The following is a 52,480-nucleotide window of genomic DNA, read 5'->3' as shown; positions in this document are numbered from 1 at the left end:
CCCCGCGCGCGGGTCCGTAAGCGGCTTCGCCGCTTACCGCCAGGAGCCTGCTTCGCAGGCTCCTGCGACGGCGTTTCACGCCGTCGTGCCCACCGCGTCACGGGGGGCGCCGCCGCTTCGCGGCGACAGGTGGGGGGCCTGGGGCCGCTTCGCGGCCTCTGACCTGGTGTTTTGCCGCTTCGCGGCTGGGCTGGCTAGGAGGGAAGGGGCTTGGGCGGTCTGTTCCGTTTCTCATGAATTCCCCCTTCCTTTTTCAAAAACATTCCATCCCTCTTTTCCTTGAATTACCAAATCTTGGTCAATGTAATTGACCAAACAATGAGGTGGTCGCCTCTCCATTGAAAGCCTTTCTTATTTAGTCTTCCGGCTTCATAAGAATACCTCGACTATCGTTCTCCAAACGGCCAAAGGCCGTTTTCCTTTGCCCCGCAGGGGCGGGCCCCGGCGCGAAGCGCCTTAAAGGGGGCCCACCGCGATAGCGGCGGGCCGCTAGGGCCGGGGGTTTTCCGCCCCGTGGCCGAAGGCCACTTGAGGGGGCGGTTTCCTTTAGGCCCGCGGAGCGGGCCCAGGCTGCCCGTGGCCGAAGGCCACTTAGGGGGCAGCCCAGCCCGAAGGGCTGTCGATTGGCCGCGGATTTCAGGGCATGAAAAAGGGTGGCAATTCACCTGCCACCCTTTCCCCTTTTACCCAGTTTCAATTGGGCTTATCTATCACTCCAATTCGGGGATAGTGAGACCTGCATTCAGGGCGTCGAGAAGGTCAGCGGCGGCCCACTCAAAGGCATTGAGAGCGGCTGTTTCGAATGCGGAGTCGAGAGGCTCGGCGAGGTAGCACGCGAGGTACTCGTGAAGCCTTTCGCGGGCTTCGGCGGGGTCCTGGACGTAGCCGAGGGTGCCGGTCTCATCCACTGCCCAGACCTCGTATCCGTCGAGGTCGATATCGCGACTGTCAAGGATGTTGCCGCACTCGGGGCAGTCGAAAAGGCCGTCGGGGCGAACTCGGTAGGCCGAGAGGCCGCCGCAATGCGGGCAGAAAATAGGGGTCACGGAACCAGTGCCTTTCGTGTCGTGCTTCCGGGGCGTGACCAGGAGGCCGCGCGGCACGCCGCCCGCTTTTCGGCCCGGTGCGCGCCGAAGGCGCAGGGCCGAAAACCTTTTGCCGGTGAACGCGCCGAAGGCGCCCGGCAAAAGGCGGTCCGCGAAGCGGACCGATTCGCCGGTGAACGCGCCCGAAGGGCGCCCGGCGAATCGCCCGGAGGGGCCGCTAGGCCCCTCCGGGCGGCGGGCGGGGTGCCGTGTGGCAGCCTGGGTGCGCCCCGGAAGCAAAGGGCCCGTAAGGGCCTTGAGGGGCTCTGCTGCGCCCTCTCAGCTCGGCCGACGACTGCGGGGCGCAGCTTGCTGCGCCCCGCCCTGCTGCGCCCCCAGACACGAAGAGGCCCCCTCCCAGTTGGGAGGGGGCCTCTCGTAGGCGCCGTGGGTTAGGTGGGTGCGCCCAGCCATCGGACGATGTCGTGTGACCGCTTGTCGTCGGGGTCGAGGAGGTCCATTACGTCGGAGGCGATCTCTCGTGCGTAGTCGGGATCCTGTTCCGTCAGCCGCCGCCATGCGGCATGTGCGTTACGGGCGAGGCGGTCGGTCTCGTCTTGGGGGACGGGTGCGCCTTGGCGTCGCTGGACGGCCTCGACGAGGAGGGCGGTCGTCTCCGCCCAGGAGTCACCGAGTCGGAGGGTCAGCCACGCGCGGAAGGTGAGGACGTGGACGGGCGCGACGTGATCGGGGCCGTAGTGCTGGGCGAGGGCGTGCTCTAGGTGTTCGGCGGCGAGGATGGCCTCGGCGAGGTGCCCCGCGCGTTCTTGGGTGATGAGCTGCGCCCATGCAGAGCTGAGCGCCGGCGGCAGGTCGGCGGTCCAGTCGCCCAGCGGTCCCGCGGGGGCCGGAACGGGCGTGGCAGGGGCCGGAACGGGCGGGGCAGGGGCCGGAACGGGCGGGGCAGGGGCCGGAACGGGCGGGGCAGGGGCCGGAACGGGTTCGGCGCGGCGGCGAGTTGGGGCGGGCGTGGCTGCTGTCGGGGCCGGCGTCTCTACCGGGTGCGGACGGTCTAGGACCGTAACCGAGCCGTCGATGTCGACGATCAGGGGCCAGGCCGAGCCGTCGGGTTCCTTCGCCAGGGCGCGGACGGGCCGGCCGTGGTACGCGGCCCTGATCCGCACCTCGGCGAGCGCTTCCACTCGCGCTTGTTGAAGGGGCAGGGCGGCGGGCGTCACTTCCTTTCCATTCACTGCCGCTGTCCCATTGGCGCTGACGGTGATGGTGTATACGGGAGTTGCCGGAATCCGGTCGGGGTCCGTAATGGTCATTTCTATATCCGCCTTAGGATCCCTTGGGGAAGTACGGAGGTGCCCAGCCTAGATATTTGGCACCCCATTTTGACTCAATCTCCGTTGCGGGAACGACGTCAATATATCCGGGTCGCCAAATGTCATTGCTAGCAATCTTCCCATTGCCGAGGTAGAGCGCGACGTGTCCGGCTCTTTGTCCTGTGTCCCAGTACATGAGGGCGCCGGGTGGCGGTTTCCTGTCGCCGTCGTGTTTCATGCTCGGGGGCATTTCGCGGTAGTGGTCGATCGCGTAGTAGACGCCCGAGGCGTTCCATCCGTTGGCCTGGGCCACGAAGGCGAGACACATCCGGTACCAGGCGGCCCGGCCGCTTGCTGCCTGCCGCTCGGCCCACTTGATCGCCTCCTCGGTCGAGCGGGGGTTCCGCACCTCTGCGGGCCACCCGGCCTCTCCGTCGTGGAAGGGGTCTCCTGGCTTGCCGGTCTGGCCGTCGTCCGGGTAACAGGTGTCGTCGCCGTTGCTGCCGTCGCTACCGGGGTTCGGGCGACTGGGAGCGGCACCGTCGCGGGCCGGGCGCGTGAGGTCGATGTCTGCCTCTTCGGCGATCCGGCGGGCGGCGTCTTCCTGCCCGGCGTACAAGTCTGGGAACGCGGAGCGCTGGACGGCCTGTGCGGCGCGGCCGTAGTCCATGGTCTCCCACCCCCGGATGTCGTCGAGGCCGGGCGGGTCGCCGTCGGCGGCGCCGAAGAAGAACATGCTTGCCGCGTAGGTCGGCTGCATGATCTGGTCGACGGTTCCCCAGCCCTGTGACGGGCGTTGCTGGAACAGGCCGACTGAGTCCCGGTCGCCGTGCCGGATGTTGTAGAGGGTGGACTCCTGTAGCGCGGTCATCAGGCCGATGAGGGTCGCGTCGCCGGAGAGGCCGCCGTCTGCCGCTACCTTGTCGATCACCTTCGCATTGTCGATCTGCTCTTGCCGTGTTTTGGGGGCGGTGCCGGGCGATCCGCCGGCGCCGCCGTCGAGGTCGACTCCGGGGGTGCCGCGGGGGCCGCAGGAGTCGGCGGCGGCCTCGCCGCTCATCCCTCCGGTGAAGAGTCCCACGAAGACGACGAGGACGATGAAGGCAAGGAGGGTGACGCCGCCGACCTTGACCCGGAGGGCGAGGCTTCCCAGACCGGCGGCGGTGCGGATGGCGTCGCGTGCGTCCACCTACAGCCCCAGAATCCGGGTGATCCGCCACTCGTCCTCGCCCGTGAGCATGAGCTCGACGTGCAGGGTCGCGGTCTCGCTGTACGTCTCGTACCCCTTGACGTCGATGGTGGCGGTGGTGGTCCGCCAGACGCGTACGGGGGTGTCTCCGGGCAGGTCGGTGCCGGCGGGCTTGACCTTGACCGTGCGGACGTTGGAGATGCCGCCGCGGCTGACGAGGCGGTCCCATGCGGGGTCGCTGTTGCCGATCAGGTTCAAGGCGAGCGAGTCGGCCATGTAGGGCGCGGCACGCTCGACTACGGCTTTGTGGGAGCGGTCGGCCGGCGGGTTGCGGGTGTAGTAGATGCGGATTGCCTCCTCGGCGACGCGCTCGGGGTCGGCCAGGTCGACGGTCGCCGTGGGAGAGGCTGACGGCTTGGCCGAACTGGGCTGCGGTGTAGGTGAGTTGGGCTTGTCGTCTGTGGCTTGGGTGGTGGGGGCCGTGGTGGTCACCTTCGCCGCCGGCTTGTCTCCGAGGAGGCCGGGCCAGATCCACCGGGCGCCGAGGCCGAGGGCGAGGATCAGAGCGAGGATCAGGGCGGCGCCGACGGGGCGCAGGGGTTCGCGGCGCCGCTGCTCGCGTACCCATTCGGCGGTGTCGCGTCGGACCTGTGCTCTGTGAGCTCGCTTGGCGGCGGCCCGCCTGCGGCGGGGGAGCTCCTTGACGTCGTCGGGGTACTGGAAGCTCGCGAGGATCTCCCGCCACTCGTCGGGGGTGGGCTCCCTCTCCTCACTGCTCTTGGCCATGGGTCACTCACCCCTCGTCGGTGGATCGGGTAGACGGTGCGGTCGGACGGCGGTCCGGGGGTGCGGCTGCTCGCGGTGGAGGCTGGGGCGTGCGCTGGGAGGGCCGCCCGCCCGAGTTGGGGCCGACGGGGGTGTCGACTCGGCGGATCACGGTCCCCTGAATGATCCGGGAGTCGCTCGCCGCCGCTGCCGTCGGCGGAGGGGCCTGCCGGAAGGCGTACGTCGGTGTCCCTCCTGCCTCGGGTCGCATCACGGGGCTTGCAGGGGTCTGCGGTGGCGTGCCGGTCGCGGTCCCCGGGGTGTTGGTGCCGGCCGCGGCGCCGTTGCCGCCTCCGGCTGGAGACAGAGCGGGGCGCGGGGGCTGCACGGGGGCCGGGGGCGGGGTGCCGGCCGGTAGCGCGGCAGCCGCCTGCGCGGGGATAGCCGCGGGCCGGGGCGCGGCTGTCGGAATCGCCGTCGCCGCGGGCTTGGCCGCCGGGGTGCCGGCGGGAAGGGCACCGTTCCCTCCCGCTGCCCCTGCGGCTGCGCCTGCGGGGGCCGGGATGGGGCGAGGCGCGGGCGGGCGTGGCCGAACACGGGTGAGGGTGACGGCCGGGGAAGCGCTGGAACCGGCCCCGGTGCCGAGGGGTAGGGCCGGGATGATGTCGGGATCCCATGGCCTGGTCCCGCCTCCCCCGCCGCCTGCCCCTGGCGTGGGTCGGGGCAGGGGAGGCAGATTCCTGAAGCGGTTGTGGGGCGGGATCTTCCGAGCGCCACCGTTCCCGCCGCCGCTGTTGCGGTTGAGCATTCGGGAGACGAGGACGCCGGCCATCATGCCGCCCGAGCTCGCGCCGCGGACGCCGAAGATCTGCGCGAGGACGTCGCGGAATTTCAGGCCGACGGTGGCGGCAGCGATGCTGAGTCCGCTGGTGGGGAGCCACCCGTACTCGGCGAAGATCTGACTTGTAGCCGCCTGGATGCTGAGTACCGCGCCCAGGACCATGGTGGCGATGAGGCTTTCGAGGGTGCGCGCGAGGATCTGGTCGAACCATGCGAGCCCCCATTGCCTGGGCCTCCCGGGAATCACCCACAAGCACGCGAAGATCACGCCGGTGAGGAGGAGCATCAGGGCGCCGAGGAGGCTCGCCAGGCTGGTGAAGGCGAGCGTGATGATGAGGATGGCGAAGAGTACGACGTTGATGAAGGCAAGGATCGTGATCACGACCCGGGTACCCGGCTCGTGCCCCTGCCGGAAGCTCACCGACTCCTCTCCCACGGTGGCGTCGCTCACGTGGGACTTGAGCCACTCCTCGCGTGCGTCCCGGTCGGTGCCCTGCTCCAGCAGATCGGCGCCGTACTTCTCGCACACCTCCAGCGATCCGAACTCGGCGACACACCAGGGCGTAGCCGTGTAGGACCGCCATACGGAGTCAGCCGACTTGCGGAGCATGTCATCGCGCCCGTTGCCCGTGAACCGGGGCTCGTGCTTCGTCTCGAAAGGGAAGGTCGCTTCGCCGTCCCCGAGCCCTGCCGATGTGGCCTGCATGGTGACGCTGGCGCCGACCTGCCGGGCGCTGTCGACTCCGTCCACCCAGGTCTGCGGGCTGGTGAGGAGGGAGATGGAGAACACGCCGGAGATGAGCACCCATGCGATCTGCGAGAGCCCTCCGCCGCCCTTCTTGTGCTGGGCGAACGCGACGATGCCGCCGACGGCGAGTGCGGCCGGCAGCAGGGTTGCTGTGAGCCCTTGGGCTGCACCCCCGATGCTCTTCGTGACCGCGTTTTCTAGGGCTGGAATCGAGGTGAGCTGGAAGATCCATTGAACGATGACGATGCAGCCCTTTGTGATGGCTGCGGTGAGCGCCATGAAGATGTCGGCGATCATGTGGAACGACGCTTCGAACGCGTCGCCCACGCCGAACTGTTCGTCGAGGATCCACAGGCCCTCGTCCCCGTACGTCTCGTACAGGGTGCCTTGGCCGTCGGGAACCTTGAGGTCGGGTGAGGGCATCAGGTCGCCGACGCCTACCGGGCGGATGTCTTCGGCGTGGGCCTGTCCGGCGGCGAGTACGAGCGTGACGTATGCGAATAGGAGCGGGACCGCGAGGTTTCTCAGGCGCGGCCAGCGGCGGTGCAGCACTCTTACCCCCCGGAAAGAGCTGTGCGGACGTCGGTGTCGGTCTCGACGTCCTCTAGCTGGTCGACGACCCAGGCCCCCGACTCTTGGACGACCCGCACGGCTTGGCGGGTGGTGGTCGCGGGCTTGCCGGGCCACTGGACGGTGTACGTGATCAGGACTCCGTAGCCGGCGGGGTGCTTCGGGGTGGCCGGCACGGTCACGGCATCGGAGGCGACGACGGGTCCCGTGTCGGCGTGTTCGGCTTCCTCGGGCGTCCGGCTGCGGGTGGCCTTGGGGCGCGGGGTGGACCCGTCGGCGTAGCGCGGCGGCTCGGCGATGTCGACGGTGGGCGACGGGTCGGGCTCACCGTCCTGGGCGGTGGGTGTGGGGCTCGGATCGTCGTCGAGGGTGTTCGCCTTGATGCAGTCCTCCACGCTGCCGTGCAGCATCCGGGCGGAGCGGAGCGGGCAAGCCGTACGCCAGTCCTGGGCGAGGGCCGCGGTCTGGTAGTCGCGGGCAACCTTGAGGACGGCGGCTGTGGGGTCTGTCGGCTTCTGCTCGGCGGCCTGGTCGTCCGCCTGGGTGCATCCGGTCAGCAGGAGTCCGGCCGCCGCGATCAGGGCCGTGGTGTGCCGGTTCATACGCGTGCCGCCTCGTGCTCGATGTGGTCGGGGAGCTGGGTCGCCTTGGGGGAGGTGTCGAGGAGGTCGAGGAGTTCGGCCGACGGCACGTCGAACTGGACCGTCGCGGCGGCGAACCGCCGGTCGCGCACGATGCAGTGGCCGTGCCTGATCTCGCCGTCGGGCAGGAGGCCCACGGACTGGATCAGGGCCCGGGTGTGGGGGCCCGGCGGCAGGCCGAGGAGCTCGGCGAGGGCGTCTTGCTGGCTTGCGCTGGTGAGCTGGAACCCGAATACGGTGGTGAGCTGCTCGATGATGCCGGTGAGCTTGACGAGTGACTCGGGGTCCTGCGTGTCGAGGACGAGCGAGGTTGCCAACGCTCGGCCGACACGTGCCATATAGCCGAGGAAGGCGGCGCCCTCGCGGGTGGCGGTCATCAGGTGGACTTCCGGAACGGCGACGACCTTCCGCAGGCCGCGGAGATCGCGGCGGCCGGCGGTGGTGACGCCGTAGGCAAGCATCGAGTGCATGAGGGCCACGGAGAGCCGTTGCGTGGGGTTCCACTCGCGGCGGGTGGCGTCGGCCGACGGGAGGGAGAGGCCGGGCATCTGCACGACCCAGATTCCCGGTGTCGGGCGCAGGGGAGGGGTCTCTCCCGTGGGGCGGCCCATGAAGGGGGCGCCGAGTGCGGTTTGTGCGAGGTCGGCGAGCGCTTCTCCGGTCTCGCGCGCGAGGGCGTCATCCATCCCCCGCAGGTGCTCGATCACCTTCCACGTGGCGGGGTCGCCCGCGGAGATGACCGCGTTTGTGGCGTGGGTGATGGGGGTCTCGGCGCCTCGGTCGCGCAGGTGGTCGGGAATGGCGATGCTGAGCTGTGCCGGCACTTCGCCGCGGGCCTGGTCGAGGCCGCCCTCGTCGCCCAGGAGGTGGAAGAGGTCGGCGACGCCGGCGAACTTGTGGCTGGTCTGGACGAGGTGGGCGTCGAGGCCGTAGCGGGCGGCGGCGTGGGCGAGGCCGCCCAAGTCGCCCTTGAAGTCGAGGGCGAGGGCGTAGGCGCCGCGGAATGCGGCGTCGAGGAGGAGGAGCTCAAGGCCGGTGGTCTTGCCGCGTCCGCTTCGGCCGATGAGGGCGGTGGTCGTGGCGTCGCCGCGGTCGCTGCCGCCTGTGACGTCGGTGCGGAAGACTCCGGGTGTGGAGCCGGTGAGGTAGCCGACGATCGGGCCGGTGTCGTCGCCGACCATGGCGCCGCCCCACCACCAGGAGCCGGACAGGGCGGTGACGTCGCGGCGGTGGCCGAGGTCGGGGACGCGCAGCCGGTCGCCGGGCTGCGTTTCGAGCCAGAGCTCGCGCTGTTCCTCCTCGCCGACGGATACTTCGATCCCGATACCGCCGTAGTGGGTGATCACGGCGTCTACGCGGGCGCGGAGGTCTTCGAGGCTCGTCGTGCTCGTGACGACGAGGCGGGGGTGGTCTTCCACGAGGGTGAGGTCTTCGCGGCGCATCTCGCGGGTGAGCTCGGCCATCACGGCCTCGGTCTCCTCGACGTCGCGGCCGGGGTCCTCGGCGCTCTGCCGGGCAGCGCTGCGGCGCTGTTCCTTGGCGAGGCGGCGGGCCTGTTCCACTACCTTGAGGGCCTCACGCTTGGGCAGGACCCGGAAACGCACGGACGCTTCGGGGCTCACAGGAACGATGAGGTCGGCGGGGTCGAGGTCGGCGGCGAGGGCGCTCTCGTCGATGTCGGGCACGTAGTTGATCTCTGAGAGGATCCGCAGCCATTCGCCGCCGCCGGGGACGTCCATCTCCTCCGGGAAGCCGGTCATCGTGAGCACGCTCACCCAGGCGGCCACGCGGCCGGTGCCGTCGATGACGCGCAGGTGATCGGAGTACGGGAGGACACGGCCCCGCGTGAGGGTGGCGAGCTGGGCCCCCTTGATGACGCCGCCCGCCGAGGGCGCCGGCAGGACGGTTCCGCGGTGCTGCTCGCGGCTGATCATCCACGCGAGGAGCTCGACAGAGGCGGGCTGAGCCCGCCACGGGCTGGATTCGAGGCGGCGGCCGAGGCGGCGCATCTGGGCATCGAGCCGGGCGAGCTCGCGCGTGCTGACTCCCGGGGAGGACAGGCCAAGGGCGCCTTGCACGCCGCGGCGGCCTGCCTGCTCGGTCTGGCCGCTGCGCTCGGCGAGCCGCACACCGAGGAGGAGGTGTCGGGCGGGGAGGCCGAGTTGGTCGAGGCGGCGAACCCGCAGATCTGCCCATTCCTGCCAGGCGCCGGCGCTGAACATCTGGGCGGCCTCGGCGGCGTAGTCCGCCGCGTGCAGCGGCGACCACAGGATTCGGAGTTGGCAGTCCAGTCCGGCGAGGGTGCGCGCGAGGGCGGCATCGGCGGCGTCGAGTTCGGCGTCGCGGGCGGCCTCGTCCATGAGGTCGGTGTTCGAGCTCGCGAGGACGTACCAGGCTTCGGCGTGGCCCCCGGTGATGACCAGGCCGTCGGAGAGCGCTTCGTACTGGGGGGCTCCGGCCGAGCGGTCGCCTCCCATGCCGAGGAGGTCGGTGATCCTCTTACGCAACGTCATGTTTTGTCCCCCTGGTGGTGCTGCATGGCCTTTCGGCCGTATGCCTTGACTACGGCGTCGGGGCCGTAGAGCCGGGCCTGGGCTGCTAGGCGGATGGGATCCCCGGCGCCGGCGGGAACGGTGTCCTCGTCGTCCTCGCCGAGGAACCGCTCGACGAGCGGGCCGAGCGGCGAGGCGAGGAGGGTGTCTGTCCGTCCTGCCCAGCGGGCGCGGCGTGGGAGCCACTCGCTACGGGTGGCGGCCCTCCGGCCGCCGCAGATGATCGGGCGGTGTCCGAGGACCAGATACCGGGCGCTGAGGGCCCAGTTCGTGATGTTCCACCGCTGCTCGACCTTGACTGACCGCTGCGTGCCGTAGACGGCGGTGATGATTGGCGGCAGGAAATAGGCAGTGAACGTCAGTTCGTTGGGCAGGCCGAAGATCAGCAGGAGCGGGCCCGTCCAGGCCACGAAGAGGGTGAATCCGAGGACGAGGGCGCGGCGGGGCGCTCCTTCGCCGAGGTCCAGCCCGAGGAGTTCGTGTTGCTTGGGGTCGATGCGGAATTGCCGGGTGTAGGTGTGCCCCCTCCGCATCAGGCCGTCCCCGCGACCTTGTTCCAGATGCCGAGGAGCATGTCCTTGACGACGGTGGGCGCCCAGATGATGCCGCCGACGAAAACGGCGGCGACGAGGAGGGACACCATCTCTCCCCATTCCTTCTTAATGAAGTGACCGACGGCCCTAATTGCCAAGAAAGCAATGAAGATGTTGCCGACGACCAGCAGAACCCAGGTCTTGAGGCTCTCGCCGGTGGTCAGGGTGGCGGCGAGGTCTACGGACTGCATGAGGCTCCCCCTCTAGCGGGATTGGGTGATTGACCTGCGGCTATGACGGCCGCTCATGTCCTGTGCGCGGCACGCATTGCCGGTCACAGGGAGCCGCCGCGGGCGCTGGCCACCTGCCACCGCTGCGCGTCGGCGCTGGAAACTCGCGTGAGCTCGACTCGATATGCCTGCTCGACCGTGGCGCCGCCGAGGGTCCACATCACGACGGCTGTCCCTGTGCGGTCCGAACCGGTGCCGGTGTCGACGGACCACGACGAGAGGGCCTTGAACTCGATGCCGGCGGGGAGCGGGGGGACCTGCGCGCCCGGCGCTGTGACGGTGTCGGGGGTGCCGTCACCGAGGGCCTTGAAGAAGGTGGTTACGGCGTCGGTCGTCTGCACGGTCAGTGCGGCGTCGGCCTGGGGGGCGGGGATCTCCGGCGGCTTGGGGCCGCGGGCCGGGACGCCGACGAGGCCGGGCCGTCCGGAGACGATGACGCGGCCGGCGGTCTCAACGACCGGCACGTCGAGCCCCACCCAGCGCGCGGGGGTGGCTGGGGACGCGCCTGCGGCCGGGGTCTGGATCAGCACGTCGACGCGTACGCGGGCCTGTCGGTGTGCTCCGGCGGTGACGGCTCCGGGCTCTACGGCCACGACGTCCTGCCGGCCTCGTCCGTCCCATCCCATGGCCGCGTCCGCGCCTGCGGGCAGGACGGCGGCGAGGAGGGCGGCGCGCTCGGCCGCCCGTCGCTCGTCCCACGCGAGGTAGGCCCGCGCGAAGCGGGCGGCCACGGCCTGGGCCTCGGCATCGGGGTAGGCCGGGCCGGTGCGGGCGGGCGGGGGCGCGGCCGGGGCGGGGGCCTTGGTGGGCACGATCCATGACCGGACGCCTGTGATGGCCGCGAGGATGACCACGGCCCACAGCACTCCGCGCCCGAGCTTCTTCGCGAACCTCGCTCCGGACCTCTCACCGACTGCCGCCCACGGCACGGCGTCGGCGGCCGGGGCGGGCGTGGAGCGCGGGGGGAGGGTGGCGTTCTGCCGCCGGGAGAGCTCGGCTCCGGCGACTTCCCAGGGGTTCGGCGAGTCGGGGTCCTGGGGTGGAATCGGAGCGCTTCCCGCAGCGGGCTTGGCCGCCGTGGTGGGCTCCGGCAGGCCCATGACCTTGCGCGCGATGGTGGCGAGTGACGGCAATTCCAACCTCCCCCGTGTCACGGCCTGTTGTCGTGCAGACCGCTAGAGCGAAGACCCTATGCCGCTCTTGATCAAGACGTCAAAAGAGTTCGTAAGGGTCTGTCACTACGGCGGCAGTTCCGGTGCGGTGGGCGCTGCGGCATGATCGTCACCGCTAGAGTGCCCGCCTCGATGGACAACGACGAGGAGGGGCGCACGGATGCGCATACGCGGCGATCGACTGCGGTCTCTGCGCGAGTCGCGGGGCTGGACGCAGGCATACGTGGCATCGCAGGTTGGGTGCTCTCGCACGGCTGTGATCTCTTGGGAAACGCAAGGAATCACCCCGTCGCCTGTCCGCCTGCAAATCCTGGCGAACCTTTTCGAGGTCGACTCCGTTTTTCTCATCTCGGGTGACTGCGGTTCCCCGCTACGCTTCCTCCGACGCTCCGCCGGACTTCTACAGCGGGATGTGGCGAAGTCTCTAAACGTTGGCGTCTCGACGTATTCGGACGTGGAGACCGGGCGCCAGGGCATTCCTGACCGATGGGTTCCCATCCTGTCTTTTGTGTTCCGGGTGCCCCCTTCCGTCATCCGGTCCTTATGCCGCTTATCCGGAGACGAGATGCCAGAGGGCGCGGCCGATTGGTCCGCGCCCTCCGCTGTTCTCATTGAGCATCCTTCGGAGAGTCCGCGAATCAGAGGCCGAGGGCTTTCCGTTCGGAACCTCGAATAGATCCCGGCACTTCGACTCCCCGACTCGCTTCCCTCTCGGGATCACTTCCGCCTTGGCTGCCCGCCTGAATTTCAGCACCGCATCACATCTACTGCGCCACGAAATCAGGCAGACAGGGCCTCGATCTAGGGGTTCCTCACCTTTCGGCCCTGTCCCTTATCGGACTGGGCCGACTTGAAGTTATTCCCCCCTCCGATCCGGTTACGGAGTTCCCCCTCCTGCGCCTCCCCCACCCTGTCCGGGGACGTTCTTCGGGCTTGCGGTCCCGTTAGCCGCCTGCCATTTCTTCCAGGCGTCGAGCCAGGATGTGAGCTCCTCCTCGGAGTAGAAGGAAGTGGCCCCATTGGTAATCCCCTCAGGCGCCTTGATGCCCCTCGCCTCGCCGCGCTTGAAATACGTTCTCGTGGTGGCCGGCTTCCACGGGAGAATCCCCTTTGCGTGGGCCTCGCTGAGACTGTAGGTCTCGACGTCGGGGTCATCCGGCACCGCGGCCGGCACTGCGGCCGGCACCGTGACCGCGGCTGCGATAGCGGCGGCGGGGGTTGTCGCGCCTCCTGTCGCGCCTCCCCCGGTGCCTCCTGTCGCGACACCGTGTGAGCTGGGCGTACCCCCCGGGATCCCCACCGCGGGCGGGGTGGCGACAGGGAGGGGTGATGGGGGCCCGTACTTCCCTCCGGGGAGGAACGCGGCCGTCGCCGCGGTCTTGTTGACCTCGTCGAGGACCTCGGGGGTAATCCACGGGGCCATGCCGCCAGCATCGAACCAGGCGGGTGCCTGCGGACAATTGCTGAGGAGGTCGTACACGTCCGGAGTGATATAGCTCGCCTGAAACTCCCGAACCCATACGTGGTCGGCTTCGGGGTCTTTCCGCTGGTCCGAGAAGGCGCCGCGTCCCTTGATATTCGTGTCGTATCCGATGACGGGCGTACTCTGCCCGAACGCGACTCCCCAGGAAACCCGGTCCTGTTGTCCTACGGTGATCTTCGTTCCAATCTGGGCGCGCTCCATCGTTCCGCCGAAAAATGTATTGGCGAATTGCTGCGTCCCGACGACGACGCGATGGTTCGAGGATCGACCTTGCAGGAGAATGATGGAGAGCCAGTCAAGGAAGGGCGGGGTTCCCTTTCCCTTGAGGCCGTATCGCCACCACGTATAGGCGAGCTTGATCAAGGTCGGAAGTTCGTCGACTACAAGCGTCCGGGGAACGAGTTGCATTCGAAGGGCAGGATCCGCACCCTTTTCCGCTGCCGCTTCGGCCGCCATCATTGACGTAAGGAACTCGGCGAACGCCGCGATACATTCCCGCACGGTCTTATGGATGCGGATTCCCGAGAACCCTTCGGCCTCGGCGAGGCTGTTCCTTTTGGTGTCGAGGATGTCGATTAGCTCACCGTTCTGCCGACCATGCACAACAGGGATATAAAGAACGGTCGACTTACCCGAACCGGTGGCACCGGCCACGCCCCAGTGTGGCGTTTCTGACTGCGTATGAATGATGACGTCCTCGATCGAATCCCCTTCGATCGCAAGGCCGACGAACACGCGGCGCGCATCCCCGGTCGACTTCCACGGAACGTAGCTGGGAAGTTGGGGCTTCGGGGCAGGCTTGGGGGCAAGCGTCCATTGCACGTAGTGCTCTTTCCCGGTGCGTTCCCATCGGGGCACCCATTCGCCGGGAACTCGTTCCTCGACGATTCTCTCGATTGCGGCTACCGCTTCGGGACCGCCAATCCAGTTCGAGGGGATGCGCAGCACGATTCGCGCGCGGTCGGCGCGGACGTCGTCCGGGACGGAGAGCCATCGGTGCCGCGGCTCGGTGTCCTCCATTCGGAGGATCTGACGTACCGCCACCCATACGCCGGGCCCGTAGATTTGCCCGTCGGTCCACACCGGCCGGACGCGCCACAGTCCGAGTCCGGCCGAACTCGTGAGGGCCGCGACATAGGCGAGGGCCGCGAGCACGATAAGCGCGATTTCCGTCTCGGCGGGGAATCTCCACCATCCCCAGGCGAGGGGGATCGGGGCGAGGCGGACCGCCGAGCGGGCGAAGCGCGGCCACCGGGACCAGGCGCCCAGGACCCGCACCATGCCTGCGAGCGCACGCACCGGGGCGACGATGATCCGGGCCGCACGGCGGGCCGGTGACGGTTTGCCGTACGAGTAGGAGGACGAGGCGGCGGGGCGGGTGCCGAGCTGTTCGACGGGCGTCTCGGTGGCGCGGTCGTCCGGCAGGGGAACCCCGGCCTTCCACCACGTGGCCTCGCTGCGGGGCGCACCGACGAGCTCGCGGCCGGTGACGTACCGACCGATGCCGGCGGCGAGGTTGCCGAGGAACTGCTCGACGGATCTGTTGAAGCGCTCGCGGTCCGCCGGGCCGCCCTGATTGGCGATCACCGCCACAACGAGTAGCGCGGCAAGCAGGCCGCCGCCGCCGAGGCTGAATGCCCCGCCGGGCAGGCTGCCGACGAGGTCCCCCGGATTCGGTAGGGCGTACACGTCTCCCCCTCTCTGTCCCGCACGCCCGGCGGGGCGTGCCCTAGTGATCCTCGCTCACGTCCACGGCGGGAGGCTGCGGGGTTTCGCAGGGCACAACGCGCGCCCGGCTCCTGGGGAGCCGGGCGCGGGGAGGGCGGGTTGGTCAGGGGGTCGGCAGGGCGTCGAGGGCGAGCTCCCACGGGTAGGCGTGCACGTCTCCGTGCCGGGGCTTGTGCGGGACGAATCCGGGGGCGTCACCGTCGCCCAGGAGGAGCGTCACCCCGGCCGCGCGCAGCTCGGCGACGCTGCGGCCGACGGCCGGATGCCTGCCTTGGGCGTCGTTCCAGTGCGGCAGGGCAGTGATGGGCAGGCCGAGTCCGATCCCCTCCGTGATCAGGCCGAGGGCGAGGGTGTCGGAGATGCCGGCGGCCCACTTGTTGAGCGAGTTACTCGTCAGGGGCGCGACGAGGAAGGCGTCCGGGTCGGGGAACATGTCGGGCTGCGAGGGCAACTTGTACTCGTGGCGGACCACTCGGCCGGTGAGCTCGCGCAGCTCGTCGAGGTCGCCCTCCTCGGCGGCCCACCGGTAGGCGCTGGGGGTGAGGGTGAGGCACACGTCCCACCCGCGGGCCTGGGCGCCGCGAATCGGGACGGTCAGGTGTCGGGCGGGCGGCGCGGCACATGCGATCAGGTACAGGGTTCGGGTCACCCGGGCAGTCCACAACGTACGGCGAGCGCCTGCAAGCGCGCCTCTGCGGAACCCGCCCCCAGGAGTCGCAGGTCTTCGACGAGTCGGCGGGTGCGCGGCCGGCACTGGACCTCTTCCGGTGCCTCACGCTCGGCGTCGAGGAGGGTATCGACGGCCGCGGCGCGTTGTCCGGCCTGCGTCTGTCCGCGGGCAAGGTCGGTGAGGAGGTGGGCGCGGCGCTCCTTGGGCAGGGCGGCGCGGGCCGTGCTCGGGATGTCTGCGGCGGCGGCGACGGCGTCCGCTCCCTCGGAGAGCTGGACGTGTGCGGCCACGCGGTACAACGCGGCGTTGGTCGGGCCGAACGCGGTCCACAGGCGGTTGTCGTCGGCGCCGAGCTCTCCGGCGTGCTCGTCGGCCTGGTCCAGGAGGCCGGGCACGGCGGCTCGCGCCGCGGCGGCGCGGTGGTCGTCCGTCGCTCCGATGACGGCCTCGGCCATGGCCGCCTTGAGGTAGAGCATGCCGAGGACGGACAGGCCGTCGGCGCCGCGGGTGCGCAGATCGGCCCCGAGGCGGGCGGCGGCGGCGACCGCGAACTCGGCGGCGGCCTGTGCCTGCCCGTTGGCGGTCATGGCGTCCGTGAGGTGCCGGGCGGCCGACGCCATGATGACCGGATCCTGTGAGCGCTCGGCGGCAGCCACGGCCCGGTGCCCGGAGACGAGGGCGAGGTCGTGATCGCCGTACTTGATGCCGGCCGCCTCGGTGAGCTCCAGAACCAGTGCGAGGAGGCGGAAGGCACCGAGGCGGGTGTCGCCCTCGTGCCGGGCGGCGGCCCTGTTGGTGTCGGCGAGAAGCGCGGGGACCAGGCGGCCGAGGGAAGCGAAGTGCGCCGACTGGAAGGCGTGGCGGGCATGGACGAGGCGCTCGTGAAGGACGGCGAGCGGCAGGGGGTCGGCGGGGTCGTCGTCGGCCGTGCCGGTGAGGACGTCATGTCGGTGAAGCACGGTCCGAATCGCATCGAGCTCTACGCCGTCGATGCACTGCCGGCCGGGGCCGTCGGCGAGGAGCGACTCCAGCGGGACACCGAGGACGGTTGCCGCGCGCTCGATAACGGAGAGGCGAGGGTCCGTCTGCCGCTTCCCCCCTTCGAGGTCTTGCACCCAGCGGCGGGATTGCCCCATCAGGGCGCCGAAGTCTTCTTGAGTGATGCGGCGGCGGTCGCGCCAGTAGGCGACGCGGCGTCCGAATGCCTGTAGGTCCATGGCGCAGCTCCGGGCCGGGGGGGACGGGGCACGCACTGTGCGTGCCTACATCCTGTTGTACGCCCCTTACGGTCCGGATATGGCCACTCCCGAGAACACCCCCCGCATGTGGGCCCAGTTCCTCAACCCTGACGAGAGGACCCTCGACCGGCTGCGCCGTGGCGGCAGTGACGCTACGTCGCTCGTCGCCGTCGGGACGGCGTGGGACACCGTCCGTGAGGGGTGGGAGGCGCTCGCCATCGCTCCCCTTGAGCGGGGGCTCGCGGCGCTCGACGAGCTCGGACTCGACCTCGACGGCGAACACCCGGTGATCGCCGACTACGGCCGGAGCGAGCTTCTCGTCCTGGTGCCCGAGGGAACGGCGGCCCGCGCGGTCGACGGCGGCCCGCAGGGGGTACGGGCGCTCACTGCCGGATCGTGGCTCGTCGTCCCGAACGGGCCGACGGGCGTCTACGTGGCCGCGTGGCTGAGCCGACCAACTCGCTTTCACGGCCGGTATGTTGACTCCGCTCGACTGTGCGGGGCCGTCCTCGCCGCCGAGGCTCGGCGTCGGGAGCACGCCCGCGCCCACTGACCCCGTGTGCGGCTCCTCCCCCGTGGGAGCTGCGCACGGCCCACAGGACCCCCGGAGCTCCGCGCCTTGCTCCGGGGGTCCTGTCGCGCGCGGGGCGGTACCCTCGACGCCACGGCTCCTCGGTGATTCACCCACCGAGGGGCCGTCCTGCTGTAGGCGGCGGCCGATGCTCTGCGGTGAGCGTCACTCATATTTCGTGAGCTGGGGGCATATGGGCTGCGGAACGCACGCACTGTGCGTGCCCGGGGCGGACTCCCCGGCCCGTACGGTCCCGTCATGGCGCATCTGATGAACACCTCGGCCCAGGAGGGCCGCGACCCTGCCGCACATCTGCCGGCCGCCCGCCGCCCCGCCGAGGCCGGCGTCGAGCTCCTGCGCGCGGGCCAAACCCCGCCCTTCGCGCTCGACCTCGTGCGGTCCCTCGACGCGGCGAGTCAGGCCGTGACGTCGCTCGACCCGCTCGGCCCGTCGAGCGATGTCACGGTGAGCGCGCTCACCGCCCTCGTGTGCACGGGCTCGACGCCGGCGGACGCGCTAGAAGCCGCCGCCGAGGTTGCCCGGAGGTCGCCCGACCTCGAACCTCACGGCCTGACTCTGGCACGCGTCCCGGGCCCGGTGGTCGGCTCCTGGGAGTACCAAATCACGATGACGGTGAGCTCGCGGGATCCGCAGACCGGCGAGGACGTCGCCCCTGTCCACCATGGCGAGCGGCTGCGATGAGAGGGACGTATCGGTTCCGGAATTACGACGTCACGCCGGACGAGCTCGCCGAGACGGCTGTTCAAGCGGTGTGCGTGTCGGGCGATGAGGAGGACTGCGGGGCGGACTCCGGAGATCGGCCGGACGGAACAGCGCTGGCCCGCTGGATGGCGGAGCACACCCGCGACACCGGACACGACCGCTTCCGGGTGGCCTCCTGGTCCTACGCCGTGGTGAAGGCGGGCGCATGGACGTGATGGCTCAACTCAGCTTTTCGATAGGCGAGTTGCCTATACCCGAGGAGCGACGGCGCGTGCTGTGGGAGCGCGCCGAGCGGATGCGGGTCGGGGTCGACTCCGCTCGCGGCATCCGCGCGGCCCTGGCTGATCAGCGGGCCCGACGCGCGAGCGGGGGCCTCGCGTAGGCCCTGCCCCCTCAGCCTGTACGCGGAAGCGCCCGGCCCCTGTGGGGCCGGGCGCTTCCGTATGCCTACGGCTGCTCGTCGAGCGGTCGAGGCTGGTAGAGGGGGAGCTCGTGATCGGGGTAGAGAGGCGCCTTGGCCGCGATGTCGGCGAACTCGTCGGCGGGGCTGATCGCGCACGGCTCGCGATAGACCTCCTCGGCCCACCGGATCGCCTCCCGTCGCGTCCACTCTCGGCGCAGGAGGATCCGCTCCTCGGGAAGCCAGACGAGCCAGTCACCCCGGCCGTTTCGGCGCCGGTACCAGAGGAGCGCGAGGACCAGGGCGACGAGGCCCTCGGCTGCGGCCAGGAACATCAGGACCAGGCGCGGCGGCCCGGAGACCGCCCAGGCGGAGAGGAGGGCGACGGCGGCACCCGTCGCCCAGGCGGGCCAGTAGTAGAACGGGCGGGGCGTGAGGGTGCGCCGGAGGAACAGGAGCGCCGCGACGAGCATCCCGGCGGCGAGCCACACGAACGCGGCCCGGTGGGTGCCGGCGGCGAGCATGACGCACACTCCGGCCCCGCCGAAGAAGCCTGCTGCCGTCCGCCGGTCCTGCTCTGATCCGTTCGCCACCCGGTCCCCCTCGTTTCGTCGGTACAAGCGTGCCACCTCCTGGGGACGTGCAAGGGCGCGGCGAGGAGGCCCTCGCCGCGCCCTTGGATCGGGGAACTACAGCTCGCCGTGGCGGGTGGCCGCGGCGACGAGCGCGAGGGCGGCCGTCGCCGTCTCGTGCAGCGTCTCGCGCACGGGCACGCCGTGCTCTCGCGCCACGTAGATGAGGTAGCGGTTCCGCTCCGGGTTGGGGCAGTCAGGCGGGCATCCGAGGACGGCGCGGCCACTGCCCGCGTCGAGGCCGAACTCGACGTTCGTCGTGAATCCGGGAAGAGTTCGCAGGTCGCGGGGGATCCAGAACAGGACGGCGGTCGCGGCCTTGCGGGCGGCGGTCTCCCATCCGACTTGATCGTCATAGTGGGCGGCGCGCTTGCCGCCGCGGGATTCCGGCGTCAGGACGGTGAGCGGGCCGGGGCCGGTCCACTGTTCGGCGAGGGCCTCGACGGCGGCCGGGCGCCAGGACTCGACGTCGCCGCCGAGGCGGGGCGTCGGTCCGGCGAGGAAGACGCTCGGGCCGGTCGGGATGGGCTCGCGGGCCCACACGAGGGTGATGCTCACTGCTCCCCCTCGGCCTGTCGGGCGGCGGCCGTCTGCTGCGGGGTCCAGGGGAGCGGGAGGCCGTCGCCGGCCGTGCGCGGCACCACGTGCAGGTGCAGGTGGCTGACGCTCTGGGTGGCCGCGGCGCCCTTGGACGTGATGATGTTCGCGGCCGGGTGCTCGGCCATGAGCTCCGCGGCACACTCCATGACGCGGCCCGACGCCTTCGGGTCCGTGCCGGCGTCCTCGACGTGCACCCGGGGGATGACGAGGAGGTGTTCCTCGGCGACGCCGCCGCGCCGCGGCCGGATGGCGAGGACGTCGCCCCAGTCGCGGACGACGGTGGCCGGTGCGGTACCGGCGGCGATGGCGCAGAACGCGCACCCGTCCTTCGCGGCCTTGCGGAGCTCCTCGGCGAGCTCGGCCTCGGCCTCGGTGACGCCCTCGGCGGCCCCCTCGACTCCGGCCTCGGCGAGGCGGCCGAGCACCTCGATCCGGCGGTAGGCGTGGGCGATCAGCATGGACGACGAGACCGGCAGCGGGACGGGCCTGCGGCCGGTGAGGTACTCGGCGGCCTCCTCGCGGATCGCGGTGGCCTCCTCCGGGTCGACACCCTCGGTCCATCCGATCTGGCCGTGTTGGTCGACGAGGTCCTCGAACGCCTGCCGTGCGGCGGTGGCGGCGCGGATCCGGTCGGACTCGCGCTGCACTTCGGCGAGTTGGCCGTACAGGTCGAGCGGGCCGGGGCCTGCGGTGTCGGTCATGGCGGGTTCCTCCGTGGCGTGTGGTTGCGGCTTGCTGGGGTGCAGAAGCCCCGCGGACCGAGAGGCCGGCGGGGCTTCTGTCGTGCGTCAGGTGGCCTTGCGGATCTCGTGGGAGTGGACCAGGACGGGGGCGATCCAGATGCTGATCCGGTCGACGGTCCACCGGTAGTCGGTGAGCGGGCCCGGGGGGACCTCGTCCAGGACTCGGCCGGTCTTGCCGACGGCCCGGGGGTCGTCCTCGCACGAGATGATTTCGACGATGTCACCGGCGTTGAACACGGGTGCCTCCTAGCACTGTCTCTTGTGTGGGGCGGGGCCCCGGTGATTCACCCAGCGGGGCCCGGCGGAGTGGTCGGAGGTCAGCGGCGGCGGCGCGGTTCGCTACCGCCGGAGCGTCGCCGCGGGGTGGTGACGTTGCCGGACATCGAGTTGGCGCGCACGTCGAGGTCGTCGTCGAGGGCGGCCTCGGTGGCGGTCACGTGGATGTCCCCGCTCATCGTGCGGGCGCTGAGGTCCCCGCCCGCCGTCGCGTGGACGCGGATGGCTCCGCTCATCGTGTTGAGTCGGGCGGTTCCGCCGAAGTCGTCGATGCGGATGTCTCCGCTCATGGTGCTGCCCTCGACGACGTCCGTGCGGCCGAGGCGGACGTCGCCGGACTGGGTCTTGGCGTCGATGTGCGCGGCCTGGGCAACCACGACGTCACCGGACTGCGTGGAGGCGGTGACCTTGGCGACGTGCCCGGTACGCACGTCTCCGGACTGCGTGGTGCCGCTCACGTTGAGGAGCGCGCCCTCCGCGATGACGTCAGCGGACTGCGTCCGGCCGATGACCGAGCTGCCCTCCGGCACGACGGCGGTGATCTCGATGGGCGAGGTGCCCTTGATGACGGTGGTACCGCCGACTCCGGCGAAGCGGACGCCGTTGATGACGACGTCGCTGACGACGTTTCCGCCGCTGACGCCGACGACGTTCCCGCCGAAGAAGTTTCCGCCGACCTGAATGACGGAACCGGTGTTGTTGCTGATGACGGACTGAACGACGTTGCGGCCACCGCCGCCGGTAACGATCGTCGTTCCGCCGCCCTTGCCCTCGACGCTGACGTACAGCCCGGTGCCGGACTGGCGAAGCGTGGCACGGCGGACGGTGTCGGCGGCCTCGCCCTCCTCGTCGGCCGTGTGAACCGTGAGGGTGGCCCGCTCGCAGGTGGCGTCCGCGCGGACGGTGATGGTGCCGGCGTGGCCGAGGAGGGTCGCGTCGATGGTGACGGGGCCGGTGTTCTCGGCGGCGATCTGGCGAGTGGTCATGTCGGGTGTTCTCCCTTGTTTTCGCGGGGTGAGCCGGGGCCCTGGTGGGCCCCGGGGGACAACCATGACACGACTTGCAACTCAACTACAAGTGCAACTATTAGTTGAATTGCAAGTTCGGTTCGTGTTCGGGAGCGCCGGACGGCGTCGCCACCGTCCGGCGAGGGCAAGACGGGTCAGTCACGAATGGCGAGGTACGCGGCGAACCCTTCGGCGAGGTGGTGCGCCGCCTGGTCCAGCCGGTAGGCCCCTCCGAGCGGGCCGCCGAGCTCGTAGAAACCGCCCTTCCCGGTGACCTCGGCCACCTTGCGCACCGGCCAACGGCGGTCGATCAGGTAATGCGAGGCGCCGGACAGGGCGAGGGCCGCGGCCACGTTGCGGGGGCGCAGGCCGAGGCCGAGGGCCCGGTTCCCCAGGAGGAGGGCGGCGCCCTGCGTGGCGACGTACGAGGTGACGTGACCGGCGAGGGCCTTGTGTCCCTCGGCTCCCTCCTTGGCCTTGTGGGTCGCCTGGTGGTCGGTCTGCGCCCAGTGGTCGGCGACGTCGGCGGCGACGCGCAGGAGGGCGTAGACGGCGGGGAAGGCGGCGGCGCGATTGGCGGTCATGACGGGCGTGTTCCTCTCGATTGGGTTTGAGCCCCGGGGCCTCGGTCGAGGCCCCGGGGAAGTGCCGGCGGTCAGCTGTGGATGCAGCCGTGGGCGCGCGGGTCGGCGAGGTGGATCTCGAACGCGGCGGCGTCGTACGGGGTCCACTCCTGGGCGTCGATGCGGCGTCCGCAGCCCTGGCAGGACCAGGAGCGAGGTCCGTGGACGCGGCCGTACGCCTGCCGGTAGGTGTCCTCGGTCGCGCGGCCGAGGACGTTGTCGGCGGCCCACATGGCGAGGAGACCGACGAGCACGAGGTACGCGATGCGGGCGCGGCCGTCGGCGTCGAGGTACGGCTCGACGGCCAGGGCGGCGCCGACGGCGGCGAGCGGCGGGACGGCGGCGCGGAGGAGGCCGAGGGCCATGAGGCGGAGGCGGGCGGTCGCGGTCGGGGTCTCGTGGGTGTGGGTCTCGGTCTGCATTGGGGCAGTTCCTCTCTGGGGTCGGGCCGGGCCCCGGTGATTCACCCAGCGGGGCCCGCACTGCATGTGAGGGGAGGTCAGCGGGTGCCGGCTTCCCAGCGGTCGAAACCGCGCTCGCGCACGTGGAACCACGTCTGCGGGGTGCCGATGAGGCCGTCGGCCCAGGAGAGGGCCGCCTCGATGTCGGCGTTGTCGTCGTGCGGGTGGAACGGCTCGTGGCACTCCCCCAGGCGTTCGCCGGTCGTCTTGTCGCCCTTGAGCTCCCAGCCGGGTACGTCGACGTCCACCCAGCCGGGTTCGAGCGTGAAGCGGGGGAACGGACGGGCGGCGGGGGTGGCCGTCTCCGCGGGGAAGTCGGGCAGGTTGGCGGCGCGCATCTTGAGTGCGCGTGCGGCGGCCGGGCCGAAGCGGATCCAGGAGCGGGCGACGGTGCCGTTCTCGTCGGTGGTGTAGGCGACGAGGACGGCTCCCTCGGCGTCGGCCTCAAGGTTGAAGCTGTCGACTCGGCCTGTGATCTCGATGTGGGGGTTCGGCTTCATGTGTGGCAGCCCTTCGGTTCGCTGGACGGGTGGGCGGGCCGGGGCCCGCTCGGGCCCCGGCGGTGGTGCGGTCAGGGGGCGGCGACGAGGTCCCGGATGCTGGGCACCCGGACGGTGGCGCGGCCGGTGCCGGCGGCCTGGTAGACCCGCAGCGCGGCGCCCTCGGGGGCGTCCGGCAGGGCGTAGACCCGGCCGCCGTCGAGGACGGCGAGGAGGCGGGCGCCGTGGCGCTCGCATCCGTGGGCCCCCGCGTTGGAGGAGTCGAGGACGGTCACGGCCGGGGCGCCGTCGCAGGGGGTCGGGTCGGTGGGCAGGGCGGAGGGGCACCGGCCGGTGATGGGGGCGAGTTGGTCGGCGTCGAGGGCCCTGCGCGCGCGGCCGAGGAGTTCGACCTCGACGGCGGCCGTGCCGTTGGGGCGGCGGTAGGCGGACTGGACGACCCCGTACGCGGTTTCTCCGGTGGTGGGGTCGGTCCACTCGATGGCCGAGCCGGGCCGCGTGTGCTCGCCGTGCTCGGCGGCGATCTCGTCCTCGACCCTGCGCAGGTCGGTGGCGAGGCGGTTCCTATAGGCGGACTGCCGGTCGGCGCGCTCCTGGTCGATGGCGGCCTCGGCGGCGACGACGGCGGCCGGGGCGCGGTGTCCGGCGTACTGGGCGCAGTCCTCGCAGTGGGGGGCCTCGTCACCCCAGGGGCGGACGCCGTGGCCGACGGCGGGCCAGGGGCGGACGCCGTGGCGGGCGAGGAGGTCGAGGAAGTCGGCGGTTCCGCGGCGGCGGGCGTGGCGGGTGGCGGCGGGTTCCTCGGACTCCTCGACGAGGAATTCGGTCAGGGCGGCGACGTCGGCGAGGTGGCCGAGGAGCCAGCGCGGGGCGGTCGGCCGATCGCTCGTGATGTGGGCGAAAGCCTGCCGGTAGGGGGCACTGTCGGCCTCGATGTGCGTGTCGGCGAGCTCGGCCTCGTACGCGGCGCGGAAGCGGCGGGGCAGCCGGAGGGGGATCTCATCCTCGGCGGCCGTCTCGGTGGGGGGCTGCTCGCCGAGGACCTCGCCGACGGCATGGAAGCGGCGGAACAACGGGAGGAGGGTCTCCTCCTCGGCGGCCGGGGTCGCCTGGGGGGCCGCCGTGGCGGGGGCCTGCTCGCCGAGGGCCTCGTACCCGGCCGGGGTGAGCTCCCAGACCGTGACGTCGTACTCGACGCTCTCGGTGCCGGCGGTGCGGGTGCCGGTCCCGATCTTCACGGCCTTGATGAGGCCCGCGCGGTGGAGCGAGCGCTCCGTGTTGCCGTGGAGCGCGAGGAATCCGGCCTCGCCGCGGAGCCAGGCGACGACTCGGCGGGGGTTGTCGAGGACGAGGCGGAGGGCCTTGGTCTGGGCGGGGCTGAGCTTCAAGGGGGTTTCTCCTTCGGTGTGGTGTGGCGGGTCAACCATGGCACGACTATGAACACGACTACAAGTTCATCTATGAGTTTGACTGCGAGTTGACCTGAAACCTTCGCTCGGTGTTCGAGGGCTCCGGGTACACCTCTGCGCAGGCCCCAGACACGGCGGCGCCCCCGAGGCCGATTCACCCGGCCCCGGGGGCGCCCGATTCCTGCGGTCAGCCCTCGGACTCGTCGCTCCCGCTCGCCTCGGGCTCGCCGCCCCCGCTCGTCTCGGCAGCGCGCATCAGCCGCTCATGCCGGCGCTCGCCGTAGGCCCCGGCCTCGCGGATGCCGTCGCGGGCGGCGCCGATGCCCTCGCGGCCGACACTCGCGGCGGACTCAACGGCCGAGGCCCCGGCGGCGGCGATCTGCCCGGCGGCGGCGGCCGTCTGCCCGGCGGCGCCCGCTACGGCCGCGATGGCACCGAAGGCGGCGGCCATGGATCCGCCGGTCGCGCGGCCGGCGGGCTTGGCGGGCCCGACGGCCGGGGCGCTGCCGTTCGTCTTGGCCGCGGCGGCGGCGGCGCGGGCGGCGGTCGACTGCGCGGGGCCGCCCACGGCGACGAGCGTCCCCTCGATGGCGCCGCCGTTCTTGAGGACCAGACGGAAGGGCTTGCCCGCTTCGGCCTGGGCGATGGTGCGGAGCTGGGCGGGACTCAGGTTCTCGACGGGAAAGAAGCACTGAGCGCGGCTGCGGCGCTTGCCGCTCTCGCCGAGGTGCATCTCGCCGCATGTCGCGTTGATGCCCTCGTTGGTCGCGATGAGCGTCAGCTCGCGCGGGGTGGAGGTTCCGGGGCGATTGGGGCAGCGGACGGCGCTGCCGCCGATGGTGAGCTTCCGGACCTTGATCGCGGACATTGGGGCGGGCTCCTATCGGTTGGTGATCGTGGCGGTGGCGGTGGCGCGGCCGAAAAGTCCGGCGGTGGCCGTCGCGGTGGCGGTGGCGGTCTGCGTCCCCCGGCCCTGGCGGCGCTTAGCGACGGCGGCGACCAGGGCGACGAGGACGGCCAGGACGACGGCGATCTTCGCGAGGAGGACCAGGGCGGCGGCGAGGGCGGCGGCGGCCTCGGCGAAGACCTTCACGGCGTAGGCGGCGAGGAGGAGCGAGGCGGAGGAGGAGACGAGGAGGAGGGCCGTCGTCTTGGCCCAGCTCGGGACCGTGGTCGTGTCCCGGTCGGCGGCCGGGGCGCCGGCGGGGGCCGCGAGGTCGGCGTACACCCAGACGGTGCGGCCGTCCGCGGTCCGGGCCTCGACGGCGCCCGGGAGAGGGGCCGGGCTCAGGAGCGGGCGGGTTTCGAGGGGGTGACCGTGCATCGGCTCGGGGCGGTAGACGACGGCGGCCTCGGCGCGGGTGTGGGCGGTGTTTTCCATGATCGGCGACGCTCCTTGGCATGGTCGTTTCGCGGGGGTTTGTGACGTCGGTACGGGCCGGGTCGGATCGGGTTACGCCTGGTCAGAGGCCCGTACGGGGCCGGTACGAGGGCCACGGGGCCGGTTCGGTGTACCGGCGGGCCGGGGTCCGTACGGACGGCGTACCGGGCGCTGACCTGCGGCGTTCCGATCCGTACGGACCCCGTACCGGGGTGCATATCTACGCAATTCCGGCGGCGGCGCGGATGTCGGCGAGGTAGTAGCCGTTCGCCCGGCCGCCGCTCGTCCAGCTCCGGACGGCGAGGTTCCACTCGGTCCCGGCGAGGGCCTCGTCGATGGCCTTCCGCAGGGCCGTCCCGCCCGCCCGGACGTAGGCGGTGCGGTCCTCCTCGCCGACACCCAGGGCGGCGGGCGCCCACGTCCCCGGGTCGAGGACGGCGAGGCCGTCGAGGATCTCGGCCGTGGACATCCGCTCGGGGAGCTGCGCCTCCTCGAACACGGCGAGGAGGTCGGGGACGATGCCGCCGACGCGCGCCCGGCGTCCACCGTCGCCCGCAGCCTCCCCGGCGAGGGTGCCGGCGGCGATGCGCAGGGCCCGGCCGCGCTCGCAAATGGCCCGGAACTGGGGGAGGTTGATGAGGAGCGAGCGCATGAACCGGTAGCCGGTCTCGTCGGCGTGAATGCCCATGCCCTTGAACGCAGGGGCAAGATCCTTGGCATTCCAGCCGGAGGCGGAGGAGCCGGTACCGAGAATCGAGTCGCTCATCTGGTAGGTGGCGCACAGGTGGGCGATGCGCTGCGGGATGGCGTCACGGATGGCGGACGGGACGGCGTCGCCGGTCGGCTTCTGCGAGGCGAGGATCAGGACCATGCCGGCGGCGGGGCCGACCTTGGCGAGGTCGGTGAGGGCCTTTTCGATGCGCTGCCCGTACGTGAGCTTGTCGTCCTCGGATTCCTTGTCGGCGCTCTCCAAGTAGCGCTGCACCTCGTCGGCGATCAGCACGAGCGGGTGAATGCCGTAGTCGCGGACGATCTCCGGCGTCAGCTTCCCGTCCGGGCACACCTCGTCGGGGAGCTCGAACAGCTTGTCGTAGGTCTCCGTCATCTCCTTGACGAGGTCCTCAAGAACGTGGGTCAGGCGCCGTACTGCGGCCGTGGTCACGCCGCGGATGTACGCCTCGGCGACGAGGGCCGTCGCCGCCCAGTCCTTGCCGCCCTTGCCGTCGGCAACGACGATCCGGCACGTGGGATCGAGGACCGCCGCGACGGCCGCCGCGCGGGCGGTGAAGGTCTTGCCCTGCCGGGGCATCGCGCCGACCAACAGCCCGAAGAACAGGAGCTCAATGGGGATGATGCGGCCGGTCTCGTCCACGAAGGTCGGGGCGCCCTGCCAGATGGACCACTCCTCGGCGGTCAGGAGCGGGGAGGCGACCGGCTCGCCGCCGAAGGGGTGGGCGTCGGCTACGCGCATGTACACCTCGCCCTCGTGCCCGTCCTGCCGGATCGAGAGCTGGATCGCGTCCACGGCCAGGGCCGCGGCGAGCGGGTCGCGCTTCGCCATGACCTCCTTGGCGGTCTTACCGGCGGAGCGGGGGAGTTCGAAGCGGACCACGGACGCCTTGTCGTCGGCCTCGCGGGCGATGAAGCCCTTCACGGTGACCGACTCGCCGTCGCGGAGGATACCGACGTTGCGGGCCCGAAGCGCGTCGTTGAGGCCGTCCTCGGTCAGCACGCCGGCCCCGGTGAAGTCGACGGCGTCCGCAATCCTGAACGTGCCGTCGGGCTCGCGGCGGATGAGCTCGCGGCGGCCGAGGGCGTACAGCACGCCGAACAGCGGCAGGAGGACCGGCGCGGCCATGACCCATCCCCAGGTCTGACCGAGGGCGAGGACCGCGGCCACGTAGGAGGTGCAGCCGGTCAGGCTGTAGACGGTGACCGGCTCGCGGCGGCGCTGCTTGGCTTCCTTGCGGCGGTCGGCCCGCAGGTCGGCGATGTGCTCGGGCCCGGCCTTGGTGCGGCGGACCTTGTCGGCGATCTCGCCGTACTCCGTGGCCCAGAGGTAGGACCAGGAGTCGCGGGCGGCGACGCGGGCGCCGATGCCGGCGACGCGGGTTGCGCGCCACAGGTAGACGGGCGAGCGAAGGGTGTGGAAGGCGGCGGCGTTGGTCCACTCGGCGCGACGCTGCCGCCAGAAACCCGGGTCGGTGAAGGTCTCCGGGATCAGGGTCCGCAGGTGCCATCCGTCGCGCTCGTCGAGGATTTCGAGGGTGCCGGCGTCCTCGTCGGTGTACTCGATGACGGCGGCCTCGGCGTCGGCCGGGGCGGCGGCGGGCGCCTCGTCGGCCTTGCCCAGGTGCACGGTGCCGGTGGTCAGGTCAGCGATGCCAGCGGGGGTGTGGCGGACCGCCTCGCGGGCGGCCTGCTCGATGCGGTCGAGGGTCTCGGGGTCGCGGTAGGCGGCGAGGTCGACGAGCTGCGCCTCGGTCTCGGGGCCGCGCTCGGTCTCGGTGGTGCTCATCGGGGGTCCTTCCTGAGATACGGGGCCGTCGGCCCGGCCGCGAAGAGGGGGAGGGCGGCCGGGCCCGGGGCCAGTCAGTGCGCCGCGCGCTCGCGGGCGAGGGCATCAAGGGCGAGGTGGAGACGGGCGCGGGCAGTGTCGGAGCCGCAGCCGACGGCCGTTCCCCAGGTGAGGGACTCGCGGGCGGCCTCGGCCGCCTCCCACGCCTTCACGCCGTGCTCGGAGGCCGGGGGGTGGAGCTCGAACTCCAGGTAGAGGAGGCCGAGCTCGGCGGCGCAGCGCCCAAGCTGGGGGTGTCGGTCGGCGGCGTGCTGGTCCGCCTCGGCGGCGAGCTCGCGGGCGATCTTCCGGTAGACGCTCTCGGAGGTCACTTCTTCTTCCCCTCCTTCTCCTTCTTGGCGGCGGCCTCGGCCTTCTTGGTGGCGGCGCGGACGGCCGCGGCCTTGGCGGAGGCCCGGAGCATGGCCGGGCCGAAGAGGATGAGGACGAAGACGGCGGCGCCGATGGCGGCCGACCCCGTCCATCCGGTGTCGGGCGAGAGGGTGATCGTCAGGTAGATGCCGGCGGGCGAGGCGAGGATCAGGAGCCGGGGCGGGGTGTAGGTGCTCATCGGGTCCTCTTCCGCTCGGTCCGGACCGTGTCGCGCAGGGCCATCAGGTAGCGGTAGTTACCGCCGCCGACGGCTTCGCCGACGTTCTTGATGGAGAGCTTTCCGGCGCCGCCGAGGAGGTCGGCGAGGGCACGGACGCGGGCGAGGTCGGCCTCGTCGAGGGGCCCGACGGGGGCCTTCGCGGAGGTCCGTCCGGTCAGGCGCCCAAGGGCCTGCTTCCCTTTGCGCCCTAGGGTTTTCGAGCCTCGGCCACCCTTGTTCGGGCCGCCGTTCGGGCCGCCGGAGGAGGGGCGCGCGGCGGGTCCGTCGTCGCCCCCGTCGCCGCCGAAGACGTCGCGGAGGAGCTCCTCGACCATCACCGTCTCGACCGCCACGCCGTGGGCTGCGGCGAGGGCCTTGTCCGCCTTGCCGCGGTGGGCGACGACACCGGCCGTGACGCCGAGCTCGGCGCCGTGGATGTCGCGCCACGCGTCCCGCCACGCCTGCTCGGTGTCGATGCTGCCGTACGGGTTCGCGGTCTGGATGTCGACGAAGCGGGCGTAGACGGCGGGGAACCGGCGGCGGCGCTTGCGGTCGTGCTTGCGGGTGAGGCGGTCCTCGCGGCGCTGCGCCTTGGTGCGGGTGGCCTTGGTGCCGCGCTCCCGGCCCCAGCCGCGCACCTCCCAGAAGAAGACGCCGGCGTACGAGGCGGCGGCCAGGACCCAGGCGAGCCAGTTTCCGGGCTCGCCGGGGGCGTGGGCGTAGTTGACGGCCGCGGCGAAGGTCGCGCAGGCCCACATGACGATGCGGAAGCGGCCGACGGGGCGGCCCGCCTTCTTCGCGCGCTCGCCGCTCACGGTGGCGACCCAGGCGCCGGCCTCCAGCATCACGGCGAGGCACAGGCTGATGATGCCGGGCAGGTTTTGCCCGTTGAGCGCCCGGAGCTGGAAGTAGAGGGCCGGGACGATACCGCAGGCCATGACGATCAGGGCGCCGACGGTGTCACCCTCGGTGGCGAGCCGGGCGAGGAAGTCGGCGCGGGCCTTCTTCCGCTCGGCCTTGCGGCGCGCGTGCTCGCGCTTGCGCTCGGCGCGGAGCTTGCGCTCCTCCTCGGCGCGGGCCGCGCGTTCCTTGCGCTCCTCCTCGGCGCGGGCCGCACGCTCCTTGCGCTCCTCCTCGGCGCGGGTCTCCTGCGCCTTGCGGGCGGCCTCGGCCTCGGCGAGGCGGTCGGCGCGGTCCTCGGCGCGCTCGGCCGCCTTGTCCTTGCGGCGCTCCTCGTAGAACGTGCTGCTCACTTGGCGGTCTCCTTACGGGCGGCCCGGCGGGGGCGGGGGCGGGCCGGGGTGCAGAGGGGGCAGTGCGGGAAGGTGCGGCCGAGCCGGTCGGCGCGGATGGACTCGGCGCCGAGGACCAGGCCGACGGTGCCGGCGGCGATGCCCTGCCCGACGTGTTCGGCGGCGAGCGAGGCGACGAACCATCCGGCGGTGAGGGTGAGGGCCGCGGTCCCGGTCGCGATGTGGTGGGCGGCGGCGGCGATCCCGGCCGCCGAGACGGCGGGGAAGCGCCGGGCGGTGGCGGTCATCGGGTGGCCTCCTGGTCCTGGTGGCGGTCGAGGGCGGCGCGGGCGGCGCGGCGGCGGTTCTCGTCACGCCAGAGGCGGGCGCACTGGGCGTCGGCGTGGGCGTCGGTCCGGCGGGTGTAGCCGTGGGCGGCGAGCGTCTCCTCGGAGACGGAGCCGACCAGGGCGCACGGGGCGCTCACGGGCGGGTGCGGGGGCCGGGGACCTTCGGGGAGGTCGGCGCGGTCTGGGGTGCCGGTCCGGTCGGCGCGGCCGGGGATGCCGGCGGGGCGGTGCGGGGGGCGGGGACGGTCGCGGCCACGCGGACGGCGAGGCGGGCGAGGAAGGCGGCCCCGGCGAGGAAGGCGGCGGCCTTGGCTCCGGTCACCAGGGCGGTGACGAAGGCCAGGACGAGCGGCGCGGCGAGCTGGGCGAGGCCCGCGAGGACCAGGACCAGGGCCAGGAGGGCGGCGGGGTGCAGCCGGTCGGCGGAGCCGAGGAGGCCGCGGACGGCGCGGGTGGCGGTGCTGCGGGTGATCGTCACGCGGCCCACCGCCCGAACGCCTCGTCGGTCTCGTCGGCCTCGTAGCCGTCGGCGTTGTCGGTCCGCTCCAGCTCGTCCGCGAGGACGAGGAGGCGGCCGTACGAGCGGGGGACGTCCACGAACCCCGTGTCGATCATGTCGACGAGGGCGGCGACGCGGGCGGCCTCCTCGCTGAACGCGTCGAAGAGGGCGGCGGCGTGCTCGGCGTCGCCGAGGCCGTCGGGGATCTCGTAGACGTGGCCGGTGACGAGGTCGACGTCGAGGCCGATCACGGCGGAAACGTCGAGACGGGCGGCCTCGTCGAGGAAGCGGGCGGCCGTGGCGATTCGCGGAATCGGGCCGGTTTCGGGCATGGTGGTGCGCACGCGGATCAACTCCCTGTATGGCGGGTGAGTCGGTCCCGCTTAGCGGCCCTTTCGCGTCTCTCACCACGCGTTAGGGCCGCGCCTGTTAGGGCAGCGGGTCATTCCTGCCGCTCGCCATTCCTAGGAATGGGGCGGCCGGTAATGACGATGACACTCCGCGGAACCCCTGTCAACCATTCCTAGGAATGTGCTGTACTGAATGCACCCGACGGGAGGAGTGGGAGGCATGGCCGGTAAGTGGAAGGCGTTGGCCGACAGGCTCGAACGCGAGATCAACGAGGGGGTGCACCCGCCGGGGGCACCTCTGCCGCAGATCCTCGATCAGGTCGCGGCCGGCGCGGGATCGAAGGCGACCGTGAGCCGCGCCTATCAGGAGCTTGAGGCCAAGGGGTTGGTGACCTCCCGCCGCGGTCACGGCACCGTGGTGCGGGATCGCAGCCGCGTACGGGTGCCGCTGAACCGCTATGAGCGCGTCCTGAGCCCTGGCGGCAGCCGGGGCCCCTGGGAGACGGCGACCGCAGACCAGGGCCTAGACGGGCGGATGGAAGTGGCGACCCCGGCCGCCGAGACGCTCGAAGCGCCTGCCGATATCGCCCGCCTCCTGGGGCTGGACCCCGGCACCGAGGCGGTACGTCGGCAGCGGCGCGCGATGATCGGCTCGGACGTCATCGCCCTGCAAGATGCCTGGTACCCGCTCGACGTCGCCCAGGCCGCCGGCCTCGACCGACCCGACAAGATCACGGGCGGTGTTCTTGGCGCCCTCGTCGGTGCCGGCCTCGTTCCGGCCGAGGCGGACGAGTACGTGACCGCCGAGGAGCCGACGCCGCAGCAAGCGGCGCAGTTGGCCATAGGAGTACGGGTTGCGGTCCTGGTGGTCGACCGCGTCACCCGAGACCGCACCGGCCGGGTAATCGAGCTCGTCCGGGTCACGGGCGCGGCCGACCGGCTGCAACTGGTGTACTCGCCCCTGCCTCTCAGGGTCCGCACCCCGCGTTCGTCCCGCCCCCAGTCCCCCACCGACCAGTGACCGCCGCGGCCGGCAGGCACGCCCCCGGCAGCGGCGGGCCCCTCCGGCACGCCCCCTGATCACCTGATCGCCCCACCGCCTACGACCGAGCGCCCACCTCCTTCCGGGGGTGGGCGCTCTCGCGTTTCCCGGCGCCGCACCGCCGCCCGAACGGGTGGTTTCCCCCCTCGCGCACGCGGGCGCAGTCTGACGGAATGAGTCCAACTCATGGCGTTTCAGGGTTACTTGACGCTTTTGCGGTGGCCTGTCACATTTCCATCCCGCCCACCCCGGGCGCACCGAGAGAGAGGTGTCAATCACCGATGGCGCGACTCACCGAGTACACCGAGCGGCAGGCCGCCGGGCGGCTCCGCGTTCCGATCACGGCGTTCCGCTGGGCCGTGCACACGGGGGCCGTTCCCCGGCCGGACGCGTCGGCGTGGACGTGGTCCCGTGCGGCGGTCGAGGCGATGAGCCGGGACGCCGTCGCGGCCGGCATGCCGGGCGAGCCACTGTCCGGCCGGCAGGCTGCGGATCGGATCGCCGAGGCCCTCGGCACGCCGAACGTCCCCGGCGAACCCAGGGCCGTGACGGCCTTTGTCGCACGGCGGCTCATCGCGGCCGGGCTGCTCACCGAGTTGTCCGGCAACCCAGGCGGCTCCCTCCTCAACCCCGCCCAGGTGGACGAGGTCTGCGCCCGCACCGACCTGCCCGAGCTCGTCGCGGCGAACTCTCCGCTCGGGCCGGACCAGGCCGCCGCCCGCCTCGGCGTGCGCCGTACGGACTGGGATCACATGGTTCGCCTCTCGTGGATCGCTCCGACGGAGTGGCGGGAAGTTGAGTTCGGAACCAGTCGGGCCGGGGCAGTCGATGTACCTCTCTACCGGGCGGCCGAGGTCGACGGCCTGCCGGCGGCTCACCCCGAGGTGGATTGGCCCGCGCTGCGCGCCGTCGGCAAGGGGCGCCGCTCCCCGCTCGCCGGGGTGGGGAGGTAGTCCTCGCCCTCCCTCGCGGCAGACACGGTGAAGGCCCCACGCAGGAGCGTGGGGCCTTCACCGTGTGTCGGTGCCGCCGGGCACGGCAGGCGGGCTCTCAGAGGTGCCGCTCGCCGGGCCGGGGAAGGCCGAAGGCGAAGCGCAGCCCCTCGCGGAGCGAGGCATCCGGCTCGCGTTCGAGGCGGTCGAGGAGCTCCTCGGACGGCCCCCATGGCGCGTCGGCGTAGTGGAGGCGGGCGGCCTCGTCGGCGCGCAGCTCGAAGCGGCCCATGCCCACGCCGCTCGGGTCGGCGTTCACGAGGCCGGACAGGGTGGCGAAGGTGGGCGGAGCGGCCAGGGGGTGTGCGATCAGGACGTACATGCCGACGTCTGCCCGGACCAAGGCATGGCCGAGGTCGGCGGGGAACGGGTCGGGGAAGGGGAATTCGTCGGCCTCGGCGAGGGCCTCAGTCAGCGGGTGGTGGTGCATCTGCGCCCGCGTGCCGGTGAGCGACAGGTACGCGCGCTGTCCGCTGGACCGCTCCACGAGGTGGTGCGCCATGTGCTCATGCAGGCGCATCGCGCGGATGAAGTTCCGGAAGGGGACTGCGCCTGCCTGGGCGCTCGGGTCTGCCGGGTCGGGGTGGTACCACCAGGAGATGACGACGGGGATGTTGTCGCCGCTCTCCGGGGACTCGGTGACCTCGAAGGCGGTGTAGAGGCGATCGGGTACGTACACGGAACTCTCCGGAGGTGTCTGCGATCAGGAGCCGCCCGCGACGGCGGGCACGACTGCGGCCGGTTGAGACCACCCCCGCAGGTGCGGGGAGCAACACCCGGTTGCCCGGGTCGTCTGCATCATGGCATGCGCCACTGACACCGAGCCCAGGAAGACGGAAGGGCCCCGCGTAGACGACGGGGCCCGTTCAGTCGCGGAGGTGCGGCCGTGCTCTCATCGGGCGGGCCTGGGGTGGCCGTAGTCCTCTACTCGCCCAAGGCGGGGCACTTGTCGTCGTGAATCAGGTATCCGCCACCGTACGGGGCCTGATCACTTTCGGGGACGAAAGGGTTTCCACAGTCGGGGCACAGGTCATCGCTCACCGGGAACTGCGGTGCCGATCCGGCGATGGGTCCTGCCGGGCGAAGGCGGAAACCGACGTTCCCGGCGCTCTCGTTGACTTCCTCGTACAGGATGCCGGCGGCGTTGAGCTGCGCCCGGGTCATGTCGAGGGCGGGCGTCTTGCCCAGCCTCGACCGGCCGGCGATCAGGGCGCGGGCCTCGGGGGTGAACAGGTCAGCAGCCTCGCCCCACAGCGGAACGAGCGGGAGCTCGCTGCCGTGCGGGACGAGTTCGGGATCCATGCGGGTCCTTCCGGAGTCAGGCTGTGGCGTCCACGGCGAGGGCAGGACGAGTCTGATGCTCGACGGCGGCGGCGGCCTGCCGGGGGATGGTGAGGACGGCCCCGAGGAGGGCGCGGGCCTTGGCATGGGCGGCCTGCCGCTCGTACTCACTGCCGCGGTCGTCGAGGGCTTTCTCAAAGAGGGCGCGGGCCTTGCTGACCGCCGCACGGTCGGAGGCGGGCAGGTGGGCGGTTCCGGTCTTGCGCGCGTGCTCGTCGGCCGTTCGCCATGCCGTTTTCAGGTTGCTGACGGCCTGCCGGTAGGTGTCGAGGTCGACTCCACGCCGGGCGTCGTCGGCCGCGTCGAGGGCGTGCAGGAGGGCGGCCGTCTGGGGGACGGTGACGTCGTCGAGGGCGGGGCGGTCAAGTACGGCGAGGATGTCGCAGAGGTAGGCGCCGTAGGCGTCGGTCACCTCGTCGTGGTCGGACTCGATGGCGTGCCGGCGGGCCTGGGCAGCGGCGTCGGCCTCGCGGACAGTGCGCCGTTTACCCTGCCGCCGCTTGCCGAGGCGGACCAGGCCGAGGACGGCGAAGACCGCGGCGAGCGCGGCGGGCACGCCGAGCAAGAGCCACGGCAAGACGGACGGGGCTTCGACGTGACGGACCGGGGTCGACTCCCCCGCCGGCCCGATGATCCAGCCCCCCAGGGTGTCGAGGTTGGAGAGGACTCCCACGCCGAGGAGGCCGAGGCCGAGCGCGCGCAGTGCGGCGCTCACCTCGCCCCGGGCCCAGGCGTGGAACCCGCCTACCGCCCCTGCGATGGCGGCAGCCGGCACGCCGAGATTGACGAGCCACTCCGTCCATTCCGCGATCATGCCGCCCGCTGCCCGCGGGGCTTGCCGGTCGTCCGGCCGCGGGGCTTGGCCGCCGCCCGCTGCGCCTTGGCCGCCTCGCGCTCCTCGGCGGCCTTGTCGAGCCAGCCGGGGTGCCGCTCCTCGATCAGAGTCCGGAGGTACTGGGCGGTGATGCCGGCCTCGCGGGCAACGGCGCTGAGGTGGCCGTACGCGGTCGACGTAGTGGCTTCCTTGACGGCCTCTTCAAGTAGGGCGGCCTTATCCTTCGCCGCCTGCTCCTCGGACGCCTCGGACTTGGCTCGCAGCTTGGCGAGTGCGCTCTTGGGGGTGCTGGTCATGCCCCGAGGATGACACGTAAGGAGTTCCGCTACAAGCCAGACTTGTAGCTGAGGTGAAACTGTGGTTGAGTGATCCCCGGTTGGGCGCCGATTCGGCGCACCCCTCCAACTGCCGTTATGAGTCCAGCTCACAAACAGTGAGGTCAGAGCATATGGGCAAGTTCGCCACCGCCTTGAGCACCAGCGAGCGCACCCTCCGGATCACGGTCGCCGCCCTGATGCGTGCCTGCGGGGAGACGCAAACGACGCTCGCCGTCGGCCTGCACATCACGCAGGGGCAGGTTTCGCGCAAGCAGCGCGGGCAGGCCGCTTGGTCCCTCGGGGACATCGACCGCCTGTCCGCCCACTACGGGATCCCGGTCCCGGATCTGCTGTGCGGCCCCACCCACGCCGTGCAGAAGCTGAGCCCCCTGCGCATCGCCGCCGTCGTCGGCGGATCGCAGGAGGTCATCACGGTCTGACTCGGCACAGGCCGACGCCCCGCCCTCGAACCGCTCCACACAAAGCAAAAGCCCCGTCCCGGGTTACTGGAGGTGGCACTCCTACCCGACCGAGGCTCATGCGTGGACCCTGCTCTAGGTCTGTGGCGGAGTTTACCCGCGCATCGCGCGGTGAGACACCGCGGCGGACGGAAAGGCCGATAGTGGCACCGCACCGCGAAATGAACCCCGATGACTGCCCGCCCTGCCGCGCCGTCTTCGGCGCCCTGGTTGAGCGCCAGATGGCCGACCCCGAGACCCCGCTCGTGACCGAGGAAATCGGTCGGATTGTCGGATTGAAGAAGAGAGCGACTCAGGTCCACTTGGCCCACCTCTTCGCCCACGGGCGCATTGACGCCGACCGGCGCACGCCGCTGCACGGGATGAGTCAGCCGATCTTGTTCGGCGCCCAGGAGTGGGCGGCGAGCGTGGTCGCGCCGGACCCCACCTGCGCGAAGTGCCTGATCGCCCTGGCTGGCATCGGCTGGGAGGGGCAGATTCACCAGAAGGACCTCGCCAAGCTCGCCGGGATCGGCCTGCGGACGGTGCAGACGCACCGGGCCCACCTCGTGGCCGCCGACCTCGTGTCCTTCCGCCCGACCACCGTCCGGGAGGGCTCCCGGAACCGGGGCAAGCTTCCGGACCGCTTCACGCTGCTGAGCGCGACCACCGCGCCCCCTCTGGAAGGGGCCGCCCTCGAAGCGGTGCCGGCCGTCGCCGCGAGCATCATCAACCGCGTCCGCTGGTTCGTCGACGCGACCGGCGAGGAGCGCGGCAACGCCATCAAGTCGGTTTCCTGGTTCCTGCGCAACGGATGGCCGGAGACCGCTCTCCTCCGCGCCCTCGACGCCACCGAGAACCGGCAGGCGTTCCGGCCGGGGAGCTACCTCTCCACGCTGTTGAGCAAGCTGCCCCCTCAGTACGTCGTCCCGGCCCGGCAGATGGTCACCCAGCGAACCGAGCCGCGCCTCCTCGACTGCGCCGTCTGCGACACCCCGTTCAAGACGACCATGCCCGGCCACGTGCTGTGCGGCGGTGCTATCTGCCTGCGGCCGGACGAGGCCGTAATTCCCCCGTCCGCCACCATCTACCAACTCGCCTGAGAGGAGCTATGGCCATGGGGAAGCTACTCGACGCCATGCGGTCGCGGTTCCTGACGCGGGACCTGCCAAAGACCGCGAAAGGCCAGTTCAACGCGCTGATGCGCAAGGAGGACGGCAACACCGCGCGGGTGGCGGAGCGCCTCGGCGTCTCCCGCCGGACCGTGCAGCGGTACGTCTCGGGCGAGCGGAACATCTCGAAGACGAAGGCCGAGATCCTCGACCGGTTGAAGCAGGAGGTTTCCAAGGACCACCAACCGCGGGTAACCGCGCGGGCGGTCAAGGAAGCCCAGCGGCGCGGGATGACGATCGAGACCCGGGCTTCGTTCGGCTTCAAGTCGGGCCCGGCCACGACGGACGACCCTCGGATGCGCCGTCTCACCGAGGACGTGCCCGACCATCTGATTCCGGAGATCTTCGAGGCCATGCGGGAAGGCAACGAGGACAAGTTGAACGAACTTCTGGGGCAGGGCCTCGCGGAGGAGTATTTCCGCACCTCGGGCCCTGACGCCGCCGCGCTCGACGTCGAGTTCGGCGATATCGACTACGTGGAACTGGACTTGCGGTGATGACCATGAGCGAGAAGACCTACACCGCCCCCCTCCTGGTCCTTGACGCCATGGACGGCGCCCTCGTCGCCTACCGCCCCGACGTGCAGCGGGTCGAGGTGCCGGCGAACGTCGTCGACCTCGCGACGGCCGCCGAGTGGGCCGTCGCCTACGGCCTGGGCGCCGGTCCCCTGTCGCAGTACGGCGAGAGCTCCGGTCCGCTCCTCGTGCTCACCGAGGGCGCCGTCGAGGCCCTCGGCCTGCCCGCTCGGCTCGACGACCGGAAGCGGCTGCGAGTGCCCGACGATCACCCCGCGGTCAAGGCGGTGGCCGAGGGCGGGTGGACGCTCTCCCGTGCGGGCCTGTCGCCCTGGTCCTTCCTCTACCGGGGTCGCGTCGAGGTGCACGTCGCGTCGGTCCCGTGGGGCGCTTTCTCCGATCACCTGCGGTGGGGCGGGGTCGGCGAGGTGACCGACCCGGGCGCCCTTGCGTACGTCCTCGGTCAGTACGCCGAGCGCGTGATCACGCCGAGCGGCTCCACGGCTGCGTGCAGCCTCGCCCTGATGACTGCCGTTCGGCCGCCGACCCGGGTCGTGCGGGACCGGGGTACCGGCCGGCCGCAGCGGATTCCGGTCGAGGGCTCGCTCTCCGTCCCGGTCGACCCGGCTCCGCCCGAGGCTCCGGACGAGCACCCCATCGCGAAGGACCGCACCCGGGAGGAGAGTCGGAGCCCGGAGCACGTCCTCGATGAGGAGGCTTACGACTGGTTCCGGGAGCCGACCGAGGCCGAGGCCGAGGCGCCGTTCACGGTCGGGCTGGACATCAACGTTGCGTTCCTCGCGGCATCCAACCGGCTGACGGTCGGGCTCGGCGAGGCCGTCTACACCGACGGCCCTGTGTTCGACAAGAAGATCCCGGGGACGTGGCTCGTCGACCTGTCCGGCGCCAAGCTGCGCACGAAGGATCTCGCAACGAAGGAGTGGAAGGAGCTCCCGGAGAACTTCCCCTCGCCGTTCACTCCGTCGGGGAAGGCCCCGACGGGCCCGGCCTGGTACGCGACGCCAACTCTGGCGTACGCGGTCGAGTTGGGGATCGAGGTTCGGCCGCTCGCGGCGTGGCTGCGGCCCGAGGCGGGCGGGTACCTCGACCTGTGGCACAACCGGTTGCGCGACGCCTACATGGACACCCTCGCCGACCTGGGCATCAAGGACGGCATGGACGAGGAGGAGTTCCTCTCGGGCATGGCGACGATCAAGAGCCGTGACCCCGAGGCCGTCGCGCTCCTGTCCGCGATTAAGGCGACGGCGAAGGGCGGGATTGGCAAGCTGCGCGAGAGGCCGCAGGGCAAGCGGGAGAGCCGCCACGCCCCGTGGCCGGCACTCAAGCGGCCGACATGGCGCCCGGACATCAGGGCCGCCGTGATCAGTGCGGCGCGGGTAGGTGCCCACCGGAAGATGGTGAAGACCTGGAACGCCCTCGGGCTCGTTCCGCTCGCCATCCTGTCCGACTGCGTGGTCTACCCCTCGGCGTACCCGACGGCCCGTGCGGTCGTGCCACGCAAGCCGGACGGGACGCCGCTGCCGGGCGGGTTCCGCCTCGGCCCGAATCCGGGCTTCTGCAAGGAAGAGGGCGTCAGGCCGATGCAGTGGTACCGGGAGACGGCCGCCGGGGGAGCGAACCCCGGACGGTTCATGAAGCCGGGCCGGGACGCCGGCCGCGAGGAGTAGGACGGACGCGCGCCGCACCGCAGGGGCGGGGCCTCGGGAGACCGAGGCCCCGCCCCCTTTTCCGCCAAAGGTTCCGCCACGTCGTGACCGAGGGCGAGACCCCGGCCGACCCGACTTCCTGACGTCCCGCCGGCGAGGCGAGGGCTTCCCGGATCGCCTGCGTGCCGTCACGACAGTGCGCTACCTTCGGCGTCGTGCTCCCCGCGCCTGCGGGGGACGCCTCGGCGCCGACGGCTCTCGTACGTTCGCCTGCCGACTGCTCCCCGCTTCGGCGGGGATGGCCCTCGTTACGAGCGAGGTCTCTCTACTCCCCGCGCAAGCGGGGGTGATCCACTGTCGCGACTGCGCACCCCTGCCCGCCTCTCGCGGGAATGGCCCCCCTTCTTCGCCGCCCCCGACTGGGGGGCGGCCCCTGTGGCCTGTTGAGGAGTCTGTGATGTCGAGCTACACCCCCCCCTCGTCGCCTGATGTCGTGGCGGCAGACGTCGCCGAGCGCGATCGGCGCCCCTCGCGTGGAGCCGGGCGCCCGGCCGCCGATCCGGCGGACTCCGGGTCAGCCGATCGAGTTTATGCACGAGCACTACCGGATCAGCCTGGTGCGGGAGACGCGGACGCGGAACCAGGGCGAACCGATGGTGCGGCTGACGGCGACCGCCTTCCTGGTCATCGCCGGGATGACGGATGTCGGGGTGACGTCGAGCGGGCTGCGGGCGTGGGACGAGGACCTCGCGAAGGGGCGGGCGTCCGGTCCGCTGCCCCTGGGGAGCCCGGTGCCGCACGTCTCCTTCCCGCCGTACGTGATCCTGTGCGACGACGCGACGGACCCGGCGGCGGTCGAGGCGATGAGCTGGCGGTGCCTTGAAGGTGCGGTGGCGCTCGCGGATCAGGCGATGGGGTACGCGCGGGAGGTCGGCGACCACCGAGCGGAGCATCTGGCCCAGGCCGACGAGTAGGCCCCGGCACACGACAACGGCCCCCGTCGGGGGCCGTTGTCGTGTTCAGCGCCGCACGGCACAACAGAATCGCAGCACAGCTCACAGTTGAACTTGTAGTTCATGTGTAACTGTGGGAGGGTGATCGGACACCCACCCCCGCCCGCAGGAGCCACACCGCATGAGCGCCGAGTACGCCACCCCGTCCCGGATCACCATCGGCCGCGACCGCGCCGAGGCCGCCCTCGAATTCGCCCCGGCCGCCGGCAAGGGCAAGGCCCGCGCCGCTGCCGCTCGCCGCCTCGCGTCGGTCTACCGGGTCGAGACCCGCCACCCGTACCGCACCCTGCACTACAACCCCGCTTCCTCTGACGCGCCCCTGCCCGCTCCCGACGAGCTGCGCCTCGACGTGTCCGGCGCCCCCGAGCGTGTCGCCCGCTTCCTGTCCGCCGTCCCGCGTTACCTCGCCCGCGTCGAGGCCCTCGCCACCCAGGCCGCCCGGGTCTACGGCCGGTGGGCCCGCAGCGCCGCCGCGGAGGAGGTCCTCGAATACGTCGATGCCGCCGGGCGCCGCGCGTACGCCCGGCGGTTCCGCGCCGCGGCGTTCGCGGCCGTCGCCGACTGCCTCGGGATCTCCTGCCTGCCCCCGTACGTCCGTCCGGACGCGCCGATGTGGGACCAGGCCGCCCGGGTCGCGTGGGACGTCGTCAGGGCCGCGGGCCCGGTGTCTCTGTACCGGATGCACGACGAGGCCGAGGTCGCCGAGCTCCTCGCCGCCGCGGACCGCGTCTCGGACCCGTACGCCGCCGCGCACGACCGCGAGGCCGCCGAGCTCCTCGCCGCCGAGCTGCGCCGCGCCGAGCGCCTGTCCGCCGTCCTCGACGGCGAGGAGCTCCCGGCCACCGAGGCGCCGACCGAGGACATTGCCGAGGGGCAGGAGGAGGAGGAGCTCCCCGCCGTCGAGCTCCCCGCCGTCGAGCTCACCGCCGTGCAGCGCCGTTGGCTGCACACCGCCGCCGCGCACCCGGAGGGCCTCCTCCCCGAGGCCGTGAACCTGCGGACGCTGCGGGTCCTGGGGGCGGCCGGACTCGTCGACTGGACGCGAACGAGCACCAACACCGAGCCCGTCGCCGAGGCCGTGTGGAAGCCCCGCGCGGGCGAGGTCCGGATCACCCCTGCGGGCCGCCGCCGCGCCGCCGCCGAGGAGCGCGAGCGCGTCGTCATCGTGGCGTGCGGGGGCCGTAAGGCCACGTTCACCGACGGAATCCGCAAGGGTCAGCCGGTGATCGGCGCACGGGCCGGTGATCTGTACGTGGGGAGCTACCACCGGGCGATGCGCCGGGCGGCCGACGTCCTCACGCGGGGCGGCCGGTCCGGGCGGGTGCTGATCCTGTCGGCCAAGTACGGACTCGTCGAGCTCGACAAGCACCTGTTGAACTATGACCTTCGGGCCGGTGCGCCGGGCACGGTCGACGGCGAGACGCTGCGCCGGCAGGCGCACGAGCTCGGAATCTCTGGGGCGGCAGTGACGGTGCTCGGCGGCCGGGCGTACGTCGAGCTCGCCGGCGAGGTCTGGGAGGAGCTCGCCGCGCCGCTCGCGGGCACGCGGGGGATCGGCGAACAGCTCGCTCGCCTCGCCTCCATCTACGACCCGACGCGCGCCGCCGTCGAGGCCGCCGTCGAGGACCGGGCCCAGGAGGACGAGGAGCTCCTCGACTCCCCCGCCGCGCCGGTGCGGCCGGTCGAGCTCGGCCCCGCCGTCGGAGCGCGTCCCCTGTCGCGTCCCCTGTCGCGCCGCCGGACGACAGTCCTCGTGACGACGGGCGCGACCTGCGAGGACTCCCCCGATTCCCCGGCCCGGCAGACAGCACGACAGGGCCGCGGCAACAAGCGCACCGGGGTGTGTCCCCCGAACCGGTGGCTCGCCGCGCGGCAGAGCGCAACGGGGCTCGGTGTCGGGCACGGTGGGCGGGTGCGCCGTCCCGTGATCGCTCTCGCCGCCGGTCTCGCCGTGCTGACTACCGGCTGTGTGGCCGTCGCCCCGGCGGACGGCCGTCCTGCGCCGCGTGTCCATCCCGACGCGTCAGCCGTCCCCGCTCCGGCGAGGGTCACCCAGGCCCCGGCGCGCGAGGAGCTCGCCCGGACGGATCCCGTCCCGTCGCCGTCGGCCGGTCCGCGCCGTCGGCCGGTTCCGCAGATGGTGCGGACTCCTCGGCCGCCAGTGCCCGCCCCTGCGGTACGCCCCTCGGGACCGCCGCCGGCGCCGCATCGCACGCACCGGCCGCCGGTCCCGCTGCCGCCTCAGCGGACCGAGCGGCGGTCACCCTCCCACGCTCCGGCAACCCCGAGCTACTCCATGCAGGACGTGTGCCGGAGCGCTCAAGGAGTCACCGATCCGAGCCTTGTAGCTCTGTGCCGCAGCTTGTACGGGAGCTAGCTCTCACGGAGACGGCCGGGCCCGATTGGGGCCCGGCCTTTGTGTCGGTCAGTCCTGCACGATCTCGGCGTCGACCACTTCCGCGGGGATCTTGACGTTCCCGTTCAGCCACCGGCCACCCGCACGGATGGCCTTGGCGTGGCGCTCGGCCTCGGCATGGTCGAGCGGCGGGGCGCTCTCCATGTCGAGCTTGCCCAGGGTGGCGACGAGTTTCTCGACAGCGGCGGCGGCGGATGCGAGGGCCTTGTTCGTGGCCTCGCGCCGCGCCCGCTCGGAGGGCAGGAGCGCATCCTCGCCGCCTACCTCCTCCCCCTCGGAAGTGCCGAGCGCACCCCAGTCCTTCACCACTTCCCGAGCCAGCGCCGCCGTGAGCTTCCGTCCGCTCTCCCGGGCCTTCTGGTCCGCCTCGGCGACTATGGCGAGGCCCACCTCTTCACCCTGAGCTCGCCAGACGGGCACGAATTCAAGCGCCACCGACTTGGAGAGCTCGACCGGGATCGGCCGCGGTGCGACGCGGGCCGCTGCGGTCTCGGCCGGCGCGGTCTCGGCCGGCGCGTCATCTTCCTGCGCGGCGGGATCAGCGGGCGCCGCTTCAAGGGCCGCCCTGGGTGCGGGGGGCCCCAATGCCTTGCGGCCCTTGGTGTCCGGATTTCCGGACAGGGCCTTTCCGGATGCCGCGGCAAGACGGATCGGCGCGGTATCCATCAGTTCGTACATGGTGGACCGCTTGTAGCCCCACCGGGTGCGCCCGTAGTTCTCGATGGTCCCGTACTGGGGGACGTAGAGCTCGGGCTCGCTACGGATGATGTCGAGGACGAAACCGATCTCGATCTCGGCACGGAAGCGCGCCCGGCTGACGGTGTCGGCCAGGGTTCCGCGCGAGGTCTCGATCGCGGCCTCGTAGACGGCGAGCCGTTCCTCGGGAGCATCCGGAAGACGGGTTCGGTCGACGAGCTGCGGGGCGAACGGGTCGACGACGGCAGGCAAGCCGCCGCCGAAGTTGGAAAGGAGGTCGTCCTCCTGGTCCTGGTTCTCGTGCCGCTCCCTCGTCTCCGCAGGAAGGTCGAGTTGCCCGGCGGGCTCGGCAGCCTCGGTGATGGTCTCGGCAGAGGTCTTACCGTCTTCTGTCGTCTCCGCCGTCTCCGTCGCCTCCCCCGGATTCGTCGCCTTGGTGGAGATGCCAAGCTTCCGCCGGCGCGTGCGGGGGGCGTTGGTCTCGGTGCTCATGCGGCCCTCGTCCGATCCAAGAGGAGCCGGGCTACCTGGCCGTAGTCGGCGACTGCGGTTGCCCGGGGCGCGTGGAGGCGGGTCGGCTGATGAGTGGCCGGAGCCTCGCCTACCTTGGTGGTCTTCCTGATGGGGGAGACGATCGCGTCGGGGTAGTCCTCGGCGGCCTGCTCCTCCACCTCCCGGGCAAGGTCGCTCTTCTCCCACATGGTGGTGAGGATGGCCGCGACGCGCAGTTTCGGGTTTTCGCGCCGCTGAATCTTCTCAATGGTGGTGTTGATGCTGAGCACGCCCTGAGCGTCGAGGGCTCCCGGCTTCACGGGAATGATCGCGTCATCCGCAGCGATCAGGCACGCGAGGGTGACGAGGCTCATGGTTCGGGAAGCATCGATCACCGTCACGTCGAACGGCTCTTGCGCTTCGGCGATGGCGTACCGCAGGGCGTTGTCTGTGCCGCTGGTGCGCTCGTACTCGACGCGGGACAGGTCCGGCGTGCAGGGAACGACGTGAAGGTTCTCGAACCGCGTCGGGTAGGTGGCCTCGTCGAGGGACACCTCCCGCGTGGGGCTGTTCGGGTCCTGCGGGTCGGTCGGCGTGCCGAGGAAGACATGACGCAGGTTGTAGCGCTGTTCGACCGGCAGGCCCTCGGGGTACTCCACACCCAGCCAATACGTGATCGCCGCGTTCTGCGGGTCGGCGTCGATCAGGCGGACCCGCAGCCCCATTGCGGCCCAAGCGGCGGCGAGCTCGACGGCGGTCGTCGTCTTGCCGACGCCGCCTTTGTTGTTCGTGACGACGAACACGCGAGGGTTCGACGCAGGCCGGAAGGTGGCCGGAACGAGAGTCGCCGCGGACCACTGGTGATACGGCGCCTCCATGTCCCACTGCGAGACGATCGAGAGGAACTCAAGATCATCCGAGAGGGGTGGAATGCGGGTGATTGCTGTCATGGCGTAGACGGTAGCCATGATCGGAGCTCTCGACGTACTCGCACCCCGAAAATCCCCCGCCTGCGACTCCGGAAGGCCCCGGAACCCTTGCGGTTACTGGTGTCCGGATTTCCGGATACCCGGGAGAGGTCGCGCTCGGCGGGGCGTGGACGCCGCCCGGAGAGCGCGAGGCCCCGGAGCCGGGACTCCGGGGCCTCGTCCATGCCCTCACCGCTGGATGGTCACGCAGGGCCGTTCGTCGCGGTGCTCGAACTCGACGCACAGCCTCGACCTGTGGGGGTAGTCGCGGTTCAGTTTCCAGCTCGCGTATTCGTACCGGAAGCCGGAAGTCTCGCGCGAGCTCGTTGCCTTCCAGCGGGTTACCCACTTGTCGAACTTGCCGCCTCGCCACAGGGAGACCCGTGCTCGGGCTCCCGGCTCCCACCCGTCGAGGAGGGCGCGGACTTCCTTGACTCGCAGTCCCGATCCGATGACGCCGATACCGACGGGCCCGGCCTGCTTGTCGCCCGATGCGTGGGCGGGGGAGGCCGTAGCGAGGAGCGCGGCGACGACGAGGGAAGTGATGATCTTGTTTCTCATGCAGGGCCCAACCCTGCGAGAGCCGAAAGGGTCACGCCGGCCGAGGGCGGGCGGGGATTCGGGCCGTCGCGTCACGCGCGCAGAAACCGCCGCACGGCACGCCCTGGGAACTCCGGGGGCCGCGCCGTGCAGGGTCCTGCGGTCTCACTCCTGGCGGGCCGGGACGGTGCCGGGCTGCCCGTCGGACCACGCAAACTCGCCGTTGTCGTGGTCGGTGCCCTCGTGGCCGGGCTCGTCGCCGCACTGGTGCCACTCTCCGAGAGAGCGGGGGTCGACCCCTTCGGCATCCCAGGCGAGGCACTGCGCGGTGCAGCACTCGGCGTCGAGCTCCTCGACGTGCGCCGGGGGGAAGAGGCCAGCGGAGATCAGCGCGGCGGCGGCGATCTCTTCGGCCACGCTCAGTCCGACACCGTCCCTGCGCCCGGCCTTCCGCGCGGCTGTGATGGCTCGGTCGTACTCCTCGGTGTCGAGGATGCGCAGGGGTGCAGGCAGCGGGACCGGCGGCGCGGCGGGTTCAGCCGTAGCGGGTTCAGTGCGGTGCATGGGTGGGTGTCCTCCTGGTGATCGAGTGGGCACCGGTCGAGTCTGCCGGGTCCGGGCAACGGCGGGGAGTCCTTCGACTGAACCCGCCGCGGCCGGGCGCGGCGGCGCTTCTGGCCTGGTCCGGGGATGCGAAACCGCTGGTCGCGCTGAAACCGCCATCTCGTGCACCCCCCGGGGGCTGATGCCGCCGCACCGTGCACCCCTGCGGGGGCGTCCACCCTGGTCCCGCGCCCGCACGCTGGGAAATTCCGGCCCTTCCCGCGCTTCTGAACCCGCCATTTCGTGCACCCCCTTCGCCACCAGGGGCTATGACGGGTGCTCATGCTCTATGAGCTGGGGACATGCGCCCCGCCGCCTACCGTCGGAGCCGACACCACCACCGCCCCTGTGCCGGTCGACGTGGACGAGGCGGCCCTCGCACTCGTCACCCCCGCCGTCTCCTTCTGTGCACCCGTCTCCGTGCTCGCATCCGGTGCCCGAGCACCGGCACGGCTGGGCGGGGTCAGCCACGGGCCGCCACACCGCCTCGGCGCGCGCCCGGCGGGCGGGGCCGGCATCAGCCGGGAGCGCGCGGACGCCGAGCTCCTCGGCGGTGATGCCGAGCTCGGCCTCGGCGGCGGTCGGTTCGAGGATGTACGCCGCGGCGGCCGGGGCGGGCGCCGGCGCCTCGGTGGCGGGTTCTGCGGCTGCGGCCTCGGCTCGTGCGCGGTTGAGTGCGTCGTGATACCCGATGCCCTCGGCGTGCTGGATCTCTCGCGCGCGCTTCTGTACGGCGGTGCGCTTCGGCATGGCGATGCCCTCCCACTCCGGGCCTCGGTCCCCACGCCACCCGCCCGGACGGAACGGATCGTCAGCTCGTTTCTGCGGTACGGCTTCCCGAGGGACCTTCTACCGTCGGCGCCCCTGTCGCGGCGTGGGCGCGAGGGGCAGCGGTATGGGCGGCGTCCCCGCCCTGGGCGGCACCGTAGCGTACGGCGGCGGCAGGGCGGGGCGGATCGGGCGGGGTTCCCTACTTTCCGGGCCGTCCGGTGCACTCGGGATACGGCACCCATCGACAGCTCGGGGCGCGGCCGTCGCACCGGGGGCAGACGGCCGTGGTCGAGGTCAGGGGGAGGCCGTAGACCCACATGAGACAGGACGGGGCTCGGAACGGTCCGGGCTCCGTCGCCCTTCGGTGCAGGGCGGGGAGGCGGGCCCATCTACGGTCGGCGTCCGTGCGTCCGACCGGCTTCCCGGCGGGCTCGGTCCGGTGCTGCTCTAGCCAGTAGGCGAGGGGCTCGCGCTGCTGCCGGGTGAGGGCGCCGGCGGGGGCGAGCTCGGCGGCAACGGTCTTGAGCCATGCCGCGGAGGATGCTCCGCGCTTCCGGCGCCGCTCCTCCCATGACCACATGTGTTCGGCGAGGGTGACGGCCTCGGGGTAGACGACGATGGGGGCAGCGCGGCGGCGGTGCCGGGTCATCCTGAGGGCGTCCTCGCGAGCTCGCCAGACGTCGGCGAGTCCTCGCCCGTCGCCCCCGCTGCGGCGGCGGGGGATGGAGACCCACCACCAGAGCATGACCTGATGCGCATCTGCGAGCAGGGCGTCACCGACGGGGCCCAGGCGGTGGACGAGGTCTCGGTGTCGGTGCAGGGCCGTCCCGAGCTCGGGGACGGGGGCGGTGTCGACGAGGTACCCGCCATCATCCCCTGCGAGCCACCGACGGCCGCACGGGCACGGCCGCCACCGGTGCCCGGTGGCGGCGAGCCACGCCCCGGGCTCCATGCACAGCGGGCAGGCCGGCAGGGGCGCCGCGCCGAGCTCGTCGGGCCACGGCTCGATGCGCGCGGCCTCGATGGCGGCGAGCCGGTCCGGGTGCGCGCTGGGGAGCATCCGGGACAACTGGTCGGCGCCGCGGTCGAGGAGGACGGCGAGGCGGTCGAGCGCCTCGGCGGAGAGGAGGAGTTCATTCCGCTGCGGGTCGAGCTCCTCGGCGGGGAGGTCGAGGCCCTCGTCGATGGCCCGCAGGAGGCCCGGCAGATCGGGACCGTTGGCGGCGGCCGTGCGAGCCAGGAGCGAGAGCGTCGTCTCGCCGAGGATCAGGGGGACGCGAATCGAGAGCGCGAGAGGGGAATCCGCCGCAGGGTCGTCGTGGGTCATGGCGGCACCGTGGCACACCGGTCCGACACCGCGCCCCCGAACGGGCGATGTCTCGCTCGGGGGAGGGGACCCCCCGCCCCGTCCTTGGCGTGCTCTTGTCAAGCTTTCCGATGAACCCATGGGCGAACCCCCGCCCCTTCTGTCGCTATTGACGTGCACTCGTCAAGTCCTAGAAAGCCGGCCCCGTCCGACCCGCCGACCGGGCGGGGCGGGGGCGGCGGCCCCCGCCCCCCGTACCCTGAGAGGGCCCCTCTCCGCGGCCTGGGGCCTGTAGCGTGCCCTGTCGCGCCCCCTGTCGCGTCGCGCCCTGTCGCGTGCTGTGACCTGCGAAAACACCCCCGCACCCCCGCCCCTGAGCACGACGCGACAGGCTGTCGGGGACAGCCGCCCCCGCCCCCGCCCCCGCCGGCGCGAGCTCTCCGACCGCCGCCACCGCTACCGCCCGGCCCGCCGGGGCGCCCGTCCGGACGGAGCCGCCCGCGGCCAGGGTCGCTACCTCGGCCGCCATCGGAACGCAACGGGCATCCTGCACCGCGCGCCGCGCGTTCCCCTCACCGATCTGGCGAGCCTGCGCGGACGGGTACCCGCCCTGACGCTGCGCGCGCTCCTCGGCCTGCGCGAGCTCCTCCTCGGCCCACCGGACCGCGGCCCGTCGCTCCTCCTCGGCGTGGCGGCGGGCCTGCCGCACCTCCGCCGCCTCTTTTGGCGCGCACTCGTCAAGTTCTCGGGAAACCCCCCCTTTCTCACCAGGGACGGTGTCGCCTTTTGAAGTGTCTGCGTCAAGTTCTCCGGAAGTCGCCGGCTCCGGAGCGGCCTCCGTCACGGCGCCCCCCTCGATCGGAGCGCCACCGGTCGGAACCTCGACCTTCTCGGCCGGTCCTTCCGACCCCGGGCGCGTGATGCGCAGCAGGAACGCCGACGCTTCCGGCCGCGCCCGCCCGGCAACCGCGCGCGGTTCCGGCGCGCGCTCCGCGCACTCCTGAGCCGACGGCGCGGCGAGCCCGAACCAGCGCGCGACGGCGAGAGCGTTACGCGCTGCCCAACGGGCCGCGTCAACGTCCCCCCGTCCGTACGCGGACTCTGCACGCTCCGCCCACTGTTCGGCCTCACGGACCGCACCCCGGGCACTGTCGTACTGCTCATCTGTCAGCCCATCCCAGTCAATGCGCTGCGCGAACGCACGAACCGTGTCGAGAGCGGCACGGGCCATGCCGACCGAAACGGCCGTCCGCGCGTGTTCCTCCGCCCGCTCCGCCGCCCGCTCCGCATGGATGCCGTACACGCGCGCCGTTTCGGCCGTCGCTTGCAGCACGGACGCCGGACGCTCCGCGATCACGTACGCGATAGCGGCACCCGTGACCTCACCCCACGTACCGCGCACGTCCCCCGTCGGAAGCGTCACGGTGTGTCCGCCGCCCGACTCGAAATGGAAGCGGAACGGAAACCGCTCACCACACACGGACAGTTCCGACAGCAGGTCGGAGCGACGGAACTCCCCCTCGTATCGGTCGTTGAGCGACCGCGCTTCCATCGCTTCCGGCCACTCCTCCGCCGCCCTACGCGCGCGCTCAACTTCCGCCACGGACGGCGCCTTACGGGCACGCTTCCGGGGGGACGACTCGGCCGGAGTCTCCGCCGCACTCTCCGGAGCGACCGGAGCGACCGGAGCGACCGGAGTAGCGTCCGCCGCCCACTCCTCCGCCACACGGTCCGACACCCCGTAGTGCGCACGCGCCATGTCTTCCTGCCGCACGTCCGGGGTCCCCAGGGTGAACAGGGTCAGTGCGTCCGCAGCGTCGTCCCCCTCCGCCGCCTCCGCAGCGTCCGCCCACTCCTGCGCCTGCTGCGCGTCCGCCTCCGCAGCGTCCGCCGCCGCCTCCGCATGACGCACAAAGGCAGCCATGTCCCGAGAGTGGCCATGGATGATCTCCCACGCGCTTTCGGCGTCGAACAGGGAGGGAGGCACGATCACGCCGCGCCACTTGTCCTCACGCTCAAAGGCCCCGTATTCGATCATGGTTTCTTTGTGCGCGTGCTCGGCTCGTTCGAGAGCGTCCTCCCAACCGGCGCGGTCATCGTCGGCCCACCCCTCCGACGCGCTCGCCTGTACGCGAGACAGGTACTCGTCTGCCTCCGCGTACGCCTCCGCCGCGGGACCCTCCGACACGTCCCAACGGGCGGACAGCCACTCACCAAATGCCGCGCGACGCTCCACGGAACCGTAGGGGAGGGACCACACAAGTGCGTCCGCGTAGGCCACCCGCGCGGACAGCCGCTCATCTTCCGCCGCCGCAGCAACGCGCGCACGCTCCGCCGCCGCCTCCGCCCGCTCCTGGGCAGCGTTGCCACGTTCGTAAGCGGCCTTAACCCGCTTCAGTCCCTCTGACACTCGGTCATGCGCCTTAGTCGCCTTGACCCGGAACTCTTCGACGCCCTTACGGTCCGCGGCCTCCGCCACGCAGTCCACGCACGAACCGTCGGCGCATTCCCCGCACTCCGGGGTGTCGACCGGCGCGACCGGCGCAGTGTCCGCAACCGTCGCACGGGGTGCCCCGTCCGCCTCCGTCCGGTAGAAGGCGAGCGCAGCGCGGTAGCCGCGCGGGTTCGACGTCGACCACTTGCCCGCGCGCCACACGTAGCGCTCCGTACGGGAGTCCTGCGGCGTGGCAATGACCAGCGTCCACACGTCGCCGTCCCGCTCCACCATGGCACCCCACCCGCGGCCGGTAGCCGCGCCGGCGAGCGCACCCAGGTTCCGCGGGGCGCCCTCGGCGAGCGCTGCGGCAACGGGCATCGGGAGTGCGGGAGTTGCAGTCATTCGAGCCTCTTCCGTTCCGGTCCGCCGCGGCTTGTCCGCGGCGGTTGGTGCGGTCCCCACACTAGCCAACTTGCATCTGAACTACAAGTTGAACTGTGAGTTGCGTTGAGACTGCCGCATCCTGTCGGACCGACCGGCCGACCGCCGGGGGAGGGGTGACCGGAACGGGCCCAGGAAGGGGCCTAGGCGCCGCCCTCCGGGCCTAGCCGCGCGCCGTCTACCTTGGGAGTGCGCGTCGGGGGTCGGGAGGCTCATGCGGGCGCACAGCCGCTCTCGACGGGCCAGCGGACTGTGGAAAAAGAGTGCACAGGGTTGCGGTTTCAGCGTTGACCAGCGGAAACGGGGTCTACGGGCCCTGAATCCGCCACGAGTGCACCGTGATCGGTAAGGGGTGAAACAAAGAAGGTGACTCTTACTCGAACAGCTTGTTGGGAACCATTCCCAATAAGAGGGGGCATCGGACGGCCGTTCTCGCTGGTCAGACCCGAACCCGCCACCCCGTGCACCCCCTCCGTCTGTTCGATTTTCGGCATGTGGAAAAACAGTGCATGCAACAGCGGTTTCTGAGAACGGGACCGATCCCCAACCGAGGCCGGCCCTGCAAGAAAAGAGCCTCCGACCTGCGAAAATGCGTCTATCCACAGGGGTGCACCGTTCGGCGGGTTCCACCTAGTGATCACACTGAACCCGCAGCCAAAGGCATGATCCGCGAAGCGGATCATTGGCCCCGCGAAGCGGGGCCATAGCAGATGCCGCGAAGCGGCATCAAGGCATGGGCCGCGTCGCGGCCCATGTACCCGCGCGCGGGGTGGCGAC

Annotated in this window: 54 protein-coding genes and 1 pseudogene; 12 read left to right on the top strand and 43 right to left on the bottom strand. The window is 71.6% G+C overall.

Annotation, left to right across the window (positions count from 1 at the left end):
• Positions 1-710: 710 nt before the first annotated feature.
• The 10 genes from ACIGW2_RS33050 to ACIGW2_RS33005 form a co-directional block, all read right to left on the bottom strand.
• Complete coding sequence (locus tag ACIGW2_RS33050; protein WP_399847781.1) at positions 711-1,046, bottom strand: transposase; 336 nt, start codon at positions 1,044-1,046, stop codon at positions 711-713.
• A gap of 431 nt (positions 1,047-1,477) precedes the next feature.
• Positions 1,478-2,227, bottom strand: a complete 750-nt coding sequence (locus ACIGW2_RS33045; protein WP_399847777.1) for a hypothetical protein — start codon at positions 2,225-2,227, stop codon at positions 1,478-1,480.
• 142 nt (positions 2,228-2,369) lie between these two features.
• Positions 2,370-3,545, bottom strand: a complete 1,176-nt coding sequence (locus ACIGW2_RS33040; protein WP_399847776.1) for a peptidase M23 — start codon at positions 3,543-3,545, stop codon at positions 2,370-2,372.
• On the bottom strand, positions 3,546-4,331 hold the full coding sequence (locus ACIGW2_RS33035) for a hypothetical protein (RefSeq protein ID WP_399847775.1): 786 nt from the start codon (positions 4,329-4,331) through the stop codon (positions 3,546-3,548).
• Positions 4,332-4,338: 7 nt separating this feature from the next.
• Entirely contained in the window at positions 4,339-6,450 is a 2,112-nt protein-coding gene (locus tag ACIGW2_RS33030; RefSeq protein WP_399847773.1) for a hypothetical protein, read from the bottom strand.
• A gap of 2 nt (positions 6,451-6,452) precedes the next feature.
• Positions 6,453-7,070 (bottom strand): hypothetical protein, encoded by a 618-nt coding sequence (locus ACIGW2_RS33025; RefSeq protein WP_399847770.1) that lies wholly within the window; start codon positions 7,068-7,070, stop codon positions 6,453-6,455.
• The gene (locus tag ACIGW2_RS33020) at positions 7,067-9,622 is read right to left on the bottom strand and encodes an ATP-binding protein (protein WP_399847769.1); all 2,556 of its coding nucleotides are present in this window, start codon (positions 9,620-9,622) and stop codon (positions 7,067-7,069) included. The genes ACIGW2_RS33025 and ACIGW2_RS33020 overlap by 4 nt, the downstream gene beginning before the upstream one ends.
• Positions 9,619-10,194, bottom strand: a complete 576-nt coding sequence (locus ACIGW2_RS33015) for a hypothetical protein (RefSeq protein WP_399847768.1) — start codon at positions 10,192-10,194, stop codon at positions 9,619-9,621. Before ACIGW2_RS33015 ends, ACIGW2_RS33020 begins: the two co-directional genes overlap by 4 nt.
• The gene (locus ACIGW2_RS33010) at positions 10,194-10,445 is read right to left on the bottom strand and encodes a hypothetical protein (protein WP_399847766.1); all 252 of its coding nucleotides are present in this window, start codon (positions 10,443-10,445) and stop codon (positions 10,194-10,196) included. The genes ACIGW2_RS33015 and ACIGW2_RS33010 overlap by 1 nt, the downstream gene beginning before the upstream one ends.
• A gap of 83 nt (positions 10,446-10,528) precedes the next feature.
• Complete coding sequence (locus ACIGW2_RS33005; RefSeq protein ID WP_399847765.1) at positions 10,529-11,617, bottom strand: hypothetical protein; 1,089 nt, start codon at positions 11,615-11,617, stop codon at positions 10,529-10,531.
• Positions 11,618-11,816: 199 nt separating this feature from the next.
• Between ACIGW2_RS33005 and ACIGW2_RS33000 the strand changes: the two genes are divergently transcribed.
• Positions 11,817-12,332: a helix-turn-helix domain-containing protein gene (locus tag ACIGW2_RS33000; protein WP_399847764.1), complete on the top strand. Its 516-nt coding sequence runs from the start codon at positions 11,817-11,819 to the stop codon at positions 12,330-12,332.
• A 201-nt stretch (positions 12,333-12,533) separates the two neighbouring features.
• Here the strand turns inward: ACIGW2_RS33000 and ACIGW2_RS32995 are convergent, their stop codons facing one another.
• The 4 genes and pseudogenes from ACIGW2_RS32995 to ACIGW2_RS32980 all read right to left on the bottom strand — a co-directional run.
• Positions 12,534-14,828 carry a type IV secretory system conjugative DNA transfer family protein gene (locus ACIGW2_RS32995; RefSeq protein WP_399847762.1) on the bottom strand — a complete coding sequence of 765 codons (2,295 nt, stop codon included), beginning with the start codon at positions 14,826-14,828 and terminating at the stop codon, positions 12,534-12,536.
• A 142-nt stretch (positions 14,829-14,970) separates the two neighbouring features.
• Entirely contained in the window at positions 14,971-15,516 is a 546-nt protein-coding gene (locus ACIGW2_RS32990) for a flavoprotein (RefSeq protein ID WP_399847760.1), read from the bottom strand.
• On the bottom strand, positions 15,513-16,496 hold the full coding sequence (locus tag ACIGW2_RS32985) for an XRE family transcriptional regulator (RefSeq protein WP_399847783.1): 984 nt from the start codon (positions 16,494-16,496) through the stop codon (positions 15,513-15,515). The genes ACIGW2_RS32990 and ACIGW2_RS32985 overlap by 4 nt, the downstream gene beginning before the upstream one ends.
• A 126-nt stretch (positions 16,497-16,622) precedes the next feature.
• A pseudogene (locus tag ACIGW2_RS32980) lies at positions 16,623-16,754 on the bottom strand (helix-turn-helix domain-containing protein); the annotation flags it as partial.
• Positions 16,755-16,833: 79 nt separating this feature from the next.
• Here ACIGW2_RS32980 and ACIGW2_RS32975 point away from each other — a divergent pair.
• The 3 genes from ACIGW2_RS32975 (at position 16,834) to ACIGW2_RS32965 (ending at position 18,284) form a co-directional block, all read left to right on the top strand.
• Entirely contained in the window at positions 16,834-17,328 is a 495-nt protein-coding gene (locus tag ACIGW2_RS32975; RefSeq protein WP_399847759.1) for a hypothetical protein, read from the top strand.
• Positions 17,329-17,604: 276 nt separating this feature from the next.
• On the top strand, positions 17,605-18,048 hold the full coding sequence (locus ACIGW2_RS32970) for a hypothetical protein (protein ID WP_399847757.1): 444 nt from the start codon (positions 17,605-17,607) through the stop codon (positions 18,046-18,048).
• Positions 18,049-18,122: 74 nt separating this feature from the next.
• Positions 18,123-18,284, top strand: coding sequence for a hypothetical protein (locus ACIGW2_RS32965; RefSeq protein ID WP_399847756.1), 162 nt, complete (start codon positions 18,123-18,125; stop codon positions 18,282-18,284).
• Positions 18,285-18,516: 232 nt separating this feature from the next.
• Here the strand turns inward: ACIGW2_RS32965 and ACIGW2_RS32960 are convergent, their stop codons facing one another.
• From ACIGW2_RS32960 to ACIGW2_RS32870, 19 genes are all read right to left on the bottom strand, one after another.
• Complete coding sequence (locus ACIGW2_RS32960; protein ID WP_399847754.1) at positions 18,517-19,062, bottom strand: hypothetical protein; 546 nt, start codon at positions 19,060-19,062, stop codon at positions 18,517-18,519.
• A gap of 96 nt (positions 19,063-19,158) precedes the next feature.
• Complete coding sequence (locus ACIGW2_RS32955) at positions 19,159-19,659, bottom strand: nucleoside 2-deoxyribosyltransferase domain-containing protein (RefSeq protein WP_399847753.1); 501 nt, start codon at positions 19,657-19,659, stop codon at positions 19,159-19,161.
• Complete coding sequence (locus ACIGW2_RS32950; protein ID WP_399847752.1) at positions 19,656-20,402, bottom strand: HIT family protein; 747 nt, start codon at positions 20,400-20,402, stop codon at positions 19,656-19,658. Before ACIGW2_RS32950 ends, ACIGW2_RS32955 begins: the two co-directional genes overlap by 4 nt.
• A gap of 87 nt (positions 20,403-20,489) precedes the next feature.
• Positions 20,490-20,681: a hypothetical protein gene (locus tag ACIGW2_RS32945; RefSeq protein ID WP_399847751.1), complete on the bottom strand. Its 192-nt coding sequence runs from the start codon at positions 20,679-20,681 to the stop codon at positions 20,490-20,492.
• Positions 20,682-20,761: 80 nt separating this feature from the next.
• Positions 20,762-21,706 carry a DUF4097 family beta strand repeat-containing protein gene (locus ACIGW2_RS32940; RefSeq protein ID WP_399847750.1) on the bottom strand — a complete coding sequence of 315 codons (945 nt, stop codon included), beginning with the start codon at positions 21,704-21,706 and terminating at the stop codon, positions 20,762-20,764.
• A gap of 176 nt (positions 21,707-21,882) precedes the next feature.
• Entirely contained in the window at positions 21,883-22,311 is a 429-nt protein-coding gene (locus tag ACIGW2_RS32935) for a transcriptional regulator (RefSeq protein ID WP_399847749.1), read from the bottom strand.
• 71 nt (positions 22,312-22,382) lie between these two features.
• A complete protein-coding gene (locus tag ACIGW2_RS32930) occupies positions 22,383-22,772 on the bottom strand; it encodes a hypothetical protein (protein WP_399847748.1) in 390 nt (129 codons plus the stop codon).
• A gap of 77 nt (positions 22,773-22,849) precedes the next feature.
• The gene (locus ACIGW2_RS32925) at positions 22,850-23,311 is read right to left on the bottom strand and encodes a hypothetical protein (RefSeq protein ID WP_399847747.1); all 462 of its coding nucleotides are present in this window, start codon (positions 23,309-23,311) and stop codon (positions 22,850-22,852) included.
• Between the two features lie 71 nt (positions 23,312-23,382).
• On the bottom strand, positions 23,383-24,699 hold the full coding sequence (locus ACIGW2_RS32920) for a hypothetical protein (RefSeq protein WP_399847745.1): 1,317 nt from the start codon (positions 24,697-24,699) through the stop codon (positions 23,383-23,385).
• A gap of 208 nt (positions 24,700-24,907) precedes the next feature.
• Positions 24,908-25,588 (bottom strand): hypothetical protein, encoded by a 681-nt coding sequence (locus tag ACIGW2_RS32915; protein WP_399847744.1) that lies wholly within the window; start codon positions 25,586-25,588, stop codon positions 24,908-24,910.
• Between the two features lie 12 nt (positions 25,589-25,600).
• Complete coding sequence (locus ACIGW2_RS32910; protein WP_399847743.1) at positions 25,601-26,101, bottom strand: hypothetical protein; 501 nt, start codon at positions 26,099-26,101, stop codon at positions 25,601-25,603.
• 220 nt (positions 26,102-26,321) lie between these two features.
• Positions 26,322-28,619: a hypothetical protein gene (locus ACIGW2_RS32905; RefSeq protein ID WP_399847742.1), complete on the bottom strand. Its 2,298-nt coding sequence runs from the start codon at positions 28,617-28,619 to the stop codon at positions 26,322-26,324.
• 74 nt (positions 28,620-28,693) lie between these two features.
• Positions 28,694-28,990 (bottom strand): hypothetical protein, encoded by a 297-nt coding sequence (locus ACIGW2_RS32900; RefSeq protein WP_399847740.1) that lies wholly within the window; start codon positions 28,988-28,990, stop codon positions 28,694-28,696.
• Positions 28,987-29,229 (bottom strand): hypothetical protein, encoded by a 243-nt coding sequence (locus ACIGW2_RS32895; RefSeq protein ID WP_399847738.1) that lies wholly within the window; start codon positions 29,227-29,229, stop codon positions 28,987-28,989. Before ACIGW2_RS32895 ends, ACIGW2_RS32900 begins: the two co-directional genes overlap by 4 nt.
• A complete protein-coding gene (locus ACIGW2_RS32890) occupies positions 29,226-30,503 on the bottom strand; it encodes a hypothetical protein (RefSeq protein ID WP_399847737.1) in 1,278 nt (425 codons plus the stop codon). Before ACIGW2_RS32890 ends, ACIGW2_RS32895 begins: the two co-directional genes overlap by 4 nt.
• Positions 30,500-30,790 carry a hypothetical protein gene (locus tag ACIGW2_RS32885; RefSeq protein ID WP_399847735.1) on the bottom strand — a complete coding sequence of 97 codons (291 nt, stop codon included), beginning with the start codon at positions 30,788-30,790 and terminating at the stop codon, positions 30,500-30,502. The genes ACIGW2_RS32890 and ACIGW2_RS32885 overlap by 4 nt, the downstream gene beginning before the upstream one ends.
• Positions 30,787-30,969 (bottom strand): hypothetical protein, encoded by a 183-nt coding sequence (locus ACIGW2_RS32880; protein ID WP_399847734.1) that lies wholly within the window; start codon positions 30,967-30,969, stop codon positions 30,787-30,789. The genes ACIGW2_RS32885 and ACIGW2_RS32880 overlap by 4 nt, the downstream gene beginning before the upstream one ends.
• Complete coding sequence (locus ACIGW2_RS32875; protein WP_399847732.1) at positions 30,966-31,310, bottom strand: hypothetical protein; 345 nt, start codon at positions 31,308-31,310, stop codon at positions 30,966-30,968. The genes ACIGW2_RS32880 and ACIGW2_RS32875 overlap by 4 nt, the downstream gene beginning before the upstream one ends.
• Positions 31,307-31,675: a hypothetical protein gene (locus tag ACIGW2_RS32870; RefSeq protein ID WP_399847730.1), complete on the bottom strand. Its 369-nt coding sequence runs from the start codon at positions 31,673-31,675 to the stop codon at positions 31,307-31,309. The genes ACIGW2_RS32875 and ACIGW2_RS32870 overlap by 4 nt, the downstream gene beginning before the upstream one ends.
• A 226-nt stretch (positions 31,676-31,901) precedes the next feature.
• Between ACIGW2_RS32870 and ACIGW2_RS32865 the strand changes: the two genes are divergently transcribed.
• Entirely contained in the window at positions 31,902-32,702 is an 801-nt protein-coding gene (locus ACIGW2_RS32865) for a GntR family transcriptional regulator (RefSeq protein WP_399847729.1), read from the top strand.
• A 302-nt stretch (positions 32,703-33,004) separates the two neighbouring features.
• Positions 33,005-33,676 (top strand): hypothetical protein, encoded by a 672-nt coding sequence (locus ACIGW2_RS32860; RefSeq protein WP_399847727.1) that lies wholly within the window; start codon positions 33,005-33,007, stop codon positions 33,674-33,676.
• Positions 33,677-33,773: 97 nt separating this feature from the next.
• On the opposite strand, the gene ACIGW2_RS32855 is transcribed toward ACIGW2_RS32860, so the two are convergent.
• The 4 genes from ACIGW2_RS32855 to ACIGW2_RS32840 form a co-directional block, all read right to left on the bottom strand.
• On the bottom strand, positions 33,774-34,394 hold the full coding sequence (locus ACIGW2_RS32855) for a hypothetical protein (protein ID WP_399847725.1): 621 nt from the start codon (positions 34,392-34,394) through the stop codon (positions 33,774-33,776).
• A 245-nt stretch (positions 34,395-34,639) separates the two neighbouring features.
• Complete coding sequence (locus ACIGW2_RS32850) at positions 34,640-35,017, bottom strand: hypothetical protein (protein ID WP_399847722.1); 378 nt, start codon at positions 35,015-35,017, stop codon at positions 34,640-34,642.
• 16 nt (positions 35,018-35,033) lie between these two features.
• The gene (locus tag ACIGW2_RS32845) at positions 35,034-35,870 is read right to left on the bottom strand and encodes a hypothetical protein (RefSeq protein ID WP_399847720.1); all 837 of its coding nucleotides are present in this window, start codon (positions 35,868-35,870) and stop codon (positions 35,034-35,036) included.
• Entirely contained in the window at positions 35,867-36,187 is a 321-nt protein-coding gene (locus ACIGW2_RS32840) for a hypothetical protein (protein WP_399847718.1), read from the bottom strand. Before ACIGW2_RS32840 ends, ACIGW2_RS32845 begins: the two co-directional genes overlap by 4 nt.
• 152 nt (positions 36,188-36,339) lie before the next feature.
• On the opposite strand from ACIGW2_RS32840, the gene ACIGW2_RS32835 reads away from it, so the two are divergent.
• The 6 genes from ACIGW2_RS32835 to ACIGW2_RS32810 all read left to right on the top strand — a co-directional run bounded on the left by ACIGW2_RS32835 (position 36,340) and on the right by ACIGW2_RS32810 (position 43,410).
• Positions 36,340-36,648 (top strand): helix-turn-helix domain-containing protein, encoded by a 309-nt coding sequence (locus tag ACIGW2_RS32835; protein WP_399847716.1) that lies wholly within the window; start codon positions 36,340-36,342, stop codon positions 36,646-36,648.
• A gap of 401 nt (positions 36,649-37,049) precedes the next feature.
• A complete protein-coding gene (locus ACIGW2_RS32830; RefSeq protein ID WP_399847715.1) occupies positions 37,050-37,769 on the top strand; it encodes a hypothetical protein in 720 nt (239 codons plus the stop codon).
• Positions 37,770-37,783: 14 nt separating this feature from the next.
• Positions 37,784-38,335, top strand: coding sequence for a telomere-protecting terminal protein Tpg (gene tpg, locus ACIGW2_RS32825; RefSeq protein WP_399847713.1), 552 nt, complete (start codon positions 37,784-37,786; stop codon positions 38,333-38,335).
• Positions 38,336-38,340: 5 nt separating this feature from the next.
• The gene (gene tap / locus ACIGW2_RS32820) at positions 38,341-40,041 is read left to right on the top strand and encodes a telomere-associated protein Tap (protein WP_399847711.1); all 1,701 of its coding nucleotides are present in this window, start codon (positions 38,341-38,343) and stop codon (positions 40,039-40,041) included.
• Positions 40,042-40,610: 569 nt separating this feature from the next.
• Complete coding sequence (locus ACIGW2_RS32815) at positions 40,611-40,994, top strand: hypothetical protein (protein ID WP_399847709.1); 384 nt, start codon at positions 40,611-40,613, stop codon at positions 40,992-40,994.
• A 160-nt stretch (positions 40,995-41,154) separates the two neighbouring features.
• Entirely contained in the window at positions 41,155-43,410 is a 2,256-nt protein-coding gene (locus ACIGW2_RS32810; protein ID WP_399847708.1) for a DUF6884 domain-containing protein, read from the top strand.
• Between the two features lie 48 nt (positions 43,411-43,458).
• Here the strand turns inward: ACIGW2_RS32810 and ACIGW2_RS32805 are convergent, their stop codons facing one another.
• The 6 genes from ACIGW2_RS32805 to ACIGW2_RS32780 all read right to left on the bottom strand — a co-directional run bounded on the left by ACIGW2_RS32805 (position 43,459) and on the right by ACIGW2_RS32780 (position 51,553).
• Positions 43,459-44,637 carry a hypothetical protein gene (locus ACIGW2_RS32805; protein ID WP_399847706.1) on the bottom strand — a complete coding sequence of 393 codons (1,179 nt, stop codon included), beginning with the start codon at positions 44,635-44,637 and terminating at the stop codon, positions 43,459-43,461.
• Positions 44,634-45,587: a ParA family protein gene (locus tag ACIGW2_RS32800; RefSeq protein ID WP_399847704.1), complete on the bottom strand. Its 954-nt coding sequence runs from the start codon at positions 45,585-45,587 to the stop codon at positions 44,634-44,636. Before ACIGW2_RS32800 ends, ACIGW2_RS32805 begins: the two co-directional genes overlap by 4 nt.
• Before the next feature lie 207 nt (positions 45,588-45,794).
• Positions 45,795-46,166, bottom strand: coding sequence for a hypothetical protein (locus ACIGW2_RS32795; RefSeq protein ID WP_399847702.1), 372 nt, complete (start codon positions 46,164-46,166; stop codon positions 45,795-45,797).
• Between the two features lie 144 nt (positions 46,167-46,310).
• Positions 46,311-46,709: a hypothetical protein gene (locus ACIGW2_RS32790; RefSeq protein ID WP_399847701.1), complete on the bottom strand. Its 399-nt coding sequence runs from the start codon at positions 46,707-46,709 to the stop codon at positions 46,311-46,313.
• Positions 46,710-47,718: 1,009 nt separating this feature from the next.
• Entirely contained in the window at positions 47,719-48,846 is a 1,128-nt protein-coding gene (locus ACIGW2_RS32785; RefSeq protein WP_399847699.1) for a hypothetical protein, read from the bottom strand.
• A gap of 169 nt (positions 48,847-49,015) precedes the next feature.
• Complete coding sequence (locus tag ACIGW2_RS32780) at positions 49,016-51,553, bottom strand: hypothetical protein (protein ID WP_399847698.1); 2,538 nt, start codon at positions 51,551-51,553, stop codon at positions 49,016-49,018.
• Positions 51,554-52,480: the final 927 nt, after the last annotated feature.

The sequence above is a fragment of the Streptomyces sp. NPDC053541 genome (assembly GCF_044544705.1).
In the GTDB taxonomy this organism is placed as follows: Bacteria; Actinomycetota; Actinomycetes; order Streptomycetales; family Streptomycetaceae; genus Streptomyces.
Note: the sequence above shows the minus strand (reverse complement) of the source record. Positions and strands in the feature narration are given on the sequence as shown.

What these genes read in the sequence shown, in the direction of transcription:
- ACIGW2_RS33025 (WP_399847770.1), bottom strand. Translation starts at nt 7,070, where the DNA reads ATGAACCGGCACACCACGGCCCTGATCGCGGCGGCCGGACTCCTGCTG.
- ACIGW2_RS33000 (WP_399847764.1), top strand. Translation starts at nt 11,817, where the DNA reads ATGCGCATACGCGGCGATCGACTGCGGTCTCTGCGCGAGTCGCGGGGC.
- ACIGW2_RS32950 (WP_399847752.1), bottom strand. Translation starts at nt 20,402, where the DNA reads ATGACCGACACCGCAGGCCCCGGCCCGCTCGACCTGTACGGCCAACTC.
- ACIGW2_RS32905 (WP_399847742.1), bottom strand. Translation starts at nt 28,619, where the DNA reads ATGAGCACCACCGAGACCGAGCGCGGCCCCGAGACCGAGGCGCAGCTC.
- tpg (WP_399847713.1), top strand. Translation starts at nt 37,784, where the DNA reads ATGGGGAAGCTACTCGACGCCATGCGGTCGCGGTTCCTGACGCGGGAC.
- ACIGW2_RS33020 (WP_399847769.1), bottom strand. Translation starts at nt 9,622, where the DNA reads ATGACGTTGCGTAAGAGGATCACCGACCTCCTCGGCATGGGAGGCGAC.
- ACIGW2_RS32925 (WP_399847747.1), bottom strand. Translation starts at nt 23,311, where the DNA reads ATGAAGCCGAACCCCCACATCGAGATCACAGGCCGAGTCGACAGCTTC.
- ACIGW2_RS32845 (WP_399847720.1), bottom strand. Translation starts at nt 35,870, where the DNA reads ATGATCGCGGAATGGACGGAGTGGCTCGTCAATCTCGGCGTGCCGGCT.
- ACIGW2_RS32970 (WP_399847757.1), top strand. Translation starts at nt 17,605, where the DNA reads ATGGCGCATCTGATGAACACCTCGGCCCAGGAGGGCCGCGACCCTGCC.
- ACIGW2_RS32840 (WP_399847718.1), bottom strand. Translation starts at nt 36,187, where the DNA reads ATGACCAGCACCCCCAAGAGCGCACTCGCCAAGCTGCGAGCCAAGTCC.
- ACIGW2_RS32850 (WP_399847722.1), bottom strand. Translation starts at nt 35,017, where the DNA reads ATGGATCCCGAACTCGTCCCGCACGGCAGCGAGCTCCCGCTCGTTCCG.
- ACIGW2_RS32910 (WP_399847743.1), bottom strand. Translation starts at nt 26,101, where the DNA reads ATGGAAAACACCGCCCACACCCGCGCCGAGGCCGCCGTCGTCTACCGC.
- ACIGW2_RS33015 (WP_399847768.1), bottom strand. Translation starts at nt 10,194, where the DNA reads ATGCGGAGGGGGCACACCTACACCCGGCAATTCCGCATCGACCCCAAG.
- ACIGW2_RS32785 (WP_399847699.1), bottom strand. Translation starts at nt 48,846, where the DNA reads ATGACCCACGACGACCCTGCGGCGGATTCCCCTCTCGCGCTCTCGATT.
- ACIGW2_RS32915 (WP_399847744.1), bottom strand. Translation starts at nt 25,588, where the DNA reads ATGTCCGCGATCAAGGTCCGGAAGCTCACCATCGGCGGCAGCGCCGTC.
- ACIGW2_RS32795 (WP_399847702.1), bottom strand. Translation starts at nt 46,166, where the DNA reads ATGAGAAACAAGATCATCACTTCCCTCGTCGTCGCCGCGCTCCTCGCT.
- ACIGW2_RS32940 (WP_399847750.1), bottom strand. Translation starts at nt 21,706, where the DNA reads ATGACCACTCGCCAGATCGCCGCCGAGAACACCGGCCCCGTCACCATC.
- ACIGW2_RS32800 (WP_399847704.1), bottom strand. Translation starts at nt 45,587, where the DNA reads ATGACAGCAATCACCCGCATTCCACCCCTCTCGGATGATCTTGAGTTC.
- ACIGW2_RS32935 (WP_399847749.1), bottom strand. Translation starts at nt 22,311, where the DNA reads ATGACCGCCAATCGCGCCGCCGCCTTCCCCGCCGTCTACGCCCTCCTG.
- ACIGW2_RS32815 (WP_399847709.1), top strand. Translation starts at nt 40,611, where the DNA reads ATGCACGAGCACTACCGGATCAGCCTGGTGCGGGAGACGCGGACGCGG.
- ACIGW2_RS32860 (WP_399847727.1), top strand. Translation starts at nt 33,005, where the DNA reads ATGGCGCGACTCACCGAGTACACCGAGCGGCAGGCCGCCGGGCGGCTC.
- ACIGW2_RS32930 (WP_399847748.1), bottom strand. Translation starts at nt 22,772, where the DNA reads ATGCAGACCGAGACCCACACCCACGAGACCCCGACCGCGACCGCCCGC.
- ACIGW2_RS32780 (WP_399847698.1), bottom strand. Translation starts at nt 51,553, where the DNA reads ATGGTGGAGCGGGACGGCGACGTGTGGACGCTGGTCATTGCCACGCCG.
- ACIGW2_RS32975 (WP_399847759.1), top strand. Translation starts at nt 16,834, where the DNA reads ATGGCCACTCCCGAGAACACCCCCCGCATGTGGGCCCAGTTCCTCAAC.
- ACIGW2_RS32865 (WP_399847729.1), top strand. Translation starts at nt 31,902, where the DNA reads ATGGCCGGTAAGTGGAAGGCGTTGGCCGACAGGCTCGAACGCGAGATC.
- ACIGW2_RS32830 (WP_399847715.1), top strand. Translation starts at nt 37,050, where the DNA reads ATGAGTCAGCCGATCTTGTTCGGCGCCCAGGAGTGGGCGGCGAGCGTG.
- ACIGW2_RS32835 (WP_399847716.1), top strand. Translation starts at nt 36,340, where the DNA reads ATGGGCAAGTTCGCCACCGCCTTGAGCACCAGCGAGCGCACCCTCCGG.
- ACIGW2_RS32885 (WP_399847735.1), bottom strand. Translation starts at nt 30,790, where the DNA reads ATGACCGCCACCGCCCGGCGCTTCCCCGCCGTCTCGGCGGCCGGGATC.
- ACIGW2_RS32895 (WP_399847738.1), bottom strand. Translation starts at nt 29,229, where the DNA reads ATGAGCACCTACACCCCGCCCCGGCTCCTGATCCTCGCCTCGCCCGCC.
- ACIGW2_RS32805 (WP_399847706.1), bottom strand. Translation starts at nt 44,637, where the DNA reads ATGAGCACCGAGACCAACGCCCCCCGCACGCGCCGGCGGAAGCTTGGC.
- ACIGW2_RS33010 (WP_399847766.1), bottom strand. Translation starts at nt 10,445, where the DNA reads ATGCAGTCCGTAGACCTCGCCGCCACCCTGACCACCGGCGAGAGCCTC.
- ACIGW2_RS33035 (WP_399847775.1), bottom strand. Translation starts at nt 4,331, where the DNA reads ATGGCCAAGAGCAGTGAGGAGAGGGAGCCCACCCCCGACGAGTGGCGG.
- ACIGW2_RS32810 (WP_399847708.1), top strand. Translation starts at nt 41,155, where the DNA reads ATGAGCGCCGAGTACGCCACCCCGTCCCGGATCACCATCGGCCGCGAC.
- tap (WP_399847711.1), top strand. Translation starts at nt 38,341, where the DNA reads ATGAGCGAGAAGACCTACACCGCCCCCCTCCTGGTCCTTGACGCCATG.
- ACIGW2_RS32790 (WP_399847701.1), bottom strand. Translation starts at nt 46,709, where the DNA reads ATGCACCGCACTGAACCCGCTACGGCTGAACCCGCCGCGCCGCCGGTC.